Here is a 56,456-nt window from a genome sequence, read left to right on the forward strand (position 1 = left end):
GGTTTCCACGACATTGCGGAACATGCCGACATCAATAAGAACGCCATATTGATTCATGAAATAGGCGACCGCCGCGCCGGCCATGAACAGCACGATCAATACCGGTTTCAATACATATTTGAAGGCCAGCAAGGTCAGCAGCAAATTGAAGGCGAACAACATCAGCAAGGCAAACGCCAGACTCAACCAAAGCCCCACCAAACCGGGGGGTACAATGCTCTCCAGGTGTTTCCAGAGAAACAGATTGAGGCCGATCAGCAGGTACAGGCTGGCCAGCAGCGTGACCCATTCGGTCCGCAGGGATCTGATTTTTATCATGGCGTTCGCCGTTAAAGTTGAGAAACGACCAGGCGCGACCGATCGGGCACCTTGGCTGGATGGCCGCACTCTAGGGAAGTTACCATCAATTTTTCGTGAAAACTTCAGGATTATTAAGTTATGAAGTGTATTTCATGATTAACAAAGTTTCACATCTTCACGCTTGGCAACGGCATAAAAGATGAATTGCACCTCTGGCCCCTGCGGCGGTCCATTTACACGGCTATCCTGAAGCAGCAGGATCTTTCCGCAATCCCTGAAATCGAGGTGAAAAGATGCCCGTACCGCACGATCTGCTAGCCGACCTGCACACCAGCGCAGACGCCTTCCAGGCCCTGGTCGACAACAACCACGACCTGCACAGGCTGCACAAGGAATACAACGCCAAGGACAAGGAGGTGGTGGCCGCCGAGGGCAACGGCACCAACGACGAGGCGGTCAACCGCCTGCGTCGCGAGCGCCTGCTGATCAAGGACAAGATCGAACGGATCGTCCATCCGCCCAAGGCCTGATCCCTCGCTGAATGACCGTCTGATCGCGGCATCCCCCGCCGCGATCAGTCCTCTCTTGTTACGCCACGGCTGCCGCCTGCAAGCCCGCCTCCAGATCCTCGATCAGGTCGCGGCAGTCCTCGATGCCGATCGACAAGCGCACCAGGTTCTCGCTGATGCCCATCGTCGCCTTCTGCTGCGGGCTGAGCGAGTTGTGCGACATGCTCCAAGAGTGGTTGATCATGCTCTCCACACCGCCCAGCGAATCGGCCAGCACGAAGATCGACAATGCCTCCACCAGTCGGTTGACCGCCGCCCGGTCGCCCTTGACCCGCAGCGCCACCACGGCGCCGCCGCTGCGCATCTGGCGCTGACACAGGGCGTGCTGGGGATGGCTTTCCAACCCTGGGTAGAACACCTGCTCGACCTGCGGGTGACGCTCCAGGTGCTGCGCCACGCGCAAGGCATTGGCGCACTGGCGCTCCATGCGCACGTCGAGGGTCTTCAGACCGCGCAGCGCCAGGTAGCAGTCGAACGGGCCCTGGATCGCGCCCACCGCCATGCTGATCTTGCGCAGGCGCGTCAGCAACTCGGGGTTGCCAGCCACCACCACACCGCCGGTGAGGTCGGAATGGCCGCCGATGTACTTGCTCGCCGAGTGCATCACCAGGTCCACGCCAAGGGTGATCGGCCGCTGGTTCCAGGGCGAGCAGAACGTGTTGTCGATACAGGTGAGGATGCCGCGTGCCTGGGCCAGTTCGCTCAATGCGGCAATGTCCACCACGTGCAGCAGCGGGTTGGTGGGTGACTCCAGCCAGATCATCTGCGTGTTCGGACGGATCGCGGCCGCCACCGCGTCGAGGTCGTTGAGGTCGACATAGGTGGTGGTCAGGCCACTGGTGTGGGCACGGTAGTCCTCCATCAGGCGGAAGGTGCCGCCGTAGACCCCATTCATCACCACCACATGGGCATCCTTGGGCAACAGTTCGAGCACCGTGGCAGTGGCGCTCACGCCCGAGGCACAGGCCACCGCGCCCACGCCTTCTTCGAGCGCCGCAACGCAGGTCTCGTAGGCATGCCGGGTGGGGTTGGCGACGCGGCTGTAGGCGTACTCGGGATGGTCGTCCAGGCCTCGCTTGATGAACGAACTGGAGGTGACGATGGCCGGGAAGATGGCGTTGTCGGCGACGCTGGACTGCTCGCCGGCATGGAGGGTTCGGGTGGCGAAACTGCGCGGTTTTTCAGCCATGATCGGGTCCGTCTGCACTGGGGGCGGGGAAAAGTGCCACTATGGCATATCCGGCCCTGACTCGCCGCAGCGACAGGCCCGTGGCCAGCCGTTCCCCGAGTGCGCTAGGCTGCGCACTTCTTGTTCCGCACACACCGGCCCGCACGCAATGGCAATGGACAGTTTCGACCAGCACATTCTCACCCTGCTCCAACGCGACGCCTCGCTGTCGCTCAAGGACCTGGCCGAAGCCGTCAACCTCACCACCACGCCGTGCTGGAAGCGGGTCAAGCGCCTGGAAGACGAAGGGTATATCCGCGGCCGCGTGGCCTTGCTCGATCCACAGCGGTTGAACCTGGGCCTGAGCGTGTTCGTCCAGCTCAAGACCCAGCGCCATGACAGCGCCTGGCTGGAGGACTTCGCCCGCACCGTCACCGCGTTCGAGGAGGTGATGGAGTTCTACCGCATGTCCGGCGACTGGGACTACATGCTGCGCGTGGTGGTCAGCGACATCGCCGCCTACGACCGCTTCTACAAGCGGCTGATCACCTGTACCGAAGGGTTGTCGAACATCACCTCCAGCTTCGCCATGGAGCAGATCAAGTACACCACCGCGTTTCCGGTGTCACGCTGACTGCTGGGCCTGGAGCGTGATAGAGCCCACCTATCGTCCAGTCGGCCAAAGCGATTTGACGTACCTGCCCACAGGTTATAGCGTGGACCCCATGCGCGGCGACAACGCCGCCCCCTCCTTTCGAGCGCAAACGTGGAACAGAACCCGCCGGCCCTGATCGACGATTTCAACCGAAAAATCGACTACCTGCGGATGTCGGTCACCGACCGTTGCGACTTCCGTTGCGTCTACTGCATGGCCGAAGACATGCAGTTCCTGCCGCGCCAGCAAATCCTCAGCCTCGAAGAGCTGTACCAGGTGGCCGAGCGCTTCGTCGCCATGGGCACGCGCAAGATCCGCCTGACCGGCGGTGAACCCTTGGTGCGCCAGGGCATCGTCGAGCTGTGCGGGCGCATCGCCGCCCTGCCCGGCCTGCGCGAACTGTGCCTGACCAGCAATGGCTCGCAGCTCGGTCGCCTGGCCCAACCGCTGTTCGACGCCGGCGTGACGCGCTTGAACATCAGCCTGGACAGCCTCGACGCCCAGCGCTTCAAGGCCCTGACCCGCACCGGCGACCTTGCCCAGGTGATCGCAGGCATCGACGCTGCGCGCCGTGCCGGTTTTCGTCGTACCAAGCTCAATTGCGTGGTGCTCAAGGGCCGCAACGACCACGAACTGGTCGACCTGGTGCGTTTCGCCATCGACCGCGAACTGGATATCACCTTCATCGAGGAGATGCCCCTGGGGGTGATCGACGAGCACGAGCGCGGCGAGTCGTTCTATTCCAGCGACGCGGTGCGCGAACGCCTGGCCGAGCAGTTCAGCCTGATCGAGTCGGCCGAGTCCTCCCAAGGCCCGGCCCGCTACTGGCGCCTGACCGAGGCCCCGCAGACGCGGGTCGGCTTCATCTCGCCGCACAGCCACAACTTCTGCGCCACCTGCAACCGAGTGCGCCTGACCGTCGAAGGCCGGCTGCTGTTGTGCCTGGGCAACGAGCACTCGCTGGACCTCAAGCAGGTATTGCGCAGCCACCCTGGCGACAGCGCCCGCCTGGACCAGGCGATCCGCGATGCCTTGCACCTCAAGCCCTACCGCCATCATTTCGAGGTGGGTGGCGAGGTGCAGATCCTGCGCTTCATGAACATGACCGGCGGCTGATCGGCCGTCTCTGGAACTGCCTTGATCGTCCACGCTCACACCGACCTGCTGCGCATGTTGTTCACCTTGCGCGGTTCCGTGGTCAAGCGCATCGCCGTGCGCTGCCTGATGGTGACCCTGCTGGCCGCACTGATCGTGTTGGTCGAACGGCACTACCCGGCGTTCTTCTACCCGGTCAGCGCTACGCCCTTCACACTGCTCGGGCTGTCGCTGTCGATCTTCATGAGTTTTCGCAACACCGCCTGCTACGACCGCTGGTGGGAGGGCCGCAAGGCCTGGGGACGGATGATCATCGAGGTGCGCTCGTTCGTGCGCGAAAGCGCAGTGATCGACGATCCAACCCAGCGTGCGCGGTTGCTGCGCAGCCTGTGCGCCTTCGCCCATGGCTTGAATGCGCGCCTGCGCAACGAGGACGACCTGCACGCCGCGACGCCATGGCTGCCCAAGGACGCGGACATCTCGGCGCACAACGTTTGCGATGGCATTCTGCGCGACCTTGGCGAGCGCTGTTCGCGTCTGGCCAGCGAAGGACGGATCAGCGAGTTTCGCTACATGACGCTGGAGCAACGCCTGGTTGGGCTGTCGGAGGTGCAGGCCACGTGCGAACGCATCAAAGGCACGCCGCTACCCTTCCCCTACACCCTGCTGCTGCACCGCACCATCTATATCTTCTGCCTGCTGCTGCCGTTCGCCCTGGCCGAGCCACTGGGCTGGCTGGCACCCTTGTTTACCACTATCGTCAGCTACACGTTCCTGGGCCTGGACGCTATCGGCAATGAGCTGGAAGACCCCTTCGGCCGTGACGAAAACGACTTGCCCACCGACTCGCTGGTGCGCCTGCTCGAACGTGACGTGCTGTCGGCGCTCGGCGAGCCGTTGCCGCCGCTGCTCGAACCGGTGGAGCATGTGCTGAGCTGAGTCGAACAGCGCCCAGGCGCTTCACCACCGATTTGTCTCTGCTGGCCTTTTGCGTCACCCTGGCGCTGGCGGCACGCGCGTCCCTTCATCACGACGCCCCGTCCGATCCCCTTTCTTGCCAGGCCGGACCATGGACATCAAGCAGCTCAAGTTCCTCATCGCCCTCGACCAGACCCGGCATTTCGGCCAGGCCGCCGAGCTGTGCCACATTTCCCAGCCGACCCTGTCGATGCGCCTGCGCAACCTGGAAGAAGAACTGGACCTGGTGCTGGTCGAGCGCGGCCAGCGTTTCGAAGGCTTCACCGAAGCCGGCGAGCGCATCCTGGCCTGGGCCAAGACCCTGCTCGCCGCCCACGACGGTCTGCAGGCCGAAGCCGCCAGTTGCCGCGGCCAACTGGTCGGCAACTTGCGCCTGGGCAGCGTGCCGCTGGCCAGCTTCAATCCGATGGAGCTGCTACTACCGCTGCGCGAGAAATACCCCGAACTGCACCTGCAATTGAGCTCGCTGAGCTCGCAGCAGGTGGTCGATGGCCTGAGTCGCAATCAGCTGGATCTGGGTATCTGCTACCTGGATCAGGTCGACCTCAGCTTCTTCGAAGTGATCGAACTGGGCACCACCACCATGGGCCTGCTGCACGACACCCGGCATTTCCAGTTCCAGGACGCGCAATTGCAGTGGCAAGCGCTGGTGGGGGTTCCGCTCGGCCTGCTGAGCAAAGGCATGCATTACCGCCAGTCCCTGGACTTGAGCTTCCGCAGTCGCGGCCTGGCGCCCCAGGCAGTGCTGGAAAGCGACTCCACCTTCCAACTGATCCAGGCAGTGAACGCCGGCATCTGCTGCGCGGTGATGCCGCTGGACTGCGGCCTTGAAGCGCTGAACGAGCACCTGCGCATCGTCCCTGTGGCCGACGCCAGCATCCACAGCCCCGTCGGCCTGCTGCTGCGCCGCAGCGAGCCGCGCCCGGCGATTGCCGAACAGTGCTTCGAACACGCGCGGGCGTTGTTTGGGGCCCACTGATCGATCAAGCCCCGTGATGGCTGCAGGAGCGGCGGCTCACCGTGATTGAGTCGCGATCCAAACGCTGCATTTCCCCCAGGCACAAAAAAGCCACGAGCCCGCCTGTGGCGATCCTCGTGGCTTTTCGGGTGAAGGCCCGTCTGCTGACAGGCCTTCGCCAGACGGCTTACAGCGCCATGTCGTTGGCAGCCTTGCTTTCGACCGGTGCGCTCGACGCCGCACCCGTGCTAGTGCCGACGCTCTGGTCGATCACTGGCGGCTTGTCCAGTTGCAGCACTTCGGCGGTGTAGTTCCACTCTTTCTGCACGGCGGCAGGCGAGTCGTTCAGCTTGGTGCCGTAGCTCGGTACGATTTCGTGCAGACGAGCCTGCCACTCAGGCGTGGCGACCTTGTCCTTGAACACGTTTTCCAGCACACCCATCATGATCGGTGCGGCGGTCGAGGCGCCCGGCGAGGCGCCCAGCAGTGCGGCCAGGGTACGGTCGTCGGACGTCACCACTTCGGTGCCCAGCTTCAGCACGCCACCCTTCTCAGGGTCCTTCTTGATGATCTGCACGCGCTGACCGGCTTGCCACAGGCGCCAGTCTTCTTTCTTGGCGTGCGGGAAGTAGGTGCGCAGGGCTTCCATGCGCTCGTCGTCGGAGAGCATCAGCTGGCCGGCGAGGTACTCCACCAGCGGGTACTCGTCGATGCCGACGCGGGTCATCGGCCACACGTTATGCACGGTGGTGCTGCTCAGCAGGTCCATGTACGAACCGTTCTTGAGGAACTTCGGCGAGAAGGTGGCGAATGGCCCGAACAGGATCACGCGCTTGCCGTCCAGCACGCGGGTATCGAGGTGCGGAACCGACATGGGCGGTGCGCCAGTGGAGGCAACGCCGTAGGCCTTGGCCATGTGCTGCATGGCCACCGTCGGGTTTTCCGTGACCAGGAACGAGCCGCCCACCGGGAAGCCGCCGTAGTTTTCGGCCTGCGGAATGCCCGATTTTTGCAGCAGCTTCAGCGCGCCGCCACCGGCACCGATGAACAGGAACTTGGCGTCGGTGGCTGCGGTGTCACCGGTCTTCAGGTTCTTGTACTCGACGTGCCAGGAGCCGTCCTTGTTACGGGTGATGTCGCGCACTTCGCTGGACAGCTTCAGCTTGAAGTTGTCGCGGGTCTGCAGGTGGCTGACGTACTGACGGGTCACTTCACCCCAGTTGACGTCGGTGCCGATCGGCGTCCAGGTGACCGCCAGTTTCTGGTTCGGGTCACGGCCTTCCATCATCAGCGGAACCCACTTGGCGATTTGCGCGTGGTCCTCGGAGTACTGCATCGGGCGGAACAGCGGGCTGGCCTGCAGCGCTTCGTAGCGCTTCTTCAGGTAGCTGATGTTGTCGTCGCCCCAGACGAAGCTCATGTGCGGGGTGCTGTTGATGAACGAGTGCGGGTTCTTCAGCACGCCCTGACGCACTTGCCAGGCGAGGAACTGACGGGTCACCTGGAAGGCTTCGTTGATTTCAACGGCCTTGGCGATGCTGACGTTGCCGTCTTTATCGATCGGGGTGTAGTTCATCTCGGCCAGGCCGGAGTGGCCGGTACCGGCGTTGTTCCAGCCGTTGGAGCTTTCTTCGGCGACGCCATCGAGGCGCTCGACCATCTCCATCGACCAGCTCGGCTCCAGCTCGTTGAGCCAGACGCCCAGGGTTGCGCTCATGATGCCGCCGCCGATCAGCAGCACATCGACTTTCTTGGTGTCTTCGGCGTGCGCCTGCATGAAGGACGCCGCGACAGCCAGACTCAGCAAGGTCTTGCCAGCTTTCTTGAACATTGATCACTTCCAGTCAGTAGAACGGAGGGCCTGTGGCTGGCCCGGGTGTTTCTTGTTCTTCAGCGCAGGCTTTTTGTGATCATTATTCGGCAGCCAGAGAACCCTTAGAGCGCGACAGCCTTTGGTCTGATTGACGCGGGTGGGCTGAAACGGTTGCGGATTGTAACTGAAATGCCAGCACAAACAAATTGCCGATGCGCCCGTCAAGGTGGCGCTTTGTCCCAGGGGTGAGGGACGCCCGGCACGCAAGCCGGGCGCGCAGGCAGCTAGAGTTGCGGGTCGATGTCCGCGCCATACATGTCCGACTCTTTATAAAGGTCGTGGGCGTGGCGCAGCAGCACCATGATCACCGCCGCCACCGGTAGCGCCAGCAGCACGCCGGTGAAGCCGAACAGCTCGCCGCCGGCGAGGATGGCGAAGATCACCGCCACAGGATGCAGGCCGATGCGATCGCCCACCAGCAGCGGCGTCAGCACCATGCCTTCCAAGGCTTGGCCGACCATGAACACCGCGACGATACCCAGCATCGGGTACAGGTCGCCGCCGAACTGGAACAGCCCGGCGATCAGCGCCGCGCCAATCCCCACGATGAAGCCCATGTACGGCACGATGGCCGCCAGCCCTGCCAGCAGGCCGATCAACAGCCCCAGCTCCAGCCCCAGCAACGACAGGCCTGCGGCGTAGATCACGCCCAGGGCCAGCATCACCAGCAACTGACCCCGAACGAAGGCGCCCAGCACTTCATGGCATTCGCCCGCCAGCCCGACCACCTGCTCTTCGCGCTGGCGCGGCAACAAGCTGCGCAACTTGGCCATCATCAGGTCCCAATCGCGCAGCAGGTAGAAGCCCACCACCGGGATCAGCACCAGGTTGGCCAGCCAGGCGATCAGCGCCAGGCTCGAGGCGGTGGCCTGAGACAGCACGACGCCGACGATATCGGTGGTCTGCCCCATGTGCTCGCCGATGGCGGCCTTGATCTTGTCGAACTTCCAGAACCCGTCGGCCAGGCCCAAACGACTCTGCACCCAGGGCAGTGCCACATGCTGCAGCCAGTCGAGCATCTGCGGGGTCAGCTCGTAAAGGCGCACCAACTGTTTGGCCAGCATCGGTACGAGCACCAGCAACAATGCCAGGAAGATGAGGGTGAACAGGCCGAACACCACCACCACGCCCCAGGTGCGCGACAGCCCCAGTCGTTCGAGGCGGTCGACCAGCGGGTCGGCCAGGTACGCCAGCAGGATGCCGATGAGGAATGGCGAGAGGATGTTATGCAACAGGAACAACAACAGGGCGATCAACAAGGCCACGCCCAGCCAGGCCCAACGGCGCATATCGGTCATCGTCGACACTCCTTACCAGCGAAAACGTAGGCCATCGAACGCAGCCGGCGCAACCGGCTGCGCTGCGCCTGGCTGACCGGACGCGGTTTGCGGCGCAGGCGTCGGCGCGACAGGCGCGACCTGCTCGGCAGGCACCTCTTGAAGGTGCGCCAGACCCAATTGGGCACGTAACTGCTCGCGATTGCCGCTGACGGTGTAGGTGAGTGTGTCGCCCTCGGCGGACTGCAGTCGCGGACCGTAAGGCTCGAGCACCCGTCCCAGTTCGGCGTAACGCTGCAGGCTCATGCCCTGTACCTGCACCTGCAGTTCGCTACTCGTCCCGGGCCGCACGACATAGCGCGGCGCCAAGCGGGTGCTGATCGCCAGCATCACGGCGTCGGCCAACGCCGCCTGATCGGCGCCCTCGGCGCTGCCCTGCTCGCGCTGGTCGCCCAACCACAACTGCCACTTGCCCTGCCACTTGCCGTCGGTTTCCTGGGCGTGCACAGCCAGCAAGGCATCGGCGTTGTAGCGCTCGGAGACCTCGCGTAGCGGCGCCGGATCCTTGCCTTCGAGCTGCTTGGCATTGGCCACCAGTTGCTCCTGCAGGTCGGCCAACGGCAGGCGCAACGGCAGGCCACGATGCTGGGCGGCCTGGCGCAGCGGTTCGGCACTGGTCTGGCCATCGCCCACCAGACTGCTGCCCTCGACGGTGTCGTTCAACCACCACCCGAGGATCGACGGCCGATTGCTGCCCCACAGTGCCAGACCGCCCTGGCGCAAGGCGCGCTCGGTGCTGCCGGGATCGAATTCGACCACCACCGCCTCGGGCGGGCCGGCCTCGTTGCCGACCTGGTTGATGATCTGCCGCGGATCTTTGCGCAGTGCGGCCACGGCTGGATTCTGAATCGCCTTCGGGTCGCCGGTCAGGCGCAGTACCAGGGTATCCAGTGCCTTGCTGGTGGCCTGGGTACGGGCCTCGCTGCCCTGGCCCTCGACAGGCTCACGAACCTGATACAGGCCCGAAACGGTCTCGGCCTGCGCCGTCGCGGCGATCAGGCCCGCACAGGCCACTGCCAGGTAATGAAAAAAACGCATGAAGAATTCCTGTCCAGGTGACGTTCCTCGCAGAAGCTACAAGCTGCGAGCGGTCAGCGGCAAGCAAAAGCGCACGGCGATACCGCCTGTCTTTTCTTATAGCTCGCCGCCTGGCGGTTGCCACCGGCCGCTCAATGGAGGATGGCCGCTGCCGGGCAACCCTGATAAAATCGCGCGCCTTCGCAGACCAGTCACGTACAGGCAGCCGCCGCCCTCGAAGCCGGCCTTGGCCGCGCTGGTCGTTTTCCTGAATCCCTCCCTCTAAAGGCCTGGATCAATGAGCAAGCAACCCTCCCTGAGCTACAAGGACGCCGGTGTAGACATCGACGCCGGCGAAGCACTGGTCGAACGCATCAAGGGCGTGGCCAAGCGCACCGCACGCCCTGAAGTCATGGGTGGCCTGGGCGGCTTCGGCGCCCTCTGCGAGATCCCGGCCGGCTACAAGCAGCCCGTGCTGGTGTCCGGCACCGACGGCGTCGGCACCAAGCTGCGCCTGGCGCTGAACCTGAACAAACACGACAGCATCGGTCAGGACCTGGTCGCCATGTGCGTCAACGACCTGGTGGTGTGCGGCGCCGAGCCGCTGTTCTTCCTCGACTACTACGCCACTGGCAAGCTCAACGTCGACGTCGCCGCCACCGTGGTCACCGGCATCGGTGCCGGCTGCGAACTGGCCGGTTGCTCGCTGGTCGGTGGCGAGACCGCCGAAATGCCCGGCATGTACGAAGGCGAAGACTACGACCTGGCCGGTTTCTGCGTCGGCGTGGTGGAAAAATCGGAAATCATCGACGGCTCGAAAGTGGTCACCGGCGACGCCCTGATCGCCCTGCCCTCCTCCGGCCCGCACTCCAATGGCTACTCGCTGATCCGCAAGATCCTCGAAGTGTCCAACACCGACATCGACAACACCCAGCTCGACGGCAAGCCGCTGGCCGACCTGCTGATGGCGCCGACGCGCATCTACGTCAAGCCGCTGCTGGAACTGATCAAGAAGACCGGCGCGGTCAAGGCCATGGCCCACATCACCGGCGGTGGCCTGCTCGACAACATCCCGCGCGTGCTGCCAAAAGGCGCCCAGGCCGTGGTCGATGTGGCCAGCTGGCAGCGTCCGGCAGTCTTCGATTTCCTTCAGGAAAAAGGCAATGTCGACGAGCATGAAATGCACCGCGTGCTGAACTGCGGCGTAGGCATGGTCATCTGCGTGGCCCAGGACCAGGTCGAGGGCGCCCTGGCCGTGCTGCGCCAGGCCGGCGAGCAGCCTTGGGTGATCGGTCGCATCGACGTGGCCGCCGAAGGCGCCGCGCAGGTCGAGCTGCACAACCTCAAGGCACACTGATGCCGAGCAAGTCCTGCAATGTGGTCGTCCTGCTGTCGGGGTCCGGCAGCAATCTGCAAGCGCTGATCGACAGCAACCGCGCCGAGGGCAGCCCGGCGCGAATTGGCGCGGTGATCGCCAACCGCGCCGACGCCTATGGGCTGGAACGTGCCCGCGCCGCCGGGATCGACACCGCCGTGCTCGAGCACGGCGGCTTCGCCGGGCGTGAAGCGTACGATACGGCGCTGATGCACGTGGTCGACAGCTATGCTCCCGACCTTGTGGTACTCGCCGGTTTCATGCGCATCCTCAGTGGCGGCTTCGTGCGCCACTACCACGGCCGCCTGCTCAACATCCACCCCTCGCTGCTGCCCAAGTACAAGGGGCTGCATACCCATCAGCGGGCGCTGGAGGCCGGCGACACGGAACACGGTTGCAGTGTTCATTTCGTCACCGAGGAACTCGACGGCGGGCCCTTGGTCGTACAGGCTGTGGTAGCGGTCGCGCCAGGCGACGATGCGCAGAGCCTGGCACAACGGGTCCACCGACAGGAACATCAGATTTATCCGCTGGCAGTGCGCTGGTTCGCTGAAGGACGCTTGCGCCTGGGCGATCACGGTGCATTACTGGATGGCCAGCCGCTGGCGGCCAGCGGCCACTTGATTCGACCCTAGGAGAATGTATGCGTCGCGCCCTGTTTTTGGCTCTCGCCGTGCTTGCCCTGCCGCTCCAGGCAGCTGACCTGAAGCCCTTCTCGGCCAGCTACACCGCCGACTGGAAACAACTGCCCATGAGCGGTACCGCCGAGCGCAGCCTGGTCAAGAATGCCAACGGCACCTGGGACCTCAATTTCAAAGCGTCCATGATGATCGCCAGCCTCACCGAGCAGAGCACGGTGCGCATGGAAAACGACACCCTGCTGCCGCAGAAGTATCACTTCGAGCGCGGCGGCCTGGGCAAGGCCAAGAAAGTCGACCTGGATTTCGACTGGAGCAGCAAGAAAGTCACCGGTAGCGACCGTGGTGTTGCCATCAGCCTGCCGCTCAACCGTGGCGTGCTGGACAAATCGTCCTACCAATTGGCGCTGCAACATGACGTGGCCGCTGGCAAGAAGAGCATGACCTACCAAGTGGTCGACGGTGACGAGATCGACACCTACGACTTCCGCGTGCTGGGCACCGAGAAGGTCGCCACCAAGACGGGTCAGGTCGATGCCGTGAAAGTGGAGCGCGTCCGCGATCCAAGCCAGAGCAAACGTATCACCGAGCTGTGGTTCGCCAAGGATTGGGACTACCTGCTGGTGCAACTGCGCCAGGTGGAGACCGATGGCAAGGAATACGTGATCGTGCTGCAGGACGGCACGGTCGACGGCAAATCGGTAAAAGGCAGCTGATCGCCTCTGTGCTGTTTCCCAAGCCCCGCCCTGTGCGGGGCTTTGTTTTGTTCCCCGCACATTGATGAACATTGTTTCATCGTCGTTTTATTTACTTAGCCTGCTAACAAACTCTATAAAGAAGGTGTGCGACACAGTGTCGCAGACCAACGAAAGTGGAGTTTACCGATGACTGTCCAAGTAACCGAACGCGACGAATCGAAAATGTCCCACGAAGGCCTGGCCGCTGGCGTGCGGATCTGGGATGTGCACCAGCAGGGCCAACTGGTCGGCATGTTCCATGACGAGCACCAAGCCCATCAGTACCGCCAGGAGCTCGAGACCCTCGAGAACCAGCGCCGCACGCAGTAAGTGCCCATTCACGAAAAACCCCGCCGAGGCGGGGTTTTCGTCATTTACCACATGAGATCGTCAGGGATCTTGTAGGCCGCGTACGGATCGTCCTCGTCAGCTTCCTCGACATGGGTGTTGAGCAGCAGGATGCGCTGTGGCGCACGCTCCTGGACCTTCACCGCGGCTTCGCGAGGAATCACTTCATAGCCGCCGCCATGGGCAACGATCGCCAACGAGCCATTGCTCAGCTTGCTGCGCATCAGGGCATTGACGGCGATGCGCTTGACCTTCTTGTCGTCGACGAAGTTGAAGTAGTCCTCGGTATTGAGCTTGGGCAGCCGGGTGGCCTCGATCAGTTGCTTGACCTGGGCGGCACGCGCTTTCTGCTCGGCCTTCTCCTGCAACTGACGGTTCAGTTCCTGGTCTTTCCTGGCCTTCTCGGCCATGGCTTCCTTGGCCTGGCGCTGCTGGCTGTCATCGACCTCCAACTGGCCTTTGTGCTGCAGGCGTTTCTGTTTCTTCTCGGCCTTGTTGGTCTGGGAGACCTGCTTCTGGTTGACCAGACCGGCCTTGAGCAATTGATCGCGAAGGGAAAGGCTCATGGGTGTTCACTCACTTATGCATCGGCTCAGCCGCAGCTGGGCAGGTTCTTTTCCTGACGCTTGGCTTCGCCCCAGAGGGCGTCCAGCTCGTCAAGGCTACAGGCTTCGATCGGGCGGCTGGCGTCGCGCAGTGCCTGCTCGATGAAGCGAAAACGTCGTTCGAATTTACGGTTGGCGCCACGCAGGGCGTTCTCCGGGTCCAACTTGAGGTGGCGAGCCAGGTTCACGGCAGCGAACAGCAGGTCGCCGACTTCATCTTCCAGCGCCAGGGCATCGCCCTCGGCCATCGCTTGCAGCACCTCGTCGAGCTCTTCACGGACCTTGTCCAGTACCGGCAGCGCCTCGGGCCAGTCGAAACCGACGGTGGCGGCGCGCTTCTGCAGTTTGGCCGCACGCGATAGCGCCGGCAAGGCGGCCGGCACATCGTCGAGCAACGACAACTGCTCAGGCGTGCTCTTCTCGGCGCGCTCCTCGGCCTTGATCTGCTCCCAGCGCGCCTTGACCTGCGCTTCGCTCAGGCGCGGGGCATCGACGGGTGCGTACAGGTCGCCCGTTGGGAACACGTGGGGATGACGACGGATCAGCTTGCGGGTGATCGAATCGACCACGTCAGCAAAATCGAACCGCCCGTCCTCGCGCGCCAATTGGCTGTAGTAGACCACCTGGAACAGCAGGTCGCCGAGCTCGCCCTGCAACTGGACCAGATCGCCCTGCTCGATGGCATCGGCCACCTCGTAGGCTTCCTCGAGGGTGTGCTTGACGATGCTGGCGTAGTCCTGCTCCACATCCCACGGGCAACCGAACTGCGGGTCGCGCAGACGGGCCATGAGGTGCAGCAGGTCGTCCAGGGCGTAAGTCATGGGGGCAAGTCCTTCGGTGGCGGTTTCATCGCGGCTGACTCCGCGCCCACAGGGGCGGGGTCAGCCTGACAAGGGGGTACGGTCTCAGGGCGTGCGGTTACGCCGCGTCTCGATGATATTCGGCAGTTGCGAGATGCGCCCGAGCAGGCGCCCCAATGCATCCAGGCCGGGAATCTCGATGGTCAGCGACATGAGCGCTGTGTTGTCTTCCTTGTTCGACCGGGTGTTGACCGCCAGCACGTTGATCTTCTCGTTGAGCAGCACCTGCGACACATCGCGCAGCAGCCCCGGCCGGTCGTAGGCGCGGATGACGATGTCGACCGGATAGGTCTGCACCGGAATCGGCCCCCAGCTCACCTGAATGATGCGCTCGGGTTCCTTGCCGGCCAATTGCAGCACCGAGGCGCAATCCTGGCGGTGGATACTCACCCCGCGCCCTTGGGTGATGTAACCGACGATGGCATCGCCCGGCAGCGGCTGGCAGCAGCCCGCCATCTGCGTGAGCAGGTTGCCGACCCCCTGGATCTGGATGTCGCTGCGCTTGCCGGCACGGGTGCCGCGCGCCGCTCGCGGAATCAACTCGACCTGCTCGATGCGCTCCGGCTCGATCAACTGCTGGGCGGCGTTGACCAGATGAGCCAGGCGCAAGTCGCCAGCCCCGAGCGCCGCGAACAGGTCTTCGGCAGTCTTGACGTTGGCCTTTTCCGCCAGGCGTTCGAAGTCGACCTGCGGCAGCCCCAAGCGGCTGAGCTCGCGCTCGAGCAGGGTCTTGCCGGCCGCGACGTTCTGGTCGCGCGCCTGCAACTTGAACCAGTGGACGATCTTGGCCCGCGCCCGCGAGGTGGTGACGTAGCCCAGGTTGGAGTTCAGCCAGTCACGGCTCGGGCTGCCGTGCTTGCTGGTGATGATCTCCACCTGCTCGCCGGTCTGCAGGCTATAGTTCAGCGGCACGATGCGCCCGTTGATCTTGGCGCCTCGGCAGTTATGGCCGATCTCGGTGTGCACGCGGTAGGCGAAGTCCAGCGGCGTGGCGCCCTTGGGCAGGTCGATGGCGTGGCCATCGGGGGTGAACACGTAGACCCGGTCCGGCTCGATGTCGACCCGCAGTTGCTCGGCCAGGCCGCCAATGTCGCCGAGTTCCTCGTGCCACTCCAGCACCTGGCGCAACCAGGAAATTTTCTCTTCGTAATGGTTGGAGCTGGACTTGACGTCGGTGCCCTTGTACTTCCAGTGCGCACAGACGCCCAGTTCGGCTTCTTCGTGCATGCCGTGGGTGCGGATCTGCACTTCGAGCACCTTTCCCTCGGGGCCAATCACCGCCGTGTGCAACGAGCGGTAGCCGTTTTCCTTGGGGTTGGCGACGTAGTCGTCGAATTCCTTGGGAATGTGCCGCCACAAGGTGTGGACGATACCCAGCGCGGTGTAGCAGTCGCGGATTTCCGGGACCAGCACGCGCACCGCACGCACGTCGTAGATCTGGCTGAATTCCAGGCCTTTGCGCTGCATTTTGCGCCAGATCGAATAGATATGTTTGGCCCGGCCGCTGATGTCGGCCTTGACGCCGGTGGCCAGCAGTTCGTTCTGCAACTGGTTCATCACATCGGAGATGAACCGCTCGCGGTCCAGCCGTCGCTCGTGCAGCAGCTTGGCGATCTGCTTGTACTGGTCGGGCTCCAGGTAGCGGAACGAAAGGTCTTCGAGTTCCCACTTGATGTGGCCGATACCCAGGCGGTGGGCCAGCGGTGCATAGATGTCGAACACCTCGCGGGCCACGCGCAGACGCTTTTCGTCATCGGCAGACTTCACCGCACGGATGGCGCAGGTGCGCTCGGCCAGCTTGATCAGCGCCACACGCACGTCATCGACCATCGCCACCAGCATCTTGCGCAGGTTTTCCACCTGGGCCTGGGAGCCGAGCACCAGCGACTGGCGCGGACTGAGGCTGGCACTGATGGCGGCCATGCGCAGCACCCCGTCGACCAGCTTGGACACCACGGGCCCGAAACGTTGACCGACCTCGGCCAAGGTCACCTTGCCCTCGCGCACCGAGCGATAGATCACGGCGGCGACCAGCGAATCCTGGTCGAGCTTGAGGTCGGCGAGGATCTCGGCGATTTCCAGGCCCGCCTGGAAACTCGAGGTGCCGTCGGCCCAGGAGTGCTTGGCAGGGTTGCCCTTCTTCTCGACGTCCTGGGCGAAATCGCAGGCCTCTTTGAGGGCCGTGCGATCCAGCGCCGAATCGACGCTCACCACATGATCGAGCCATGCATCGAGGTTGATACTGCCGTCGGTGTTGACCGGCTGGTGCACTCTCACCTGTACCATCTTTCGTTTACCTTTCCATACAGCGCGCCCAATGGACGCACTGGCAATCAACCGTACCGCTTCCATTCCGTGGAAGCGCTACCAAGGGGCCAGCCGTTACTGGCCCGCTTCGAATAACGCCATGGCCTCGACATGGGCCGTCTGAGGAAACATGTCGAGAATCCCGGCCCTTTTTAACCGGTACCCCTGGCCGACCAGCACCTGCGCATCTCGCGCCAGCGTCGCGGGGTTGCACGATACATACACCAATCGCCGGGCCTTGAGCCGGGCGATGCCTTGCACCACCTCGTGGGCACCGTCGCGAGGTGGGTCCAAGAGTACCGCAGAAAAGCCCTCGGCGGCCCACTCGGCAGCAGCCAGCGACTGCGATAAATCGGCCTGAAAAAACTGCACGTTATGCACATCGTTGGCCTGCGCGTTGGCGGCGGCGCGGTCAACCATGGTTTGCACGCCCTCCACCGCGACCACTTCGCGCGCCTGACGTGCCAGCGGCAGGGCAAAGTTGCCCAGGCCGCAGAACAGGTCCAGCACCCGCTCGTGCTGCTGCACGTTCAACCAGGCCAGCGCCTGCTCGATCATCTGCGTGTTGACCTGCGCATTGACCTGGACGAAGTCGCCCGGCCGCCAGGCCAGTTCCAGCCCCCAGGGTGCCAGGCTGAAACCCAGCTTAGAGGTGGGATCGCAGGGCGCAGGCTCGCCCTCGCCCTGCAGCCAGAGCTGCGCCCCGGCTTCCTGGCAGAACGCCTGCAACCGCGCCACATCCTGCTCGGGCAACGCGGACACATGACGCACCAGCACCGAGTCGGCGCTGCCGCTGAACAGCTCGACATGCCCCAGGGCCTGCGGCGTGCTCAGGCTGCGCAGCACGGTCGGCAAATGGCGCAGGATCGCCTGCAAGGGCTGTACCAGCACTGGGCAATCGTCGATGGCGATGATGTCCTGGCTGGCCTCGGCACGAAAACCGACCCGCAGCTCGCGGGCCTTGGCGTCCCAGCGCACGGCAAGGCGTGCGCGGCGGCGGTAGCCGAACTCCGGCCCGGCCAATGGCGCGGCCCACGCCTCTGGCTGGACACCCGCCAGCCGTTGCAACTGCTCGGCCAACTGACGCTGCTTGAGCGCCAGCTGCGCGGCATGCGGCAGGTGCTGCACGGTGCAGCCACCGCAACGGGCGTAGTGTCGGCACGGCGCTTCGCGACGTTCAGGGCTGCCTTGCAGCACCCGCTCCAGGCGCGCTTCGACGATCTTGCCGCGGGCACTGAGCACCCGCGCCTCGACCGCCTCGCCCGCCAAGGCGCCGCTGACGAACCAGGTGCGCCCCTCGACGAAGGCGATGCCACGACCGTCCCCGGCCAGGCGCTCGATGTCCAGGCGCTGTTTCTTGCCCACGGGCACCTGCGCGCGGCGATCGCCGCCGGCAGGTTGGAAGCGCAGGTTGCTGCTGTTGCTTTTCTTTCTGGACATCAGGTCGCGTCAAACAGGCCGGTGGACAGGTAGCGGTCGCCGCGGTCGCAGATGATCGCGACCATCACGGCATTTTCCACTTCTCGGGACAGACGCAGCATCGCCGCCACCGCACCGCCAGAGGACACGCCACAGAAAATGCCCTCTTCGCGGGCGAGCCGGCGCATGGTCGCTTCGGCTTCTTCCTGGGACATGTCGACCACTCGATCCACCCGCGTGGCGTCGAAGATCTTCGGCAGGTACTGCTCGGGCCAGCGGCGAATACCGGGGATGGCCGAACCTTCCATCGGTTGCAGACCGACGATCTGCACCGCCGGGTTCTGCTCCTTGAGGTACTGCGAACAGCCCATGATGGTGCCGGTGGTGCCCATGGAACTGATGAAATGGGTTACGCCGCCCTGGGTCTGCTGCCAGATCTCCGGGCCGGTGCTGGTGTAGTGCGCGATGGGATTGTCGCCATTGGCGAACTGATCGAGCACCAGGCCGCGGCCTTCGGCCTGCAGTTTGTCGGCCAGGTCGCGCGCGCCTTCCATGCCCTCTTCCTTGGACACCAGGATCAGCTCGGCGCCGTAGGCGGTCATGGCGGCCTTGCGCTCGGCGGTGGAGTTGTCCGGCATGATCAGGATCATCTTGTAACCCTTGATCGCTGCGGCCATGGCCAGGGCGATACCGGTATTGCCGGAGGTGGCCTCGATCAGCGTGTCGCCGGGCTTGATCTGGTTGCGCAGTTCGGCTCGGGCGATCATCGACAGCGCCGGGCGATCCTTGACCGAACCGGCAGGATTGTTGCCTTCGAGCTTGAGCAGCAAGGTGTTGCTGGTGTGCCCGGCCATGCGCTGCAGGCGCACCAGCGGGGTGTTGCCGACGCAATCGGCGATGGTTGGGTACTGCAGGGTCATGGGCGTGTTTCGCAATCAGGACGGCAGGGGCGACTATCATACCGGCAAAGCCGGTTTGGCCATATCACGCAATCGTTGGGGTCTATAGCATTCAGCTATATCGCTCCAGCGCGTTCTTGCGTGATCCCGCTCAACACCGAGGTGCACAAACCCAGTGCATTGGGGCCGAACGCGGAGTAACGTTCAGCCTGCTCGCCGTCCTGCGTGGACGGCCCGCCCGCACATGACAGGAGACCAGTGTGCTCGATCGTTTGGGAATCAGAAGCCGCGTCCTGCTGCTGGCCCTCCTGCCCGCCGGGCTGATGGCGCTGGTGCTGGGCAGTTATTTCACCTGGCTGCAGCAGAACGAACTGCGCAGCCAACTGCTGCAACGCGGCAAGATGATCGCCGAGCAACTGGCCCCGCTGGCCGCGCCAGCCCTGGCACAGAACACGCCGGCGCAGTTGGAGCGGATCGCCGCCGAGGCGCTGGAACAGGCCGATGTGCGCGCGGTGGCGTTCCTCGCCCCGAACCGCTCGCGCCTGGCCCACGCAGGCCCGAGCATGCTCAACCCACCGCCCAGCGGCGGCACCGGCACGCAACTGCTGCAACGCAGCGGCAACGATGCCACGCGCTACCTGATGCCGGTGTTCGGCCATCACCGCGACCTGGCCACCGCGGCGGTGCCGGACGAGCGCGAACGCCTGCTGGGCTGGGTCGAGATCGAACTATCCCACGATGGCACCCTGCTGCGCGGCTACCGCAACCTGTTCACCAGCCTGCTGCTGATCCTTGCCTGTCTGAGCCTCAACGCCCTGCTGGCGCTGCGCATGAGCCGGGCGATCAACGGCCCGATCGGGCGCATCAAGCATGCCGTCACCCAGCTCAAGGAAGGCCACCTCGAAGAACGCCTGCCACCGATGGGCAGCGTCGAGCTGGACGAGTTGGCTGCCGGCATCAACCGCATGGCCGAGACCCTGCACAATGCCCACGAGGAATTGCAGCACAGCATCGACCAGGCCACCGAGGACGTGCGCCAGAACCTGGAAACCATCGAGATCCAGAACATCGAGCTGGACATGGCGCGCAAGGAAGCGTTGGAGGCCAGCCGCATCAAGTCCGAATTCCTCGCCAACATGAGCCACGAAATCCGCACCCCGCTCAACGGTATCCTCGGCTTCACCCACCTGCTGCAAAAGAGCGAGCTCACGCCACGACAGCTCGACTACCTGGGCACCATCGAGAAATCGGCCGACAACCTGCTGGGCATCATCAACGAGATTCTCGACTTCTCCAAGATCGAAGCCGGCAAGCTGGTGCTCGACAGCATTCCGTTCAACCTGCGCGACCTGATCCAGGACACCCTGACCATCCTGGCGCCCGCCGCCCACGCCAAGCAGTTGGAACTGGTCAGCCTGGTCTATCGCGACACGCCGTTGTCGCTGATCGGCGATCCATTGCGGCTCAAGCAGATCCTCACCAACCTGGTGAGCAATGCCATCAAGTTCACCCGCGAAGGCACCATCGTCGTGCGCGCCATGGTCGAGGACGAACACGAGGACACCGCACAGTTGCGCATCAGCGTGCAGGACACCGGCATCGGTCTGTCACCGCAGGACGTGCGCGCGCTGTTCCAGGCCTTCAGCCAGGCCGACAACTCGCTCTCTCGCCAGCCCGGCGGCACCGGCTTGGGACTGGTGATCTCCAAGCGCCTGATCGAGCAGATGGGCGGCGAAATCGGCGTCGACAGCACGCCCGGCGAAGGCTCGCAGTTCTGGATCAACCTCAACTTGCCCAAGGCCCATGACGATACCGACGCCTTGCCGCTGCAGGCCCTGATCGGTCGCCGCGCCGCGATCGTCGATGGGCATGAACTGGCGCGCCAGGCGTTGCAGCATCAGTTGGAGGATTGCGGCCTGAGTGTCAGTCTGTTCGGCTCGTTCGACCAACTGCTGCAAGGGGTGCAGGCGGCCAGTCAGGCCGGGCAGCCGTTCGAACTGGCGGTGCTTGGCGCCCACCTCGGCATCCTCGCGCCGGAACGCCTCGGCCAGTACCACCAGCAGCTCGAGCGCCTGGGCTGCCAATGCGTGGTGCTGTGCCCGACCACCGAGCAGGCGCAGTACCACCCGTTCCTGCCCAATGGCCACGGCCAACTGCTGTCCAAGCCCACCTGCACCCGCAAACTGCGGCGCCTGCTATTGGAGCTGATGCAACCGAGCCGCCCCAACGTCGATGTGCGCCAGGGCATCGGCACGCGCCTGCCGCGCATCCTGTGCGTCGACGACAACCCGGCCAACCTGCTGCTGGTGCAAACCCTGCTCGAGGACATGGGCGCCCAAGTGGTCGCGGTGGACAGCGGCTTCGCGGCGGTGGAGGCAGTCCAGGCTGCGCCCTTCGACCTGGTGCTGATGGACGTGCAGATGCCGGGCATGGACGGCTGCGCCTGCACCGAACAGATCCGCGACTGGGAAACGCGCCAGAACGATCCGCCGCTGCCCATCGTCGCCCTCACAGCGCACGCCATGGCCAATGAAAAGCGCGCCTTGTTGCACAGCGGCATGGATGATTATCTGACCAAGCCGATCAGCGAGCGCCAACTGGCCCAGGTGGTGATGAAATGGACCGGGCTGAACCTCGGCACGCCGCCGCCGGAGCGCGCCAGCGAACGCCTGCCCGACAGCAGTGAACTGCTGGTGCTGGATCACGAGGAAGGCCTGCGCCTGGCAGCCGGCAAAGCGGACCTGGCCGCCGACATGCTGGCCATGCTGCTGGCGTCGCTGGAGGGCGACCGTCAGGCCATCGCCAGCGCGCGCGAGCTGGGTGACCGCGCGGCGATGATCGAGCGCGTGCATCGCCTCAACGGGGCTTCGCGCTATTGCGGGGTACCGCAACTGCGTGCGGCCTGCCAGCGCGCCGAGACCTTGCTCAAGCAGGACAGCCCGCAAACCACCCAGGCGCTCGACGAGTTGGACCTGGCCATCGAGCGTCTGGCGCAACAGGCGCACTTGAGCGCCTGACAACCGATTGCCGAAGGAGTATCGCGCATGCGCATCCTGTTGTTCAGCAGCCAACACTACGACCAGGAAAGCTTCAGCCAGGCCGCCATCGACAGCGGCCTGGAACTGCACTTTCAACCCGCTCGCCTGACCCTGGACACGGCACCGCTGGCGCAGGGTTTCGCCGTGGTCTGCGCCTTCATCAATGACGAGCTGGATGCCGAGGTACTGGAATGCCTGGCCAGCGGCGGCACCCGCCTGATCGCCCTGCGCTCGGCCGGCTACAACCATGTGGACCTGGCCGCAGCGGCGCGCCTGGGGCTGACCGTGGTGCGGGTACCAGCCTACTCGCCGCACGCCGTGGCCGAGCACGCGGTCGCGCTGGTCCTGGCACTCAACCGTCGCCTGCACCGCGCCTACAACCGCACCCGCGACGGCGACTTCACCCTGCACGGGCTGACCGGCTTCGACCTGCATGGCAAAACCGTGGGCGTGGTCGGCACCGGACAGATCGGCGCGACCTTCGCCCGCATCATGGCCGGCTTCGGCTGTCGCTTGCTGGCCTACGACCCGCAGCCCAATCCCGAGTTGCTGGCACTGGGGGCCCGCTACCTGGAGCTGCCCGAGCTGCTCAGCGAGTCGCGCATCATCAGCCTGCACTGCCCGCTGACCGACGCCACCCGTCACCTGATCAACGCCCGCAGCCTGGCCAGCCTGCAGCCAGGCGCCATGCTGATCAACACCGGACGCGGCGCGCTGGTCGACACACCGGCGCTGATCGACGCGCTCAAGAACGGTCAACTCGGCTACCTGGGCCTGGATGTCTACGAGGAAGAAGCGCAGCTGTTCTTCGAGGACCGCTCCGACCAGCCGCTGCAGGACGACGTGCTGGCCCGCCTGCTGACCTTCCCCAACGTCATCGTCACTGCCCACCAGGCCTTCCTCACCCAGGAAGCCTTGGCGGCGATCGCTGCCACCACGCTGGACAACGTGCTCCACTGGGCGGCAGGCGATGCGCGCAACACCGTCACGGGTTAGGATACGCGGCATTTCTGGAGGACCCATGGTCGAGCACGATTTCCGCTACACCCTTTTCAACCCGCAACACACCCTGATCGAATGCCGCGCCCTGGTGCCAGGTCGCTACCAGGTGACCGGCAACGGCGGCTCGATGCACAAGGGCGACGCCCTGCTGGTCACCCTCAAGGGCAGCAAGGACCTGTCCATGCGCCTGACCGTCGAAAGCGTGCGCCACCTGATCAACCCGCGCGGCCAGTGGGTTGCCGTGGCCAGCGGCCCGGTGTTCAACGAGCTGGAAATCCTCACCTGGCAGGTCAAGTGCGACCAGTGCGAAGCCGTGCTCGACTTCGAGTTCGCCGTCGACGCCAAACTGGGCAAGAAGGCCCGCCAGCCGGCCGCCAGCGCCCGTATCGCCGAACTGGGCTGGCGCAGCGAAGGCGAGCGTCACCTGTGCCGTCAGTGCCAGGCAGGCGCGCAATGAAGCATCTGTTGACCTGCGCGGCGCTGCTCGGTGGTCTGCTCGGCTGCGCCGCCGAGCCTTCGAAGCTGCAGCACGAGCGCAGCTATGTCCTGGAATGGATCGGCGAACGCCCGCTGATCGACAACAGTCACCTGACCCTGACCCTGGCTGACGATGGTCGCGCCTATGGCACCGCCGGCTGCAACCACTGGTTCGCCAGCTACACGCAGAACGGCGAGCGGCTCAGCTTCGGCCAGGTCGGCAAGACCCGCAAGCTGTGCGCCCCGGCACTGATGGAGCAGGAAGAACGCTATCTGAAGGCGCTGCAGAGCGTGCAGCGCTGGGATGTCTCGAGCATCGAGCAGATCCGCCTGTGGCCTGCCGAAGGCAAGCCCCTGCGCTTCTGGGCTGAAGAAGACTGAGGTCATTCAGGGCTGCCAAGCACGCCATCGCCGGTCGACCTGCGATGGACTGCGCAGCAGCCCTGAAAACCGTCAGGCTCCCTTCAATGCCTTGATCTTGGCCTGGAGCCCTTCGAGCGTCTGCTCGCCGAGCAACTGCTCGCGCACCTTGCCCTTGTCATCGATGATGTAGGTCACTGGCAACGCCTCGCTGCGCGGCAACTCGTAGTGCTCGGCAGGATCCTGCGCCAGCACGGTGAATTCGATGCCAAGCGCCTGGGCCGCCTGCTTGAGATCCTCGCCCTGCAGGCCATCGAAGTTCACCCCCACCACCTTGATGCCCTGCGCCTGCCACTGCTGGGCCGCGCTGTTCAGTTCCGGGATTTCCGTGCGGCACGGACCGCACCACTCGGCCCAGTAGTTGAGCACCAGCCAGTGCCCGTCGAGCTGCTCGGCCTTTACCGTGTTGCCGTGTTGGTCCACGCCGTAGTCCGCACCGCAGCCGCCGAGCAACAGGCTCGCGGTGATCGCCAGTGCAGCCGCCAAACGCCTTGCCATGGGTCAATCCTTCTCGAAGTTTTAAAGCATGAAATGTCGGACGCAGCGGGTAGAATAGCCGCCACACCCAGCTGGATGCGACCCGTCATGCCCGAACTGACCCTCTACCATAACCCACGCTGCTCGAAATCCCGTGGCGCCCTGGAACTGCTGGAAGCCCGCGGCCTGGCACCGACCATCGTGCGCTACCTGGAAACCCCGCCCGATGCGGCCACCCTGCACGCGCTGCTCGGCAAGCTCGGCATCGGCGCGCGCCAGTTGCTGCGCAGCGGCGAAGACGAATTCAAGACCCTGGACCTGGCCAACCCCGCCCTCAGCGAGGCGCAACTGATCGAGGCCATGGTCCAGCATCCGAAACTGATCGAACGCCCGATCCTCGTCGTCGACGACAAGGCCGTGATCGGCCGTCCCCCGGAAAACGTCCTGGAGCTCTTGCCATGAGCGAACCCTACATCCTGGTGCTGTACTACAGCCGTCACGGCTCCACCAGCGAGATGGCCCGGCATATCGCCCGCGGCGTCGAAATGGCTGGGCTGGAAGCGCGGCTGCGCACCGTACCGGCCATTTCCACAGACTGCGAAGCCGTGGCGCCGGACATTCCCGCCAGCGGCGCGCTCTACGCCAACCTGGACGACCTGCGCCAGTGCGCGGGCCTGGCCTTGGGCAGCCCGACCCGCTTCGGCAACATGGCAGCGCCGCTGAAGTACTTCCTCGACGGCACCAGCAGCCTGTGGCTGGGCGGCGAACTGGTGGGCAAGCCTGCGGCCGTGTTCACCTCCACCGCCAGCCTGCACGGCGGCCAGGAGACCACCCTGCTGTCGATGCTGCTGCCGCTGATGCACCATGGCATGCTGGTCACCGGCCTGCCCTACAGCGAGTCCGCCTTGCTGGAAACCCGTGGCGGCGGCACGCCCTATGGCGCCAGTCACCATGCCGGCGCCGATGGCAAGCGCGAGCTGGACGAGCACGAAATCGCCCTGTGCCGCGCCCTGGGCCAACGCTTGGCGAGCACGGCCAAGGCGCTGAGTCACGCACGTGGCTAAAAAACCCAAGATACTGCCGACACTCGACTGGCTGGCTCCCCGCCTGCGCCTGACCCGCGCACTGGCACTGGCCTGCTTCTGTGGGCTGATCGCCCTGCTGGTAGTGAACGATGTCTGGTTCGCCGACCTGCACGGCGCCCGCGTCGCGGTGATCCTGGTCATCGAGCTGGTACCGCTGCTGCTGTTGCTGCCCGGCATGCTGATCGGCAGCGCCCGGGCACATGCCTGGACCTGCTTCGTGGTGAACCTCTATTTCATCAAGGGCGTGCTGGCGGCCTTCGACCCGGCCAGGGCGCTGTTCGGCTGGATCGAAGTGCTGGTGAGCCTGGCGCTGTTCGTCAGCGCCTTGCTGTTCGTGCGCTGGAAGTTCCAGTTCGAACGGCGTATAGCGGGCGAAGGTCAGTAGGCGCCCGCCTCGCCGTCTCAGTGATTGACGGTATGGGCCAGCATCACCGACAACTGACACAGCGGCCGCCCGCTTTCTTCATGCCAGCGATTGAACACCTCTTGCACCAACGCCAGGTCGCGCTGGCTGGTCGGCGCCTTGTCGATCACCTTTTGGGCGATCAGCGCGGCGGCCATGTCTTCGGTGGGCACGAAAGTATCCTTGCCGACCATGCGCAGAAAGCGCGGTGCCGACAGCCCCCCGAGCTGGTTGCCATGCTTGGCCAAGTACTTCCACAGGCCGACAATGTCGTTCTCGGGCCAGTCGGCGATGAACGCGCCGAAACTGCCCTTTTCCTTGGCCACGTCGAGGATCATCTGCGCGTTGCGCGGCACGCTCTTGAGCTTGCCCAAGTGACGGATGATGCGGGTGTCCTGCATCAACCGCTCCAGGTGCTCGGCGCTCATCAGCACCACCTTTTCCGGGTCGAAGCCGAAGAACACCTGCTCGAACGCGGGCCACTTGGCATCCACCAGACTGTGCTTGAGCCCGGCGCGAAAGACCCGCAGCGCCAGGGTCGACAGGTAGCGATCATCCGGCAGGGCGCGCAACTGGGCGGCCGAGCGCGGTTGCGGCAAGAAGGCTTCGAGCGCCTTGGCCGAGCCGAAGCGATCCAGGCAGTACGTGTGCAGCCACTGATAGTCGCGCATCGGATCAGACGTTCAGCACATCGAGAAAGCGCGGCGTGGCGCTTTCGTCGATCTTCAGGCCCGTGAAGTCGAACAGGTTGCGGTCGGCCAGTTGCGACGGCGCGACGTTCTGCAGCGCGCGGAAGATGCTGTCGGTGCGTCCTGGGTGCTTGCGCTCCCACTCCACCAGCATGTCCTTGACCACCTGGCGCTGCAGGTTTTCCTGAGAGCCGCACAGGTTGCACGGGATGATCGGGAAGTCCTTCATGTCCGAGTAAGCCTGGATGTCCTTCTCGCTGCAGTAGGCCAACGGACGGATCACCACGTTGCGACCGTCGTCGGCGCGCAGCTTCGGCGGCATGCCCTTGAGCGCGCCGTTGAAGAACATGTTGAGGAAGAAGGTCTCGACGATGTCGTCGCGGTGATGACCGAGCGCCATCTTGGTCGCGCCGATTTCATCGGCAAAGGTGTACAGGGTGCCCCGGCGCAGGCGTGAGCACAGCGAGCAGGTGGTCTTGCCCTCGGGGATCAGTTCCTTGACCACCGAATAGGTGTCTTTCTCGACGATGTGATACTCGACGCCCAAGGTCTTCAGGTAGGCCGGCAGCACATGCTCGGGAAAGCCCGGCTGCTTCTGGTCCATGTTCACCGCGACGATCTGGAAGCTGATCGGCGCCACCTTCTGCAGGTGCAGCAGAACGTCGAGCATGGTGTAGCTGTCCTTGCCCCCGGACAGGCAGACCATGACCTTGTCGCCATCCTCGATCATGTTGTAGTCGGTGATGGCTTCGCCGGCGAGACGACGCAGGCGTTTTTGCAGTTTGTTCTGGTTGACCGAGAGGGTGCCCATAGCGCTTGGATCCGCGAGGTGTGACAAAAGCCGAACATTTTACCTGCAAACCGAGCCCAGGCGTAGGGCCTTCTGATCAGCAGCGCCATGCCGAGTCTGACCGGCGGCTCGTCGGCCGCCAACGGCTTGCGGCATAATGGCGAGCCAGGAGAATTGCCCCGCCATGCCCGAGCTGCTCACGCAACGCGTCGAAACCTGTTACCAGCTAGCCGAAACCTTTTTCAAACGCACCTTCCCGCGCCCGCAGGTCAGCTTCAAGCTGCGCGGGCAGAAGGCCGGCGTCGCCCATCTGCATGAAAACCTGCTGCGCTTCAACCTGCAGCTGTACCGCGAGAATCACGACGACTTCCTGCGCCAGACCGTGGCCCATGAAGTGGCGCACCTGATCGCTCACCAGCTGTTCGGCGACCGCATCCAGGCCCACGGTGAGGAATGGCAGTTGATCATGCGCGGGGTCTACGAGCTGCCGCCCGAGCGCTGCCACCGCTACGAAGTGCAGCGTCGCGTGGCCACGCGCTACATCTATCGCTGCCCCTGCCCGGACAGCGACTTCGCCTTCACCGCCCAGCGCCACACACTGGTACGCCAGGGGCGCCGCTACCTGTGTCGGCGCTGTCGGCACGTGCTGGTCTTCAGCGGACAGACCCGGGTCGAGTAAGCATCTGCCGCGCTGGACATGAAAAAGGCGACCCGAGGGTCGCCTTCCTTTATCGCACTACCACCACGATCAACGCACGGCCGGACCTTCGGCTACGCCCAGGTCGTCGGTCGGACGAGTCTCGACCAGCGGCGAGCCACCGGAGGCCAGCTCGGACTGCAGCTTGTCGGTATCCAGCTCCTTGACCCACTTGGCGACCACTACAGTGGCAACGGCGTTACCGACCAGGTTGGTCAGCGCACGGGCTTCGGACATGAAGCGGTCGATCCCGAGGATCAGCGCCAGACCGGCAACCGGCAGGTGACCGACCGCCGACAGGGTGGCGGCCAGGACGATGAAGCCCGAACCGGTCACACCCGCAGCCCCTTTGGAGGCGACCAGCAGCACCAGCAGCAGGGTGATCTGGTGAGTGATGTCCATAGTGGTGTCGGTGGCCTGGGCGATGAACACCGCAGCCATGGTCAGGTAGATCGAGGTGCCGTCCAGGTTGAACGAGTAGCCGGTCGGGATCACCAGGCCAACGACGGATTTCTTCGCGCCCAGGCGCTCCATCTTGGTCAGCATGCGTGGCAGGGCCGACTCCGACGAAGACGTACCCAGCACGATCAGCAGTTCTTCACGGATGTAGCGGATCAGCTTGAGGACGCTGAAGCCGTGGGCGCGGCAGATGGCGCCCAGCACCACCAGCACGAACAACAGGCAGGTGACGTAGAAGCAGGCCATCAGGTAGCCCAGTTGCACCAGCGAACCGACACCGTACTGGCCGATGGTGAAGGCCATGGCACCGAAGGCACCGACCGGCGCCAGCTTCATGATCATGTTGATGATGTTGAACATGACGTGGGCGAAGCGATCGATCATCTCCAGCAGCGGCTTGCCGTAGCTGCCCAGACGGTGCAGGGCGAAGCCGAACAGCACCGAGAACATCAGCACTTGCAGGATGTCGCCGTTGGCGAAGGCACCGACCACGGTGGCCGGGATCACGTTGAGCAGGAAGCCGACGGTGGTCTGCTGCGCACCGGCCGAGGCGTAGGCCGCAACGCTGCTGGCGTTCAGGGTGCTGACGTCGACGTGCATACCAGCGCCAGGCTGGACCACGTTGACCACGATCAGGCCGATGATCAGGGCGATGGTGGAAACGATTTCGAAGTACAGGAGTGCGTAGCCGCCGGTCTTGCCAACCGACTTCATGCTCTGCATGCCGGCGATGCCGCTGACCACGGTACAGAAGATGATCGGAGCGATGACCATCTTGATCAGTTTGACGAAGCCGTCACCCAGCGGTTTGAGGGCGACGCCGGTTTCCGGATAGAAATGGCCGAGCAGAATACCGATGGTGATGGCAACGATCACCTGGAAATACAGGGATTTGTACAGCGGCTGACGTTTCGTCATGGCGTGATCTTCCTCAAGTGTGCCGATTCACCCTTCCCAGGGCGAGGCACCTAAAGCGCGAACCCTCCTGCACCTGGAGGGATTTGTCATTGTGTTAGAGCTGCCTGGGCAGGTCTCTGACAAAGCTTTAGCAAGGCTGATGCCAAAATGCCCGATACGGGTGCAACACGAGTGTTTACGGGAAGTTTCTGCCCAAGGACAGGGCAACAAGACGTGTAGGATATGGCGGAATTCCGCCCTGTGGCGAAATTCGTACACCCTGAGTGGCGGGAATCCGCCCAAGGCCGGCGCAACCTGGGCAGATCATTCCTGGTTGAAGGTGATCCTGAACGCAGCGCCGCCGAGCGGCGAATCCTCGAGCGTCAGGCGCCCGTCGAAGCTGTCGATGATGTCTTTGACCACTGCCAGGCCGATGCCCTGACCTGGATGCTGGCGATCCAGGCGCTCACCGCGCTGCAGAATCCGCTCACGTTGATCGGCCGGGACACCGGGGCCGTCGTCTTCGATGCACAGCACCTGTTGACCCGGCAACGTCTCGAAGCTCACCCGCACCTGCTCCAGGCACAGGCGATAGGCGTTCTCCAGCAAGTTGCCGAGCAGTTCGAGCAAGGCGCCTTCCTCGATCGGCACGCGCGCCTGCGGGGCAACGTTCAGTGTCACCGCCACGCGCTTGTCGCGATACACCTTGTCCAAGGTGCTGCACAAGCTGTCGAGCACTGGCGCCAGGCGCACCTGGTGTCGCACCAGGCCACTCTTGCGCAGGCTGGCGCGCTGTAATTGGTAGTCGATCTGCTGACTCATGCGTTCGATCTGGCTCTGCAGCACGCGCGCCTGTTCACGCTCGCCACTGCCGCGTCCCATGCTCTCGCCCACGCCTTGCAACACCGCCAGCGGCGTCTTCAAGCTGTGCGCCAGGTCGTCCAGCGAATCGCGGTAGCGCTGGCGTTGTTCGCGCTCGCTGTGCAGCAGCCGGTTGAGCGAGCTGGTCAGGCGCAGCAGTTCGCGCGGATGCTCGCGACTCAGGCCCTCGCGGGCGCCGCTCTCCACCTCGTCCAGTTCGTGGCTGAGCCTGCGCAGTGAACGCAGCCCCCAGGTCAGGCCGGCCCACAGCAACACCATCAGCGCCAGCAAGGCCGCGCCAAAGCCCAAGTAGAGCTTTTCGCGCAGGCCGTCGAGGGTATGCTGGTACTCGCGCACCGGTTGCAGGGCGACGATGCTGAATGCTGCGCTGCGACCACCGAGCAGCTTGACTTCCACGTCATAGACGAAAAATTCGTCGCCATTGTCCTGGCGGATTCGGGCGAACTCGTTGCCATGGCCGTCATAGCGGGGCTGGTAGTTGATGTGTCGATCGGTGGTGGCACGCGAACGCCACACCAGACGCCCTTCTCGGTCGAAGATGTAACCGAGCAGGCCGACGCTGGGCAGGTTGTAGCGCTCGTCAGGCAGAAGATCGGGCATCTGCAAATGGCCGTGTTCGACGCGCGCGGCAGAAATCAGCGTGGTGATGTCCGAGGCCAGGCGCTGCTCGATCGACTCCTGCAAGGCCAGGCTGAAGGCCTTCTGCAAGGCCGGCAGCAGCGCCAGCATGAACAGCAGCGCCAGCACTGCGGCGGCCAGCATCAGGCGCACGCGCAGCGAACGAATCATCGGCAGCGCTCGGTGAACAGGTAGCCCAGGCCGCGAACGGTGTCGATCGGTTTGAAGCCGTTGTCGCCCTCGAGCTTGCGGCGCAGCCGGCCGACCAGCACCTCGATGACGTTCGGATCACGCTCCTCGTCGTCCGGGTAAAGCTGTTCCATCAGTCGATCCTTGGCCACCACCTGCTGGTGATGACGCATGAGGTATTCAAGGATGCGATATTCGTAGGCAGTCAGCGCCAGCGGCTGCTCGTCGAGGGTGGCCTGTTTGCGATTGAGGTCCAGCACCAAAGGCCCGGCGGCGATGGTCGACTGGGTGAAACCGCTGGAGCGGCGCAGCAGCGCGTTCAGGCGGGCTTCCAGCTCCTCGAACTGGAAAGGTTTGACCACGTAGTCGTCGGCACCCGCGGCCAGCCCTTCGACCTTGTCTTGCCAGTTACCGCGGGCGGTGAGAATCAGGATGGGAAAAGTCTTGTCCTGGCTGCGCAGTTGGCGGATCAGGTCCAGGCCGCTCATGCCCGGCAGCCCAAGGTCGATGACGGCGAGATCGTGGTTGTACTGGCCGGCCTGGTACAGCGCCTCCTCTGCATCGCCGACCGCTTGGACCACGTGTCCGCTTTCGCCCAGGCGCGTGTACAGGTGGTGACGCAGCAGCGCTTCATCCTCGACCACCAGCAACTTCATGTCATTCTCCTTTTTCTCGCACCGCCTGAACAAAGGCGGGCTGGCACAGCATAACAGCGAACCGGCAGGGGGAGCCCCGGCCGGTTCTTCGAGCCTGTCGCGTTAGAACTTGTAGGTGGCGGCCAGGTAGGTTTGAGCGCTGCTGGTCAGGCGTAGAGCACCTTGCTTGTCACCGCCATGGGGCGAAAGTTCGGTGGAGGCGTTGGTGCGCAGGTAGCGGTAGCCCAGCTCCACCGAGGCGTTGTCTGTCACTTGCTGGATCACACCGGCCTGCAGCCCGACGGCGTAGCCGTAGTTGGTGTCGCGACTGTAGCCGGACGAGGTCTGAGTCATCTTGGTCATGCCCAGGCTGGCACCACCGAACAGTTTGGCGGTATCAGTGATCGGCAGGAACAGATCGTAGCTGCCGAGCAGGTTTTCCTGGCGCAGCTTGATGCCGCTGTGGCTGTCGGAGACGTTGTCGTAGGTGAGGTAGTAGCGGCCCTGATCGTTCATCTGTCCGACCCGCAGGCCCCAGGTGCCGTCCTTGTTGATGATGCCATCGGTGTTCAGGTGATCGGTGTTGCGTTGCAGCAGGCCGGACTTGCGAATCTTGTCGCTGGTCTGGCCGTAGGTGACGCTGGCGAACGTGTCGTCGGCCTGGGAGGTAGCGGTGAAGCCGGAGGCGCAGACAGCCATGGCGACCATCAGGGTATTGAGTGCTTTCATGCTTTGTTTCTCCAATGAGGTGCGCTGTGTGGGTGTGAGGGCTAGAGTAAGCAGGGCAGCCTGAACCGCCCCTGAACCCCGACTGAACCTCGGCTGAACGAACCGAACGTGAACAGCACCCGCACCTGGAGATCCCCCATGCGTTTCCTGCTTGCCCTGGCCCTGATGTGCAGCGCCGCCCTCGCCCAGGCGGCGGTACAGACCCGCGAGATTCGCTACCAGGACGCCGACGGCACGCCGCTGATCGGCTACTACGCCTATGACGACGCCCTCGATGGCAAGCGCCCCGGCATCGTCGTGGTGCACGAGTGGTGGGGGCTGAACGATTACGCCAAGCGGCGCGCCCGCGACCTTGCCGCGTTGGGCTACAACGCCCTGGCCATCGACATGTATGGCGACGGCAAGCACACCGAGCACCCACAGGACGCCCAGGCCTTCATGGCCGCCGCGCTGAAGGACCCGGCTGCGGCCGCGCGGCGCTTCGACGCGGGCCTGGCGCTGCTCAAGCTGCAACCCAACACCAACAAGCATGAGCTGGGTGCGGTGGGCTACTGCTTCGGCGGCAAGGTGGTGCTCGATGCCGCTCGCCGGGGCGAGAAGCTCGATGGCGTGGTGAGCTTCCACGGCGCGCTGGTCACCCAGACACCCGCCCAGCCAGGCGTGGTCAGGGCCAAGATTCTGGTCGAGCATGGCGAAGCCGACAGCATGGTCACACCGCAGCAGGTGGAGGCTTTCAAGCAGGAAATGGCCGCTGCCGGTGCCGACATGACGTTCGTCGGCATTCCCGGTGCCAAGCACGGCTTCACCAATCCCGACGCCGACCGCCTGAGCCATGGCGAGCATGGCGGGCCGGACATCGGCTATGACAAGGCTGCTGATGAAAGCTCTTGGCGGGACATGCAGGCGTTCTTCAAACAGGCCTTCAAGTAGGCGGTCAGCCCGGCGTGCGGGGCGGGCCCGGCAGATGGCACAATAGCGCCCATGAACAGACTGCCTACCTGCTGCGCCCCGCTCCAGCACCACTGGCCCCTGCCACAGCCCGTGCCCGACGCGGTGCTGGTCAGTTGCGCCTTCGATCCCCAACGCTTGGCCGCCGACGACTTCCAGCGCGCCGGCATCGAACAGAGCGCCAGCCTGCAACGCTCGGTGGCCAAGCGCCAGGCCGAGTACCTGGCCGGCCGCGTCTGCGCGCGCGCGGCCCTGCAGCGCCTCGACGGTCGCGATCACGTGCCCGGCACCCATGAGGACCGATCGCCCATCTGGCCTGCGGACATCCGTGGCGCCATCACCCACGGCCAGGGCTGGGCCGCCGCCGTAGTCGTACCCGCCACGGCCTGCCAGGGCATCGGCATCGATCAGGAAAGCCTGCTCGACGACGCGCGCGCCGAGCGCCTGGCCGCTGAAATCCTCACCCCCAGCGAATTGCAGCGCCTGGATCCGGCGCAGATCGGCCTAAGCGTGACGCTGACCTTTTCGCTCAAGGAAAGCTTGTTCAAAGCCCTCTATCCGCTGACGCTCAAGCGCTTTTACTTCGAGCACGCCGAGCTGCTCGAATGGAGCGCCGACGGCCACGCGCGCCTGCGCCTGCTCACCGATTTGTCGGCCGAATGGCGCAGCGGCCGCGAGCTGGCGGGTCAGTACTGCGTGCAGGACGGCCATCTGCTCAGTCTGGTCAGCGCCTGACACTCAGTGGCGCGGCTGCCGGGCAGGCCAGCTCAAGCTGAAGCAGGCGCCGCCCAGGCCTTCGCTGCGCCCAACCAGTGCCCGCCCACCATGCCAATAGATGATCCGCCGCACGATCGACAGTCCCAGACCGTGACCGCCCGAGGCGCGGGTGCGGCTGTCGTCCAGGCGCGTGAACGGCGTGAAGATGCGGTCCCAGAACCCCTCCGGGATGCCAGGCCCGTCGTCTTCCACGTCGATGCGGCAGCGCTGCGCGTCGAGCTGGTAACTCAAACGCACCTGCGACTCGGCGTGGCGCAACGCATTGCCCACCAGATTCTGCAACGCGCGGTGCAGATAACGCGGCTCGGCTTCGACCCAACGTGGCGCGCCGTCACGGTCTGGGTCCTCGGCTTGCGTCACCCGGATATCCGCGCGCAACGGGGCCAGCTCGGCCACGATCCTGTCCAGCAATTGCCGTACATCGATGCGTTCGAAATTAAGGGCCGGGGCGCCTTGTTCCAGGCGGGCATAGGTGAGCATCTCGTCGACCAGCCGGTCCAGGTCCTGGATGTCGCTGTCCATCCCCGCCAGGTGCTTGGCCCGCGCCTGTTCGGTGTCGGCCTCCTCGATCATCTCCAGGCCGAAACGCAGGCGTGCCACTGGCGTGCGCAATTCGTGTGACACCGCACGTACCAGCTCGCGCTGCATGCTCAGCGAGCGCTGCAGGTGCTCGGCCATGCGGTTGAACGCTGCGGCCAGGCGTCCGACCGAGTCGGCATCGCCGGCCGGCACCCGCGTCTGCAGGCTGCCCTGGGCGATGTGTGAGGCCGCCAGTTCGAGCCCCGAGACGCGGCGCTCGAGCTGACGCACCAGCAGGTAGACCACCAAACCGATCAAGCACAAACCCACTGCCGCGATCAACACCAGCAATGCCGGTGGATAGGGTTTGAACGGGTAGAGTGGTCCAATCTCCAGCACCCAGGGCGAGCCGGACAGTCCAGAGAACACGCGGATGGCGTCCCCGTCGCGGCTCAACGCCATCACCGTGTCGCCCTCCTCCACCCGCCGTCGCTGATCGTCGTCCAGATCCGCGCGCTCGATGCGCTGCAAGCCGATGTCGAAACCAAATCCTTTGCTCTGACGGATCTGCGCCAGGCGCTGTGGCTGCTCGGTCACCGGGTAGCGCACCAGCTCGTCGGCCAGCAGGTACAACGTCGCGCGGGCGAGTTGCTCGCTGATCTGCTTGACCTGCGCCACCAGCACCTGGTCCTCCTGGGCCAACTGGCGCAGTACCTTGGCCGCGTGCGGCCCGGTCTTTTCGACCACCACCAGACCACGCGCCAGACGGCTGCGTTGGCCGGCATCCAGGGGTTGCGCGGACAGCGCCAGCAGATCCAGTGGCACGCCGAGCAGCCGCTCCCAGATCACCAGCGATCGCTTGCGCTCGACCTCGCTCTGCAGCGCCAGGTTGTCCGCCATCAGACTGAAGGTGCCTTGCGCCAGATCCTCTCGGTACTGCGCGGCACGCACGTGGTTGACCAGCTGCAGGCTCAGGACCCCGAGCACGGCGACCAATACCAGCACCGCCAGCATGCCGCCATAAATGCGCAGGAAGATCGAATTCATGGCCCGACATCGCCGACGAACAGATAACCCTTGCTGCGCAGCGTCTTGATCAGACGCGGGTGTACAGGATCGTCGCCGATCTTCGGGCGAATCTTGGAGATGCGGATATCGATGGAGCGGTCCTGGCCGTCATAACCGACGCCGCGCAGCGACGTGCAGATCTGCTCGCGCGACAGCACCCGACCGGCATGGCTGGCCAGCAACCAGAGCAGGTCGAACTCCGCGCCGGTCAGCTCGATCGCCTGCTCGCCCAGCCAGGCCTCGCGCGCACGGCTGTCGATGCGCAGTGCACCGAAACAAAGGCTGTGGGCCTTGCCCAAAGGCGCGTCGCTACGTCGCAGCAGCGCATTGATGCGCGCCAGCAGCAGACGCGGGCGCACCGGCTTGCACACGTAATCGTCGGCGCCCAAGTCCAGGCCCTGGACCTGATCGAGTTCGTCACTGCGCGCGGTCAGCATGAGGATGGGATTGGCGAACTGGCCACGGACCTTTCGGCAAATGCTCAAACCGTTTTCGCCAGGCAGCATCAGGTCGAGCACCACGAGATCGGGCTGGCTGTCGAGGATACGCCGCACGGCCCGCGCGCCATCATGCTCGACCGCCACCTCGAAACCATTACCCTGCAAGTACTCGGCAGTGAGGTCGGCCAGACGCTGATCGTCCTCGACGATGAGGATGCGCTGGAGGGGCTGATCCATCGCCTTCTCCCTTCTTGTTGTGGTGGGCAGGGGCGTCCTGACGTATCGACAGAGGGTCATGTTGCCCTCGGATACTACGTCCAGCCGTGGGGACTGCCAACCACTCGGCAGCTTCTTGCACAGGCCCGGAAAGCGCAAAAAAACGTCCGGACCTGTAGCGACTAGGCCTACAGCGGCGGTCGGCTATTCACTCACAAAGTACCCACAAGATATCCACAGCCCGCTGCCTTGCAATACCCCCCATACCGCATTATCTTGTATCCCCAGCGCGGCGAACCACTACATGTTGTGGCTTCGACCTTGAGCACAACCATAAGTCAACGCAGAAACTCAAGCGATTTTTCTGCCGGAACTTACGCTGATTTCAGCAGCCAAACCGCTCCTGCACAGGCGCGACCGAGGCAAGCCCCCGTGGCCTTGTTCGGGTATGGGTGTTGCAGGCATGGCCTGACACCCGACAGCAACAGTTCCTGGGCTCGCCCAGGATCTTTGACTTCGGCCAGGGAGCGGCAAGCGATTGCCCTTATTCCTGAGTCTGTCCCGAAGTCGGTAAGCCCGAGTGGCCGACGCACCTTCGCGTGCCGTCCGCCCACGGGCCGAGCTAACTGACTGGATGGAACGGTGGGCGCCCACAAGGCGCCCGAACACTATAGAAACTGTGGAGACACCCACCCATGCACACCGACACAACTCGCGAGAACCCGCAGGCCAAGGCGCCGCAGGCCACCGATTCGAATCAGGATCTGGCTGCGACCGCTCCGGGCCAACTGCGCGTGATCAAGCGTAACGGCACTGTCGTGGCCTACACCGACGACAAGATCACCGTTGCCATCACCAAGGCGTTCCTCGCAGTTGAAGGCGGCACCGCCGCCGCTTCGTCGCGTATCCACGACACCGTCGCGCGCCTGACCGAACAGGTCACCGCCACGTTCAAGCGTCGGATGCCGTCGGGTGGCACCATCCACATCGAAGAAATCCAGGATCAGGTCGAACTGGCCCTGATGCGTGCCGGCGAGCAGAAAGTCGCCCGCGACTACGTGATCTACCGTGACCAGCGCGCCAAAGAACGTGCCACTCGCGCCAACACCGACTCGGTGGTCGAGCCGCACCCGAGCATCCGCATCACCCTGGCCGACGGCAGCCTGGCGCCGCTGGACATGGCGCGCCTGAACACCATCATCAGCGAAGCCTGCGAAGGCCTGGCCGAAGTCGATGGCGAACTGATCCAGCGCGACACCCTGAAGAACCTCTACGACGGCGTGGCCCTGAAGGACGTCAACACCGCCCTGGTGATGACCGCCCGTACCCTGGTCGAGCGCGAGCCGAACTACTCGTTCGTCACCGCCCGCCTGCTGATGGACACCCTGCGCGCCGAAGGCCTGGGCTTCCTCGGCGTGGCCGACAGCGCCACCCACCACGAGATGGCCGAGCTGTATGCCAAGGCCCTGCCAGCCTACGTCGCGAAAGGCGTCGAGTTCGAGCTGCTTGACCCGGCCCTCAAGGGCTACGACCTGGAGCGCCTGGGCAAGGCCATCAACCACGAGCGTGACCAGCAGTTCACCTACCTGGGCCTGCAGACCCTCTACGACCGTTACTTCATCCACAAGGATGGCGTGCGCTTCGAACTGCCGCAGGTGTTCTTCATGCGCGTGGCCATGGGCCTGGCGCTGCAGGAAAAAGACCGCGAAGCCCGTGCCATCGAGTTCTACAACCTGTTGTCGTCGTTCGACTACATGGCCTCGACCCCGACCCTGTTCAACGCCGGTACCCTGCGTCCGCAGCTGTCGAGCTGCTACCTGACCACCGTTCCGGACGACCTGTCGGGCATCTACAAGGCCATCCACGACAACGCCATGCTGTCCAAATTCGCCGGTGGCCTGGGCAACGACTGGACCCCGGTGCGTGCTTTGGGTTCGTACATCAAGGGCACCAACGGCAAGTCGCAGGGCGTCGTGCCCTTCCTCAAGGTGGTCAACGACACCGCCGTGGCCGTCAACCAGGGTGGCAAGCGCAAGGGCGCGGTCTGCGCCTACCTGGAAACCTGGCACCTGGATATCGAGGAATTCCTCGAGCTGCGCAAGAACACCGGTGACGACCGTCGTCGTACCCACGACATGAACACCGCCAACTGGATTCCAGACCTGTTCATGAAGCGTGTCTTCGACGACGGCAAATGGACCCTGTTCTCGCCTTCGGAAGTGCCGGACCTGCACGACCTGACCGGCAAGGCCTTCGAAGAACGCTACGAGTACTACGAAGCCCTGACCGAGTACAACAAGATCAAGGTGTTCAAGACCGTCCAGGCCAAAGACCTGTGGCGCAAGATGCTGTCGATGCTGTTCGAGACCGGCCACCCTTGGCTGACCTTCAAGGACCCGTGCAACCTGCGCTCGCCGCAGCAGCACGTGGGCGTGGTGCACAGCTCGAACCTGTGCACCGAGATCACCCTGAACACCAACGCCGACGAAATCGCCGTGTGCAACCTGGGTTCTATCAACCTGCCGAACCACATCGCCGATGGCAAGCTGGACACCGCGAAACTGGCGCGTACCGTCAAGACCGCCGTGCGCATGCTCGACAACGTGATCGACATCAACTACTACTCGGTGCCCCAGGCGCAGAACTCGAACTTCAAGCACCGTCCGGTCGGCCTGGGCATCATGGGCTTCCAGGACGCGCTGTACCTGCAGCACATCCCGTACGGCTCGGACGCGGCCGTCGAGTTCGCCGACAAGTCCATGGAGGCAGTCAGCTACTACGCCATCCAGGCCTCGTGTGACCTGGCCGACGAGCGCGGCGCCTACCAGACCTTCGACGGTTCCCTGTGGTCCCAAGGTATCCTGCCGCTGGACTCGCAGCAGATCCTGATCGAGGCCCGTGGCGCCAAGTACATCGACGTCAACCTGGAAGAGTCGCTGGACTGGGCTCCGGTGCGCGATCGGGTCAAGAAAGGCATCCGCAACTCGAACATCATGGCCATCGCACCGACCGCGACCATCGCCAACATCACCGGCGTATCGCAGTCGATCGAACCGACCTACCAGAACCTGTACGTCAAGTCGAACCTGTCGGGCGAGTTCACCGTGATCAACCCGTACCTGGTCCGCGACCTGAAAGCCCGCGACCTGTGGGATTCGGTGATGATCAACGACCTGAAGTACTACGACGGTTCGGTGCAGCAGATCGAGCGTATCCCGCAGGAGCTCAAAGACCTGTACGCCACGGCCTTCGAAGTCGACACCAAGTGGATCGTCGATGCCGCCTCGCGTCGCCAGAAGTGGATCGACCAGGCTCAGTCGCTGAACCTGTACATCGCTGGCGCCTCGGGCAAGAAGCTGGACGTGACCTACCGCATGGCTTGGTACCGTGGTCTGAAGACCACCTACTACCTCCGTGCCCTGGCCGCCACCAGCACCGAAAAATCGACCATCAACACCGGCAAGCTCAACGCCGTTTCCAGCGGCGGCGACAGCGCCCCGGTCCAGGCCGCAGGCCCTGCGCCAGTGCCGAAGGCCTGCGCCATTGACGAGCCGGATTGCGAAGCCTGCCAGTAAGGCTTGGCTGAGGCTTCCCCCGGGAAGCCTCTTTTTCCGTGTCACCACACGGAACCCTGTGGCAGCGGGTTTACCCGCGACGAGGCCGGCATTGCCGTCGCCTGCCGCACAGCCAAACACAATAAGCCTGGGCGCCATTGCCTGGGCCAGCCCCGCAAAGGGCAATCAGATTTGCGTGCACGGTAGTACCCCCTTCGGGACCAAAGCAGCGCAACCAAGATCCACCGGCCATACTCCAGAGATGGCCCTCAAGCAGGAGCACTTAGCATGCTGAGCTGGGACGAATTCGACAAAGAAGATGACGGCGAAGTCGCCGCCAAAGGCAACCCCCCCGCACAGGCCCACGCCGCCGCGACCCTGGACAAGCTGGACAGCGCCGGTGGTGCCGCCGCCCTGGAAGCCCGTGCCGCCACAGCTGCCGATTCCGAAGCCGTGAAGCGCGCCAAGGCCGCCCTCGACGCCCTCGACATCGCCGAGGGTTTGGCTGAGCTGGAAGGCTCGTCGGCGCGCGTCGCCGTTGACGAAAAGCGCATGATCAACTGCCGCGCCGATCTCAACCAACTCGTGCCTTTCAAGTACGACTGGGCCTGGCAGAAGTACCTCGATGGCTGCGCCAACCACTGGATGCCGCAAGAGGTCAACATGACCGCCGACATCGCACTGTGGAAGAGTATGGACGGCCTGACCGAAGACGAGCGCCGCATCGTCATGCGCAACCTCGGCTTCTTCTCCACCGCCGACTCGCTGGTCGCCAACAACCTGGCCCTGGCCGTCTACCGCCTGATCACCAACCCCGAATGCCGCCAGTACATCCTGCGCCAGGCCTTCGAAGAGGCGATCCACACCCATGCCTACCAGTACTGCATCGAGTCGCTGGGCATGGATGAAGGCGAGATCTTCAACATGTACCACGAGATCCCGTCCGTGGCGAAGAAAGCCGCCTGGGGCCTTAAGTACACCCGCGCCATTTCCGATCCGGAATTCAACACCGGCACCGTCGAAACCGACAAGGAACTGCTGCGCAACCTGATCGCCTACTACTGCGTCCTGGAAGGCATCTTCTTCTACTGCGGCTTCACCCAGATCCTGTCCATGGGTCGCCGCAACAAGATGACTGGCGTCGCCGAGCAGTTCCAGTACATCCTGCGCGACGAGTCGATGCACCTGAACTTCGGTATCGACGTGATCAACCAGATCAAGATCGAGAACCCGCACCTGTGGGATGCGGCGATGAAGGAAGAAGCGACCCAGATGATCCTGCAAGGGACTCAGTTGGAGATCGAATATGCCCGCGACACCATGCCACGCGGCGTACTGGGCATGAACGCGGCAATGATGGAGGACTACCTCAAGTTCATTGCCAACCGTCGTCTGACTCAGATTGGTCTCAAAGAAGAGTACCCAGGCACCACCAACCCGTTCCCATGGATGAGCGAAATCATGGACTTGAAGAAGGAGAAGAACTTCTTCGAGACGCGCGTGATCGAGTATCAGACCGGCGGGGCGTTGAGCTGGGATTGATGAAGAAGCCACCGAAAGGTGGCTTTTTTGTACCTTTGATTGGTATCGAAGGGCCTAGTACATCCTCAAGGCTGTGGGGCATCTGCCTCGACCCGCTCCACTACCACTTCCTGCTGCGTCAGCAGATCAGTCAGAATGATATCGCGCTCATTCAAATCGGGCGTAATCATCACCGAACGAATGAGGCGAATCGTTTCCCCGCCACGAGCTTGAGTATTCTCGAACGTCACGACGATCGACTTGTTGCGCCAGTGGGCGATATCAAAGCCGCCTGCTGCCAGAAATACCTCGATATTGCGCTCGTCGTTGAATGCCTTGGCCGGTAGCACCAGCGGCCGGTCGTTGAGGAATACTTGATAATACTGATGGGTGCTCGCAGGAAAGTTGTGCTGGACCACATGTTCGATTCGCCAGTGGTAAACGGTGTTCTCGTATACCACGTGACGCTCTGTCTGGTGGCCGCTGCAGGCGGCGAGCAGCGGCATGGCCAGCAGACCAAGTCTATTTCGGAGAGTACGCAGAATCATCGTGGAGGTTCGCTGTAGTTCAACATTACCGGGGCTATAGCCTACGCATCCTGTAGGCCAGCGCGCAATGCGGCGAAGACGCTGGCGCTTGCTTCGACGGCCTGCACCAATGTGACTTTGTTCGTCCACAGCGAGTCGACGACACCCTCGGAAAAGATCTCCAGAACGTAGTTGCCGTGGTAACCGCAGGCGCTCAGCTTCTCCAGCAGCGGACAAACGGTAGGTGGCGCCCCAGCGCGCGGCGATCATGCAGCGAGCGCGGACGACGCCAGTCGGCCAGTTGCACCCGAAACAGCCTTTGGGCACTGATGCTCTCAAGCAGCCCGACATCTTGCCAGCTGTTGTACAAGTCCAGACACCTGCGTCCTCTTGCAAGGTCAATGGTGCGGTGGTGATCTGGCTAATGGCCAGGTTGCGCAGAGTACCTCCAGGATGGTGTGGATGAGCGAGGTGATGACCCCACCTTTCACAGGTAGCCAAATAGGCTCACTGGTTCAGATAACCCTCAATGTTCGATCAGATGCCGGTGGCTGCGCAGGTAAGTCACTAGACGATCAATGAGGCTCCGCACCTCGGCCGAGCCAGATGTGCTCTCCCGCTGTGATACAGGATTGGGCCAGAGTGACTCTTCGAATACCGTCAGCACGCCATACCGTTAGGCTGATCCTGCGCACAATTAACTGACGCGAGCATGTCTGCGGGAAACAATTGCTCGTTTGGCCTGAAGAAATGGTTACATTGGCCTACGCTGCTTTATTCAATGCATGGGCCGATGATGGTAACGATAAAGCGCTCGGATGGCCTCAAGCAACTGCGGCACGCAGGCTTGACGATCCGCGGCGCTCATTGTATCGAGCAGTTCGACGTTGTCTTCAAGACCGTGCAGGGAAATCGCCTTTAGCAAGGCGTCCTGTTCGCGGGGCAGGGTCGGCCATTGAGTGACTTGAGTGCCACGCATGTAACCGAAGCACCATTCCTCCAGCACGATGACCGTGCCCTCCTCGGTCTCGCTCTCTTCCAACAGCGGTTGGAATCGATCAAGGTCATCGGCCAACTCCTCGGCGACCTGACTGGCGTAGCGCAACATCAGCGCGGTATAGGCTTCTTCATGGGCGGGCTTCTTGAATTTTGGCACCTTGCCGCCTGCGACGGCCGGAAGCCAATGTTCAGGCGTGACCTTGACTGGCGAACTGGCCAAGGCGGTAAAGAAGCCGTTGAGTTCAGCAAGGTTGATCACTGAGTATTCATTACCGTAGCTGATCAACAGATCTTCAAGACGATTGAGTTCTTTTTCACTCAGAGTGGGCAGCATGGGACAGTCCTGGATAAGGGAAGATGCACCCTAGCACAGGCACGGCGAAGGAAGGATTTTGCTGGAAGGGGCATGCTGGCTAGTGGTGGCCAAGCCAGCCGACATTCGAGGTCGATGGTCAGTTGGAAGAAGCCGCCTGCACTAGCCAGAGGTAGTACAGGCGGGGGCGTCGCTGAGTCAAACAGCTAGTGCGCGCTCACGCAGCTCGCTATTCAAGATCCGGTCGTTCTCGCTGTAATCGACCGGGCAATCGATGACGTGCACGCCTGGCGTCTTGATGCAGTGCTCCAGCAGCGGCAGCAGCCCCTCGGCGCTTTCCACGCGGTGACCATTGGCGCCGTAGGCTTCGGCATATTTGACGAAGTCGGGGTTACCATAGTCCAGGCCGAAATCGGTGAAGCCCATGTTGGCCTGCTTCCAGCGGATCATGCCGTAGCCGTCGTCGCGCAGGATCACCACGGTGATGTGCATGCCCAGACGCACAGCTGTTTCCAGCTCCTGACTGTTCATCATGAAGCCGCCATCGCCGCACACCGAGATCACCGGGCGGTCCGGGTACACCAGGTGCGATGCCATGGCCGACGGCAAGCCAGCGCCCATCGTCGCCAAGGCGTTGTCCAGCAGTACGGTGTTGGGTTTGTGCGCTTTGTAGTTGCGGGCGAACCAGATCTTGTAGATGCCGTTGTCGAGGGCGACGATGCCTTCGGACGGCAGCACGCGACGGATGTCGGCCACCAGACGCTGCGGGTAGACCGGGAAGCGGTCGTCGTCGGCGCCTTCGACGATCTGCGCTTCGTTGGCTTCACGGATGGCCATCAGGCGGGTGAAGTCCCAATGCGAGGTGTCGCCCAACGCTTCGCTGATCTGCCACACGGCGTTGGCGATATCGCCAATCACTTCGACCTGCGGGAAGTATACCGCATCCACTTCCGCCGAACGGAAGCTGATGTGGATGACTTCGGTACCGCCGCGGACCATGAAGAACGGCGGCTTCTCGATCACGTCGTGGCCGATGTTGATGATCAGGTCGGCCGCTTCGACAGCGCGGTGCACGAAATCACCAGACGACAGCGCAGCGTTGCCCAGGAAACGCGGGTGACGCTCGTCGACCACACCTTTGCCCATCTGCGTAGTGATGAACGGGATGCCGGTCTTGTCGATGAGCTGCTTGAGCACCTTGGCAGTCATCTTGCGGTTGGCACCGGCGCCGATCACCAGGATCGGATTGCGTGCGTTCTGCAGTTTCTGCACGGCGGCGTCGATGGCCACGTGCTCGGCCAGCGGACGGCGGTGAAGGCTGCGCGGGATCGGCAAGGCATCGGTCTGCTCGGCGGCGATGTCTTCAGGCAACTCCAGGTGCACCGCGCCGGGTTTCTCTTCTTCGGCCAGGCGGAAGGCTTCGCGCATACGGGCCGGAATGTTGTCGGCCGAAGCGAACTGGTGGGTGTACTTGGTGATGGGGTCCATCATGCCGCACACGTCGATGATCTGGAATCGACCCTGCTTGGACTTCTTGATCGGCTTCTGGCCAGTAATCATCATCATCGGCATGCCGCCCAGATAGGCGTAGGCGCTGGCGGTGACCAAGTTGGTCGCGCCGGGACCCAGGGTCGACAGGCTGACGCCGGTCTTGCCGGTCAGGCGTCCATAGGTTGCAGCCATGAAGCCTGCGGATTGTTCGTGGCGGGTCAGTACCAGCTTGATCTTCGACTTGCGCAGGGATTCGAGCAGGTCGAGGTTCTCCTCGCCGGGGATGCCGAACACATACTCGACACCTTCGTTTTCCAGGCATTGCACAACGACATCGGCGGCCTTGGCCATCTTGCTTCTAACCTCAAGTAATAGGACGGTGAAAGTCCAGAAATGCGCAGCGCGCTATGCTGGCATCGCTCGGTCCAGGTGCCAGGATTGTCCCGAACCTAAGTCTTGACGCAGGGTAGGTACGGGGAAGTCACGTATTGTGACAGCAACATTGTCGCACCAATGAGGCCACTTGCGTGGCGGCCGGAGGGCAAAGAGACAGCTAACTGATGGTGGCGCTTTTTTAGCGCACCAAAGACAAAACCCCTACCTGCTCGCGCAGATAGGGGTTTTGCGAAATGAATCTTGACGATGACCTACTCTCACATGGGGAAACCCCACACTACCATCGGCGATGCATCGTTTCACTGCTGAGTTCGGGATGGGATCAGGTGGTTCCAATGCTCTATGGTCGTCAAGAAATTCGGTTGCCAGTGCGTCCCTGCGGACACCCCAGCCTATTCGGATATGTGATTCTGTGGTTCGTCGCGAACTTTCGGTTCTCTCGTCTTCACCACCACAATTCGGCGCTCACGCTCAAATTGCTTGGGTGTTATATGGTCAAGCCTCACGGGCAATTAGTATGGGTTAGCTCAACGCCTCACAGCGCTTACACACCCCACCTATCAACGTCGTAGTCTTCGACGGCCCTTCAGGGGATTCTAGATCCCAGTGAGATCTCATCTTGAGGCAAGTTTCCCGCTTAGATGCTTTCAGCGGTTATCTCTTCCGAACATAGCTACCCGGCAATGCCACTGGCGTGACAACCGGAACACCAGAGGTTCGTCCACTCCGGTCCTCTCGTACTAGGAGCAGCCCCTCTCAAATCTCAAACGTCCACGGCAGATAGGGACCGAACTGTCTCACGACGTTCTAAACCCAGCTCGCGTACCACTTTAAATGGCGAACAGCCATACCCTTGGGACCGGCTTCAGCCCCAGGATGTGATGAGCCGACATCGAGGTGCCAAACACCGCCGTCGATATGAACTCTTGGGCGGTATCAGCCTGTTATCCCCGGAGTACCTTTTATCCGTTGAGCGATGGCCCTTCCATACAGAACCACCGGATCACTAAGACCTACTTTCGTACCTGCTCGACGTGTCTGTCTCGCAGTCAAGCGCGCTTTTGCCTTTATACTCTACGACCGATTTCCGACCGGTCTGAGCGCACCTTCGTACTCCTCCGTTACTCTTTGGGAGGAGACCGCCCCAGTCAAACTACCCACCATACACTGTCCTCGATCCGGATCACGGACCTGAGTTAGAACCTCAAGGTTGCCAGGGTGGTATTTCAAGGATGGCTCCATGAGAACTGGCGTCCCCACTTCAAAGCCTCCCACCTATCCTACACAAGCAAGCTCAAAGTCCAGTGCAAAGCTATAGTAAAGGTTCACGGGGTCTTTCCGTCTAGCCGCGGATACACTGCATCTTCACAGCGATTTCAATTTCACTGAGTCTCGGGTGGAGACAGCGCCGCCATCGTTACGCCATTCGTGCAGGTCGGAACTTACCCGACAAGGAATTTCGCTACCTTAGGACCGTTATAGTTACGGCCGCCGTTTACCGGGGCTTCGATCAAGAGCTTCGCTTGCGCTAACCCCATCAATTAACCTTCCGGCACCGGGCAGGCGTCACACCCTATACGTCCACTTTCGTGTTTGCAGAGTGCTGTGTTTTTAATAAACAGTCGCAGCGGCCTGGTATCTTCGACCGGCATGGGCTTACGGAGCAAGTCCTTCACCCTCGCCGGCGCACCTTCTCCCGAAGTTACGGTGCCATTTTGCCTAGTTCCTTCACCCGAGTTCTCTCAAGCGCCTTGGTATTCTCTACCTAACCACCTGTGTCGGTTTGGGGTACGGTTCCCAGTTATCTGAAGCTTAGGAGCTTTTCTTGGAAGCATGGCATCAACCACTTCGTCGCCTAAAGGCAACTCGTCATCAGCTCTCGGCCTTGAAATCCCGGATTTGCCTAAGATTTCAGCCTACCACCTTAAACCTGGACAACCAACGCCAGGCTGGCCTAGCCTTCTCCGTCCCTCCATCGCAATAACTGCAAGTACAGGAATATTAACCTGTTTTCCATCGACTACGCTTTTCAGCCTCGCCTTAGGGACCGACTAACCCTGCGTCGATTAACGTTGCGCAGGAAACCTTGGTCTTTCGGCGTGCGAGTTTTTCACTCGCATTGTCGTTACTCATGTCAGCATTCGCACTTCTGATACCTCCAGCAAGCTTCTCAACTCACCTTCACAGGCTTACAGAACGCTCCTCTACCGCATCACCAAAGGTGATACCCGTAGCTTCGGTGCATGGTTTGAGCCCCGTTACATCTTCCGCGCAGGCCGACTCGACTAGTGAGCTATTACGCTTTCTTTAAAGGATGGCTGCTTCTAAGCCAACCTCCTAGCTGTCTAAGCCTTCCCACATCGTTTCCCACTTAACCATGACTTTGGGACCTTAGCTGACGGTCTGGGTTGTTTCCCTTTTCACGACGGACGTTAGCACCCGCCGTGTGTCTCCCATGCTCGGCACTTGCTGGTATTCGGAGTTTGCATCGGTTTGGTAAGTCGGGATGACCCCCTAGCCGAAACAGTGCTCTACCCCCAGCAGTGATACATGAGGCGCTACCTAAATAGCTTTCGAGGAGAACCAGCTATCTCCGAGCTTGATTAGCCTTTCACTCCGATCCACAGGTCATCCGCTAACTTTTCAACGGTAGTCGGTTCGGTCCTCCAGTCAGTGTTACCTAACCTTCAACCTGCCCATGGATAGATCGCCCGGTTTCGGGTCTATACCCAGCGACTAAGCGCCCTATTAAGACTCGCTTTCGCTACGCCTCCCCTATTCGGTTAAGCTCGCCACTGAATATAAGTCGCTGACCCATTATACAAAAGGTACGCAGTCACCTAACAAAGTAGGCTCCCACTGCTTGTACGCATACGGTTTCAGGTTCTATTTCACTCCCCTCTCCGGGGTTCTTTTCGCCTTTCCCTCACGGTACTGGTTCACTATCGGTCAGTCAGTAGTATTTAGCCTTGGAGGATGGTCCCCCCATGTTCAGACAAAGTTTCTCGTGCTCCGTCCTACTCGATTTCATTGAAAAGAGATTTTCGTGTACGGGGCTATCACCCACTATGGCCGCACTTTCCAGAGCGTTCCACTAATCTCAAATCAACTTAAGGGCTGGTCCCCGTTCGCTCGCCACTACTAAGGGAATCTCGGTTGATTTCTATTCCTCAGGGTACTTAGATGTTTCAGTTCCCCTGGTTCGCCTCTTGCACCTATGGATTCAGTACAAGATACCTAGGTTATCCTAGGTGGGTTCCCCCATTCAGAGATCTCTGGATCACAGTCTGTTTGCCGACTCCCCAAAGCTTATCGCAGGCTACCACGTCTTTCATCGCCTCTGACTGCCAAGGCATCCACCGTATGCGCTTCTTCACTTGACCATATAACCCCAAGCAATCTGGTTATACTGTGAAGACGACATTCGCCGAAAATTCGCACGTCGCTCTTTCGAGCAGAACTCACAAATTTTACCTCAGCCTGATTTCCAGCAGTGAAACTGGTCATCAGTCTGTATCTATCACATATCCGAATTTTTAAAGAACGATCTGGCAAAAGCCAGAAATCAACATTCCAACGCGGCGTCAACGCGACGCGCGAATGCTCATTTCTGAGTTCTAACAGTGCTGTACAAAGGTGGTGGAGCCAAGCGGGATCGAACCGCTGACCTCCTGCGTGCAAGGCAGGCGCTCTCCCAGCTGAGCTATGGCCCCGTGTATCTGCTACATCTCGTAGGCCGCACCAAGTAATTGGTAGGTCTGGGCAGATTTGAACTGCCGACCTCACCCTTATCAGGGGTGCGCTCTAACCAACTGAGCTACAGACCTATAACAGGGTCGCGTTACAGCATCGTCTTTTCACAATGAATCAAGCAATTCGTGTGGGAGCTCATCAGCAGGCTGATGTCTTCGATTAAGGAGGTGATCCAGCCGCAGGTTCCCCTACGGCTACCTTGTTACGACTTCACCCCAGTCATGAATCACACCGTGGTAACCGTCCCCCCGAAGGTTAGACTAGCTACTTCTGGTGCAACCCACTCCCATGGTGTGACGGGCGGTGTGTACAAGGCCCGGGAACGTATTCACCGCGACATTCTGATTCGCGATTACTAGCGATTCCGACTTCACGCAGTCGAGTTGCAGACTGCGATCCGGACTACGATCGGTTTTGTGAGATTAGCTCCACCTCGCGGCTTGGCAACCCTCTGTACCGACCATTGTAGCACGTGTGTAGCCCAGGCCGTAAGGGCCATGATGACTTGACGTCATCCCCACCTTCCTCCGGTTTGTCACCGGCAGTCTCCTTAGAGTGCCCACCATAACGTGCTGGTAACTAAGGACAAGGGTTGCGCTCGTTACGGGACTTAACCCAACATCTCACGACACGAGCTGACGACAGCCATGCAGCACCTGTGTCAGAGTTCCCGAAGGCACCAATCCATCTCTGGAAAGTTCTCTGCATGTCAAGGCCTGGTAAGGTTCTTCGCGTTGCTTCGAATTAAACCACATGCTCCACCGCTTGTGCGGGCCCCCGTCAATTCATTTGAGTTTTAACCTTGCGGCCGTACTCCCCAGGCGGTCAACTTAATGCGTTAGCTGCGCCACTAAAATCTCAAGGATTCCAACGGCTAGTTGACATCGTTTACGGCGTGGACTACCAGGGTATCTAATCCTGTTTGCTCCCCACGCTTTCGCACCTCAGTGTCAGTATCAGTCCAGGTGGTCGCCTTCGCCACTGGTGTTCCTTCCTATATCTACGCATTTCACCGCTACACAGGAAATTCCACCACCCTCTACCGTACTCTAGCTTGCCAGTTTTGGATGCAGTTCCCAGGTTGAGCCCGGGGCTTTCACATCCAACTTAACAAACCACCTACGCGCGCTTTACGCCCAGTAATTCCGATTAACGCTTGCACCCTCTGTATTACCGCGGCTGCTGGCACAGAGTTAGCCGGTGCTTATTCTGTCGGTAACGTCAAAATTGCAGAGTATTAATCTACAACCCTTCCTCCCAACTTAAAGTGCTTTACAATCCGAAGACCTTCTTCACACACGCGGCATGGCTGGATCAGGCTTTCGCCCATTGTCCAATATTCCCCACTGCTGCCTCCCGTAGGAGTCTGGACCGTGTCTCAGTTCCAGTGTGACTGATCATCCTCTCAGACCAGTTACGGATCGTCGCCTTGGTGAGCCATTACCTCACCAACTAGCTAATCCGACCTAGGCTCATCTGATAGCGCAAGGCCCGAAGGTCCCCTGCTTTCTCCCGTAGGACGTATGCGGTATTAGCGTTCCTTTCGAAACGTTGTCCCCCACTACCAGGCAGATTCCTAGGCATTACTCACCCGTCCGCCGCTGAATCGAGAAGCAAGCTCCTCTCATCCGCTCGACTTGCATGTGTTAGGCCTGCCGCCAGCGTTCAATCTGAGCCATGATCAAACTCTTCAGTTCAATACTGCTTGGGTTTTTAAGAAACCCTAAACTTGGCTCAGCAATCTCAAATGACTATGTGATTTCTCGCATGGCCACTTGTGATGCTGATAATCTATGCGACGATCAGTCCGTACTCACAAGCACCCACACGAATTGCTTGATTCGATTTGTTAAAGAGCGTTTGGCTAAGAGCGTTTCGTCTCAACCGAGGCCGCGCATTCTACAGCAGCCTTACTTCGTGTCAAGCGTTTATTTTGAAGTTTTTTTGAAACGCTTTCATTCGAAAGCTTTCAACCTCAACAACTAACCGCCTGTCTCGCTGCGTGCATCGCTGCGAGGAGGCGAATAATACGCGCTTTGAAATCAGAGTCAACACCTTGATCCAAAAAAGTTTTATCGGCCTCCATCAGGCTTCCAGCAACTAATTGCGGCGCAGTCGATCTGTAGAGAAACATCCTTGGAGCAGGCGCATCATGAGCGAGGCGGAAAACGAGAAGACCCCAGGATTGTCGGCAGACGAAGAACAGGAGGTCAGCCACAACCAGCCCCCCAGGCCTGCGGTATTGCACGAAATCATCCGCTTCCAGGGCGATCATGAATTGGAGCGTACCTTGGCGGCGCTCTGGTGGTCGGCCTTGGCAGCGGGCTTGACCATGGGCTTGTCGCTAATGGCGATGGGCTTACTTTATTCACGCTTGCCGGACAGTGAAAGCAGCCAGGTGATTGCCAGTCTCGGTTACAGCGCGGGCTTTCTGGCCGTGATCCTGGCACGCCAGCAACTGTTCACTGAAAACACACTCACCGCAGTGCTGCCGGTAATGACCGCCCCTACCCTGGGCAACTTCGGCCGTTTGTTGCGCCTGTGGTCGATGGTGCTGCTCGGCAACCTGGCTGGCACCTTGCTGGTAGCCTGGGTGATGCTCGAGCTGCCGATCTTCGACACCAAGACCGACATGGCCTTCCTGGAAGTCGGGCGCAAGGTCATGCACAACGACCTGGGTCAGATGTTCGCCAAGGGCATCGTCTCAGGCTGGATGATCGCCACCATGGTGTGGATGATTCCCTCGATGGAACACGCCAAGATCTGGATCATCCTGATGATCACCTATCTGATGGCCCTGGGGGACTTCACCCACATCGTCGTCGGCTCCGTGGAAGTGTCCTACTTGGTATGGGCCGGCGAAGAAAGCTGGCGCACGTTCTGGCTGGACTTCGCACTGCCGACACTGGCCGGCAACATCATCGGTGGCAGTTTCATCTTTGCTCTGATCAGCCACGCGCAGGTGCGTAGCGACAGTGGTAAGGCCCCCTCGAAGTTGCTGAAGGACGAAGAACAGGAAGAGGCCAAGCAACGTAACCACGACTGACGTTTAACGGGCAGGCGTAGTCCGTTGCCACCACGCGCGCCCGCGGTGCGGGCTGTCGAGGCAGATCCGCTCGCCCATCTGCGGTGTACTCAGGTCGACCCCGGCAGCGGCTGCCAGCGCGACGATACGCTCGAAAGGCTCCTGCCAACTGTGCATGGCGAGGTCGAAGGTGCCATTGTGGATCGGCAGCATCCAGCGTCCACGCACATCCAGATGAGCCTGCAGGCTCTGTTCAGGCTGCATATGCACATTCGGCCACGCCACGTTATAGGCGCCGGTCTCCATCAACGTCAGGTCGAATGGACCATAGCGCTCGCCGATAGCGCGAAAGCCTTCGAAATAACCTGTGTCTCCACTGAAGAACACACGGCGCTCGCCATCGATCATGACCCACGAAGCCCACAGGGTGCTGTTGCTGTCGAACAGACCGCGACCTGAAAAATGCTGAGCAGGCGTAGCGATGAAACGCACGCCGTCTACCTCAGCTTCTTGCCACCAGCCAAGCTCACACACCTTGCTGTGCGGCACGCCCCAGTGGATGAGGCGCTGACCGACACCCAACGGCGCCAGAAACCGTCCGGTGCGCGGCGCCAGCCGGCGCACAGCAGACTCGTCCAAGTGATCGAAATGGTCATGGGAAAGAATCACGGCTGCCAGCGGCGGCACTTGCTCCAGTGGCAGCGGCGCGGGATGAAAGCGCAGCGGCCCCGCCCATTGCACCGGTGAAGCACGCTCAGCGAAGACCGGATCGGTGATGAAGTAGCGTCCGCGCAGCTTGAGCAATACGGTGGAGTGACCAAGCCGCCACAGGCTGCGGTCGGGGGCATCCAGCACCTGTTGGCGAGTCATCGGTAGCAGGTCGGGCATGACCGCCGGACGCGTGTGCGCCGGCTTGCGTCGCAGCAGATACTTCAAGCCGATGCGCAACTTCTTGCCCACGCCGTCCTTGGGCAACACGGCACCATTATGGAAACGCCCCTCGCTGAAGCGTGCCGGCGGACCTGGCGGAGGATCGATCGCGCTCATGGAAACAGACCCTCTAAAAAGAAACACAAGGGAGTCATCCTAACTCACGGTGATCCGCATAACCGTGAATTGGCTTGTAAGGTCATTTTTCATGAATGAATCATTGTCCGACAATCTTCATGCAACTTATGCGATAAACGCCGCCTGTATAAAAGAACGACAGACATGATAGACAACAGAAGTGGCAAAGGACTCTCCTTCGTCAGGCGCATCTACGTGCCACGCATCATCGGCATGGGTATTGGCCTGTTCAGTGTCATGGCGGCGATGGCACCGCTGCATCCAGCGCCTTGGGTATGGCTGCTGATGCTGTTCAACGGCCTGGTGTGGCCACACCTGGCGTATCAGTGGGCCATACACTCGCCAGCACCGTATCGCGCCGAGCAGCGCAACCTGCTGCTCGACTCGCTGGGTGGAGGCTTCTGGGCGGCAGCCTTTCACTTCAATCCGCTGCCCACCGTAACCATTCTATCGATGATGACCATGAACAACGTGTCGGCCGGAGGCAAGCGGCTACTGCTGCGAGGTGTACTTGCGCAAGTAGTCGGCATGCTGCTCGCCTTGGCACTGTTCGGCCCGGGCCTGCAACTGCAGGCGACCTCGCTGCAGGTCTACGCCTGCCTGCCGATGTTGACCTTGTACCCGGTCGCGCTGGGTTGGGTCTGCTACCGCCTGGCGATCAAGCTGGCCGAGCACAAGGGACGGCTCAGCGCACTGAGCCGCACCGACAGTCTTACTGGACTGCTCAACCATGGGTCATGGAAGGACCTGCTGCTGCTCAGGTTCCAGATGTGCCAGCAGCAACGGACGCCTGCGGTCATCGCACTGATCGACATCGATCATTTCAAGGCCATCAACGACACATTCGGTCATGTGGTAGGCGACTGCGTGCTGCGCCAGCTGAGCCTGGAGATTCGTCACCTGCTGCGCGCCGACGACCTGGCTGGACGCTACGGCGGCGACGAATTCTGTCTGATCCTGCCCGATACCGACCAGCATCAGGCTGGCCTGGCCATGGAGCGTCTGCGCCAGCAAGTCAGTGCCTATCGCAACCCGCAGCTACCGGAACTGCGTATCAGTCTGAGCATCGGCCTCTCGGTCTATCACGAAAGCTTGAAAACGCCGGAGCAGTGGCTGGAGGATGCCGACAAGGCGCTTTATGCAGCCAAGCACCAAGGCCGCAATCAGGTGAACTTCGCCCACCGCGAGGTGGTGCCGCTTAGGCTGGCCTGACGCGCCCCTTACTGCGCCAGGCTGCGCTCGGCGACAATTTCCGGTAGATCGGTGCGACGCAGGTAAAGACGCAATGGCTCGCCGATGTTCAATCGATCGTCCACATGCTGCGCCAACAGCAGCGCCAGACGCTCTCGACACAGTGCCATGCGCTGACCCGATGCCGGTTGCCAGACGAATTCGGCGCACGGGACAATACTGTCGTCGGCGACGTCCATCCCAAAGGCATCTTCGCTGAAACGCACGATATACGCCCCTCGCTTGCGGTGAAAACCGACAAAACCCTTGAGTTGATCAGCAGCGCTGCAAATATCTTGTGAAGTGATGGCCATGACGTTACCTCGCAAAGAAATTGGAAGGAACGCACGCAGGCAGACGGTTGCCTCTGACGGGCAACGCGCAGGTGGTTTCCTGCGCAGCCTACCGCAACCCGCGCTACCCGTGCCAAGGTTTTACATCGCGCCCCCAAAGGCGCGCTAGACTGATGATCGCCAGCTTGCAAGACCACTCCAGAGGACATCAGCAAAGCACTATGACCGACGTGACTTCCGACCTTGCCACTATTGCGCGGATCAATGCTGTGCCCGCGATTCTTCAGGTGATCTGCGAGACCAGTGGGCTGCGATTCGCGGCTGTGGCACGGGTAACGGACGACAGCTGGACGGCCTGCGCCGTGCTCGACAACCTGGGCTTCGGCCTCAAGGTCGGGGGTGAGTTGGACGTCGCCAGCACCCTCTGCCATGAAATCCATAACACCCGGCAGACCATCGTCATCGACAAGGCCAGCGAAGACTCCGTTTACTGCAACCATCCGACCCGGCGCAAATACCGTTTTGAAAGCTACATCTCGGTACCGGTCATTCGGGCCGATGGCAGCTTCTTCGGCACCATCTGTGCACTCGACCCCAAGCCGGCCCGCCTGAAGGGCACGGCCATAGAACCGATGATGGCGTCTTTCGCGCGCCTGTTGTCGATACAGATCGAAAGCGAGGAAAGCGTCCAGCGCACCGAACTTGCCTTGCGTGAGGAGCGCGCCATGGCCGAGGTGCGCGAGCAGTTCATTGCCGTGCTCGGGCATGACCTGCGCAATCCGCTGTTCGCCATCACCGCAGGCGCCGAACTGCTTGCCCAGCGCCTGAGCGATGAGAAAAGCCGGGCCATCGCCCGGCACATTCTGACCTGCGGCCGACGGGCCGCGCACTTGGTGCGCGATGTGCTGGACTTCGCCCGCGGACGTCTCGGCGCTGGCATACCCTTGAATCTGCAATCTTGCCCAGACCTTGCTCAAGCCCTGAGTCATGTAGCGTCTGAACTGCAGCGAGTGCACCCGCAGCGCCGGATCCTGCTGGATATCGGACCGATCGAAGGACTGCGCTGCGACCGCGAACGGGTGACCCAGCTACTCTCCAACCTGATCGCCAATGCCTTGGAGCATGGCGACCCCGACGGGCCGGTGTGGGTCTGCGCCAACCTTCAGCCCGATGCCTTCGTGCTGAGCGTGCGCAATACCGGAGAGCCCATCGCGCCGCAGGCCATGGGACAACTGTTCCAGCCCTTCACCCGTCAGGTCAGTACGGCCCCTCAGCAAGGACTCGGTCTAGGCCTGTACATCGCCAACCAGATCGCCCTGGCCCACGGGGGTTCCATGGAAGTGTCGTCCAGTGCCGAGCACGGCACGCTATTCAGCTTCCGCCTGCCACTGGCACCCACGTAAGCCAACGCCTCCTCAAGCACAGACGCCGGCACGCTGCCTAGGCGGTTCAGCGCTGGATCTCGTCCTCATGCACCTGCACGCTTGCGGTCATGCCAGCGCTGAGGGTTACACCTGCCGGCAACTCGTCCAGAACGATGCGTACCGGGATACGCTGGGCCAATCTCACCCAGTTGAACGTAGGTTCCACCTCCGGCAGCAGTTGGCCGTCAGGCGTCGAGTTGCGGTCCGTGATGCCTCGACTGATGCTCTGCACATGGCCGCGCATGGCCTCCCCTGCTCCCATCAGCCAG

General features: G+C 62.2%; 49 protein-coding genes, 2 tRNA genes and 3 rRNA genes (2 of these 54 only partly in view). 24 read left to right on the top strand and 30 right to left on the bottom strand.

Going from position 1 to position 56,456, the window contains the following annotated elements:
• Positions 1 to 318: the 5' end (the start) of a phosphoethanolamine transferase gene (locus ACK2SD_RS18275; RefSeq protein WP_412460517.1), read on the bottom strand. Its footprint begins 1,320 nt before the window's first position; only the first 318 of its 1,638 coding nucleotides appear in the window; it begins with the start codon at positions 316 to 318; its stop codon lies off the left edge, out of view.
• A 275-nt stretch (positions 319 to 593) separates the two neighbouring features.
• Between ACK2SD_RS18275 and ACK2SD_RS18280 the strand changes: the two genes are divergently transcribed.
• Positions 594 to 830: a YdcH family protein gene (locus tag ACK2SD_RS18280; protein ID WP_039576076.1), complete on the top strand. Its 237-nt coding sequence runs from the start codon at positions 594 to 596 to the stop codon at positions 828 to 830.
• 58 nt (positions 831 to 888) lie between these two features.
• Here the strand turns inward: ACK2SD_RS18280 and ACK2SD_RS18285 are convergent, their stop codons facing one another.
• Positions 889 to 2,058 (bottom strand): trans-sulfuration enzyme family protein, encoded by a 1,170-nt coding sequence (locus ACK2SD_RS18285; RefSeq protein WP_412460518.1) that lies wholly within the window; start codon positions 2,056 to 2,058, stop codon positions 889 to 891.
• 154 nt (positions 2,059 to 2,212) lie between these two features.
• Here ACK2SD_RS18285 and ACK2SD_RS18290 point away from each other — a divergent pair, with 154 nt between their 5' ends.
• The 4 genes from ACK2SD_RS18290 to ACK2SD_RS18305 all read left to right on the top strand — a co-directional run bounded on the left by ACK2SD_RS18290 (position 2,213) and on the right by ACK2SD_RS18305 (position 5,744).
• Entirely contained in the window at positions 2,213 to 2,671 is a 459-nt protein-coding gene (locus tag ACK2SD_RS18290; RefSeq protein WP_039576070.1) for an Lrp/AsnC family transcriptional regulator, read from the top strand.
• 132 nt (positions 2,672 to 2,803) lie between these two features.
• A complete protein-coding gene (gene moaA / locus ACK2SD_RS18295; RefSeq protein WP_412460519.1) occupies positions 2,804 to 3,808 on the top strand; it encodes a GTP 3',8-cyclase MoaA in 1,005 nt (334 codons plus the stop codon).
• Positions 3,809 to 3,829: 21 nt separating this feature from the next.
• Positions 3,830 to 4,726: a bestrophin family protein gene (locus tag ACK2SD_RS18300; RefSeq protein ID WP_029614644.1), complete on the top strand. Its 897-nt coding sequence runs from the start codon at positions 3,830 to 3,832 to the stop codon at positions 4,724 to 4,726.
• A gap of 130 nt (positions 4,727 to 4,856) precedes the next feature.
• Positions 4,857 to 5,744, top strand: a complete 888-nt coding sequence (locus ACK2SD_RS18305; protein ID WP_412460520.1) for a LysR family transcriptional regulator — start codon at positions 4,857 to 4,859, stop codon at positions 5,742 to 5,744.
• A gap of 166 nt (positions 5,745 to 5,910) precedes the next feature.
• Here the strand turns inward: ACK2SD_RS18305 and mqo are convergent, their stop codons facing one another.
• From mqo to ACK2SD_RS18320, 3 genes are all read right to left on the bottom strand, one after another.
• On the bottom strand, positions 5,911 to 7,554 hold the full coding sequence (mqo, locus tag ACK2SD_RS18310) for a malate dehydrogenase (quinone) (RefSeq protein ID WP_029614646.1): 1,644 nt from the start codon (positions 7,552 to 7,554) through the stop codon (positions 5,911 to 5,913).
• 266 nt (positions 7,555 to 7,820) lie between these two features.
• Positions 7,821 to 8,894 carry an AI-2E family transporter gene (locus ACK2SD_RS18315; protein WP_039576063.1) on the bottom strand — a complete coding sequence of 358 codons (1,074 nt, stop codon included), beginning with the start codon at positions 8,892 to 8,894 and terminating at the stop codon, positions 7,821 to 7,823.
• Between the two features lie 12 nt (positions 8,895 to 8,906).
• On the bottom strand, positions 8,907 to 9,971 hold the full coding sequence (locus tag ACK2SD_RS18320; protein ID WP_412460521.1) for a DUF2066 domain-containing protein: 1,065 nt from the start codon (positions 9,969 to 9,971) through the stop codon (positions 8,907 to 8,909).
• A gap of 277 nt (positions 9,972 to 10,248) precedes the next feature.
• Here ACK2SD_RS18320 and purM point away from each other — a divergent pair, with 277 nt between their 5' ends.
• The 4 genes from purM to ACK2SD_RS18340 all read left to right on the top strand — a co-directional run bounded on the left by purM (position 10,249) and on the right by ACK2SD_RS18340 (position 13,030).
• Positions 10,249 to 11,307, top strand: a complete 1,059-nt coding sequence (gene purM / locus ACK2SD_RS18325) for a phosphoribosylformylglycinamidine cyclo-ligase (protein ID WP_295484968.1) — start codon at positions 10,249 to 10,251, stop codon at positions 11,305 to 11,307.
• Positions 11,307 to 11,960 carry a phosphoribosylglycinamide formyltransferase gene (purN, locus tag ACK2SD_RS18330; protein ID WP_029614648.1) on the top strand — a complete coding sequence of 218 codons (654 nt, stop codon included), beginning with the start codon at positions 11,307 to 11,309 and terminating at the stop codon, positions 11,958 to 11,960. Before purM ends, purN begins: the two co-directional genes overlap by 1 nt.
• Before the next feature lie 8 nt (positions 11,961 to 11,968).
• Positions 11,969 to 12,679 (top strand): DUF3108 domain-containing protein, encoded by a 711-nt coding sequence (locus tag ACK2SD_RS18335; protein ID WP_412460522.1) that lies wholly within the window; start codon positions 11,969 to 11,971, stop codon positions 12,677 to 12,679.
• Between the two features lie 168 nt (positions 12,680 to 12,847).
• Positions 12,848 to 13,030, top strand: a complete 183-nt coding sequence (locus ACK2SD_RS18340) for a hypothetical protein (protein ID WP_029614650.1) — start codon at positions 12,848 to 12,850, stop codon at positions 13,028 to 13,030.
• A 44-nt stretch (positions 13,031 to 13,074) separates the two neighbouring features.
• Here the strand turns inward: ACK2SD_RS18340 and ACK2SD_RS18345 are convergent, their stop codons facing one another.
• The 5 genes from ACK2SD_RS18345 to cysM all read right to left on the bottom strand — a co-directional run bounded on the left by ACK2SD_RS18345 (position 13,075) and on the right by cysM (position 19,159).
• Positions 13,075 to 13,614 (bottom strand): DUF2058 domain-containing protein, encoded by a 540-nt coding sequence (locus ACK2SD_RS18345; RefSeq protein ID WP_029612912.1) that lies wholly within the window; start codon positions 13,612 to 13,614, stop codon positions 13,075 to 13,077.
• A 26-nt stretch (positions 13,615 to 13,640) separates the two neighbouring features.
• Complete coding sequence (gene mazG, locus ACK2SD_RS18350) at positions 13,641 to 14,474, bottom strand: nucleoside triphosphate pyrophosphohydrolase (protein WP_116887735.1); 834 nt, start codon at positions 14,472 to 14,474, stop codon at positions 13,641 to 13,643.
• Positions 14,475 to 14,558: 84 nt separating this feature from the next.
• Positions 14,559 to 16,799, bottom strand: a complete 2,241-nt coding sequence (gene relA / locus ACK2SD_RS18355) for a GTP diphosphokinase (protein ID WP_029612913.1) — start codon at positions 16,797 to 16,799, stop codon at positions 14,559 to 14,561.
• Between the two features lie 96 nt (positions 16,800 to 16,895).
• Positions 16,896 to 18,260: a 23S rRNA (uracil(1939)-C(5))-methyltransferase RlmD gene (rlmD, locus tag ACK2SD_RS18360; protein WP_412460523.1), complete on the bottom strand. Its 1,365-nt coding sequence runs from the start codon at positions 18,258 to 18,260 to the stop codon at positions 16,896 to 16,898.
• On the bottom strand, positions 18,260 to 19,159 hold the full coding sequence (cysM, locus tag ACK2SD_RS18365; RefSeq protein WP_295484978.1) for a cysteine synthase CysM: 900 nt from the start codon (positions 19,157 to 19,159) through the stop codon (positions 18,260 to 18,262). The genes rlmD and cysM overlap by 1 nt, the downstream gene beginning before the upstream one ends.
• A gap of 239 nt (positions 19,160 to 19,398) precedes the next feature.
• Between cysM and ACK2SD_RS18370 the strand changes: the two genes are divergently transcribed.
• The 4 genes from ACK2SD_RS18370 to ACK2SD_RS18385 are packed head-to-tail and all read left to right on the top strand — an operon-like array spanning position 19,399 to position 24,036.
• A complete protein-coding gene (locus ACK2SD_RS18370; protein WP_039576052.1) occupies positions 19,399 to 22,155 on the top strand; it encodes a response regulator in 2,757 nt (918 codons plus the stop codon).
• Positions 22,156 to 22,182: 27 nt separating this feature from the next.
• A complete protein-coding gene (locus ACK2SD_RS18375; protein WP_412460524.1) occupies positions 22,183 to 23,172 on the top strand; it encodes a 2-hydroxyacid dehydrogenase in 990 nt (329 codons plus the stop codon).
• Positions 23,173 to 23,197: 25 nt separating this feature from the next.
• On the top strand, positions 23,198 to 23,635 hold the full coding sequence (locus tag ACK2SD_RS18380; protein WP_039576049.1) for a hypothetical protein: 438 nt from the start codon (positions 23,198 to 23,200) through the stop codon (positions 23,633 to 23,635).
• Positions 23,632 to 24,036 carry an META domain-containing protein gene (locus tag ACK2SD_RS18385; RefSeq protein WP_116887732.1) on the top strand — a complete coding sequence of 135 codons (405 nt, stop codon included), beginning with the start codon at positions 23,632 to 23,634 and terminating at the stop codon, positions 24,034 to 24,036. The genes ACK2SD_RS18380 and ACK2SD_RS18385 overlap by 4 nt, the downstream gene beginning before the upstream one ends.
• A 72-nt stretch (positions 24,037 to 24,108) precedes the next feature.
• Here the strand turns inward: ACK2SD_RS18385 and ACK2SD_RS18390 are convergent, their stop codons facing one another.
• Positions 24,109 to 24,573 carry a TlpA disulfide reductase family protein gene (locus ACK2SD_RS18390; protein WP_412460525.1) on the bottom strand — a complete coding sequence of 155 codons (465 nt, stop codon included), beginning with the start codon at positions 24,571 to 24,573 and terminating at the stop codon, positions 24,109 to 24,111.
• Between the two features lie 87 nt (positions 24,574 to 24,660).
• On the opposite strand from ACK2SD_RS18390, the gene arsC reads away from it, so the two are divergent.
• The 3 genes from arsC to ACK2SD_RS18405 are packed head-to-tail and all read left to right on the top strand — an operon-like array spanning position 24,661 to position 26,022.
• On the top strand, positions 24,661 to 25,014 hold the full coding sequence (gene arsC, locus ACK2SD_RS18395) for an arsenate reductase (glutaredoxin) (protein ID WP_412460526.1): 354 nt from the start codon (positions 24,661 to 24,663) through the stop codon (positions 25,012 to 25,014).
• Complete coding sequence (gene wrbA, locus ACK2SD_RS18400; RefSeq protein ID WP_412460527.1) at positions 25,011 to 25,616, top strand: NAD(P)H:quinone oxidoreductase; 606 nt, start codon at positions 25,011 to 25,013, stop codon at positions 25,614 to 25,616. Before arsC ends, wrbA begins: the two co-directional genes overlap by 4 nt.
• Positions 25,609 to 26,022, top strand: a complete 414-nt coding sequence (locus ACK2SD_RS18405; RefSeq protein WP_412460528.1) for a DUF2069 domain-containing protein — start codon at positions 25,609 to 25,611, stop codon at positions 26,020 to 26,022. The genes wrbA and ACK2SD_RS18405 overlap by 8 nt, the downstream gene beginning before the upstream one ends.
• Positions 26,023 to 26,039: 17 nt before the next feature.
• Here ACK2SD_RS18405 and ACK2SD_RS18410 read toward each other — a convergent pair whose 3' ends face one another.
• Both ACK2SD_RS18410 and ttcA read right to left on the bottom strand, forming a co-directional pair.
• The gene (locus ACK2SD_RS18410; protein ID WP_412460529.1) at positions 26,040 to 26,711 is read right to left on the bottom strand and encodes a DNA-3-methyladenine glycosylase I; all 672 of its coding nucleotides are present in this window, start codon (positions 26,709 to 26,711) and stop codon (positions 26,040 to 26,042) included.
• 4 nt (positions 26,712 to 26,715) lie between these two features.
• The gene (gene ttcA, locus ACK2SD_RS18415) at positions 26,716 to 27,540 is read right to left on the bottom strand and encodes a tRNA 2-thiocytidine(32) synthetase TtcA (RefSeq protein WP_412460530.1); all 825 of its coding nucleotides are present in this window, start codon (positions 27,538 to 27,540) and stop codon (positions 26,716 to 26,718) included.
• 163 nt (positions 27,541 to 27,703) lie between these two features.
• Between ttcA and ACK2SD_RS18420 the strand changes: the two genes are divergently transcribed.
• Positions 27,704 to 28,198 (top strand): SprT family zinc-dependent metalloprotease, encoded by a 495-nt coding sequence (locus ACK2SD_RS18420; protein ID WP_295484992.1) that lies wholly within the window; start codon positions 27,704 to 27,706, stop codon positions 28,196 to 28,198.
• Positions 28,199 to 28,267: 69 nt separating this feature from the next.
• On the opposite strand, the gene ACK2SD_RS18425 is transcribed toward ACK2SD_RS18420, so the two are convergent.
• The 4 genes from ACK2SD_RS18425 to ACK2SD_RS18440 form a co-directional block, all read right to left on the bottom strand.
• Positions 28,268 to 29,593, bottom strand: a complete 1,326-nt coding sequence (locus tag ACK2SD_RS18425; RefSeq protein WP_342649460.1) for a dicarboxylate/amino acid:cation symporter — start codon at positions 29,591 to 29,593, stop codon at positions 28,268 to 28,270.
• Positions 29,594 to 29,896: 303 nt separating this feature from the next.
• Complete coding sequence (locus ACK2SD_RS18430) at positions 29,897 to 31,243, bottom strand: ATP-binding protein (protein WP_412460531.1); 1,347 nt, start codon at positions 31,241 to 31,243, stop codon at positions 29,897 to 29,899.
• On the bottom strand, positions 31,240 to 31,917 hold the full coding sequence (locus ACK2SD_RS18435; protein WP_342649462.1) for a response regulator: 678 nt from the start codon (positions 31,915 to 31,917) through the stop codon (positions 31,240 to 31,242). The genes ACK2SD_RS18430 and ACK2SD_RS18435 overlap by 4 nt, the downstream gene beginning before the upstream one ends.
• Before the next feature lie 102 nt (positions 31,918 to 32,019).
• A complete protein-coding gene (locus ACK2SD_RS18440; protein WP_412460532.1) occupies positions 32,020 to 32,625 on the bottom strand; it encodes an outer membrane protein in 606 nt (201 codons plus the stop codon).
• Positions 32,626 to 32,763: 138 nt separating this feature from the next.
• Between ACK2SD_RS18440 and ACK2SD_RS18445 the strand changes: the two genes are divergently transcribed.
• Positions 32,764 to 33,555 (top strand): dienelactone hydrolase family protein, encoded by a 792-nt coding sequence (locus ACK2SD_RS18445; protein ID WP_039576028.1) that lies wholly within the window; start codon positions 32,764 to 32,766, stop codon positions 33,553 to 33,555.
• Positions 33,556 to 33,606: 51 nt separating this feature from the next.
• Positions 33,607 to 34,308, top strand: coding sequence for a 4'-phosphopantetheinyl transferase family protein (locus ACK2SD_RS18450; RefSeq protein ID WP_295485000.1), 702 nt, complete (start codon positions 33,607 to 33,609; stop codon positions 34,306 to 34,308).
• A gap of 3 nt (positions 34,309 to 34,311) precedes the next feature.
• Here ACK2SD_RS18450 and ACK2SD_RS18455 read toward each other — a convergent pair whose 3' ends face one another.
• The gene (locus ACK2SD_RS18455; RefSeq protein ID WP_412460533.1) at positions 34,312 to 35,916 is read right to left on the bottom strand and encodes an ATP-binding protein; all 1,605 of its coding nucleotides are present in this window, start codon (positions 35,914 to 35,916) and stop codon (positions 34,312 to 34,314) included.
• Positions 35,913 to 36,614, bottom strand: a complete 702-nt coding sequence (locus ACK2SD_RS18460; RefSeq protein WP_412460534.1) for a response regulator — start codon at positions 36,612 to 36,614, stop codon at positions 35,913 to 35,915. The genes ACK2SD_RS18455 and ACK2SD_RS18460 overlap by 4 nt, the downstream gene beginning before the upstream one ends.
• A 674-nt stretch (positions 36,615 to 37,288) precedes the next feature.
• On the opposite strand from ACK2SD_RS18460, the gene ACK2SD_RS18465 reads away from it, so the two are divergent.
• Together ACK2SD_RS18465 and ACK2SD_RS18470 are read left to right on the top strand one after the other, a co-directional pair.
• Positions 37,289 to 40,168 (top strand): ribonucleoside-diphosphate reductase subunit alpha, encoded by a 2,880-nt coding sequence (locus tag ACK2SD_RS18465; protein WP_039576021.1) that lies wholly within the window; start codon positions 37,289 to 37,291, stop codon positions 40,166 to 40,168.
• A 267-nt stretch (positions 40,169 to 40,435) separates the two neighbouring features.
• Positions 40,436 to 41,689, top strand: a complete 1,254-nt coding sequence (locus tag ACK2SD_RS18470) for a ribonucleotide-diphosphate reductase subunit beta (protein ID WP_304484623.1) — start codon at positions 40,436 to 40,438, stop codon at positions 41,687 to 41,689.
• Positions 41,690 to 41,754: 65 nt separating this feature from the next.
• Here the strand turns inward: ACK2SD_RS18470 and ACK2SD_RS18475 are convergent, their stop codons facing one another.
• The 8 genes from ACK2SD_RS18475 to ACK2SD_RS18510 form a co-directional block, all read right to left on the bottom strand.
• Positions 41,755 to 42,216: a hypothetical protein gene (locus ACK2SD_RS18475; RefSeq protein ID WP_029612937.1), complete on the bottom strand. Its 462-nt coding sequence runs from the start codon at positions 42,214 to 42,216 to the stop codon at positions 41,755 to 41,757.
• Between the two features lie 757 nt (positions 42,217 to 42,973).
• Complete coding sequence (locus ACK2SD_RS18480) at positions 42,974 to 43,528, bottom strand: UPF0149 family protein (RefSeq protein WP_029612939.1); 555 nt, start codon at positions 43,526 to 43,528, stop codon at positions 42,974 to 42,976.
• Between the two features lie 177 nt (positions 43,529 to 43,705).
• Positions 43,706 to 45,349, bottom strand: coding sequence for an acetolactate synthase large subunit (locus ACK2SD_RS18485; protein WP_039576017.1), 1,644 nt, complete (start codon positions 45,347 to 45,349; stop codon positions 43,706 to 43,708).
• Between the two features lie 283 nt (positions 45,350 to 45,632).
• Positions 45,633 to 45,748, bottom strand: a 5S ribosomal RNA gene (rrf, locus tag ACK2SD_RS18490).
• Between the two features lie 137 nt (positions 45,749 to 45,885).
• Positions 45,886 to 48,777 (bottom strand): 23S ribosomal RNA (locus ACK2SD_RS18495).
• Positions 48,778 to 49,031: 254 nt separating this feature from the next.
• A tRNA-Ala gene (locus ACK2SD_RS18500) sits at positions 49,032 to 49,107 on the bottom strand.
• 37 nt (positions 49,108 to 49,144) lie between these two features.
• A tRNA-Ile gene (locus ACK2SD_RS18505) sits at positions 49,145 to 49,221 on the bottom strand.
• Between the two features lie 86 nt (positions 49,222 to 49,307).
• Positions 49,308 to 50,844: ribosomal RNA gene (locus ACK2SD_RS18510) — 16S ribosomal RNA — on the bottom strand.
• The 16S, 23S and 5S rRNA genes sit together here with 2 tRNA genes alongside, the layout of an rRNA operon.
• Positions 50,845 to 51,299: 455 nt before the next feature.
• Between ACK2SD_RS18510 and ACK2SD_RS18515 the strand changes: the two genes are divergently transcribed.
• Positions 51,300 to 52,193: a formate/nitrite transporter family protein gene (locus ACK2SD_RS18515; protein WP_412460535.1), complete on the top strand. Its 894-nt coding sequence runs from the start codon at positions 51,300 to 51,302 to the stop codon at positions 52,191 to 52,193.
• 3 nt (positions 52,194 to 52,196) lie between these two features.
• On the opposite strand, the gene ACK2SD_RS18520 is transcribed toward ACK2SD_RS18515, so the two are convergent.
• Positions 52,197 to 53,219, bottom strand: coding sequence for an MBL fold metallo-hydrolase (locus ACK2SD_RS18520; RefSeq protein ID WP_412460536.1), 1,023 nt, complete (start codon positions 53,217 to 53,219; stop codon positions 52,197 to 52,199).
• Positions 53,220 to 53,384: 165 nt separating this feature from the next.
• Here ACK2SD_RS18520 and ACK2SD_RS18525 point away from each other — a divergent pair, with 165 nt between their 5' ends.
• Positions 53,385 to 54,452: a diguanylate cyclase gene (locus tag ACK2SD_RS18525; RefSeq protein ID WP_304484065.1), complete on the top strand. Its 1,068-nt coding sequence runs from the start codon at positions 53,385 to 53,387 to the stop codon at positions 54,450 to 54,452.
• An 8-nt stretch (positions 54,453 to 54,460) separates the two neighbouring features.
• Here ACK2SD_RS18525 and ACK2SD_RS18530 read toward each other — a convergent pair whose 3' ends face one another.
• On the bottom strand, positions 54,461 to 54,784 hold the full coding sequence (locus ACK2SD_RS18530; RefSeq protein WP_412460537.1) for a DUF2025 family protein: 324 nt from the start codon (positions 54,782 to 54,784) through the stop codon (positions 54,461 to 54,463).
• A 200-nt stretch (positions 54,785 to 54,984) separates the two neighbouring features.
• Here ACK2SD_RS18530 and ACK2SD_RS18535 point away from each other — a divergent pair, with 200 nt between their 5' ends.
• Positions 54,985 to 56,166, top strand: coding sequence for an ATP-binding protein (locus ACK2SD_RS18535; RefSeq protein ID WP_412460538.1), 1,182 nt, complete (start codon positions 54,985 to 54,987; stop codon positions 56,164 to 56,166).
• A 46-nt stretch (positions 56,167 to 56,212) separates the two neighbouring features.
• Here ACK2SD_RS18535 and ACK2SD_RS18540 read toward each other — a convergent pair whose 3' ends face one another.
• Positions 56,213 to 56,456, bottom strand: partial view of an HlyD family secretion protein gene (locus ACK2SD_RS18540; protein WP_295481373.1) — the 3' end only. The gene runs 626 nt beyond the window's last position; 244 of the gene's 870 nt are visible here — the last part of the coding sequence; its start codon lies off the right edge, out of view — the gene reads right to left on this strand; the stop codon is at positions 56,213 to 56,215.

The sequence above is a fragment of the Pseudomonas sp. SC11 genome, assembly GCF_047039205.1.
Taxonomy (GTDB): domain Bacteria; phylum Pseudomonadota; class Gammaproteobacteria; order Pseudomonadales; family Pseudomonadaceae; genus Aquipseudomonas; species Aquipseudomonas boreofloridensis.

Coding starts and splice junctions, on each gene's coding strand:
- ACK2SD_RS18280 (WP_039576076.1), top strand. CDS start 594: ATGCCCGTACCGCACGATCTGCTAGCCGACCTGCACACCAGCGCAGAC.
- ACK2SD_RS18285 (WP_412460518.1), bottom strand. CDS start 2,058: ATGGCTGAAAAACCGCGCAGTTTCGCCACCCGAACCCTCCATGCCGGC.
- ACK2SD_RS18290 (WP_039576070.1), top strand. CDS start 2,213: ATGGACAGTTTCGACCAGCACATTCTCACCCTGCTCCAACGCGACGCC.
- ACK2SD_RS18305 (WP_412460520.1), top strand. CDS start 4,857: ATGGACATCAAGCAGCTCAAGTTCCTCATCGCCCTCGACCAGACCCGG.
- mqo (WP_029614646.1), bottom strand. CDS start 7,554: ATGTTCAAGAAAGCTGGCAAGACCTTGCTGAGTCTGGCTGTCGCGGCG.
- ACK2SD_RS18315 (WP_039576063.1), bottom strand. CDS start 8,894: ATGACCGATATGCGCCGTTGGGCCTGGCTGGGCGTGGCCTTGTTGATC.
- ACK2SD_RS18320 (WP_412460521.1), bottom strand. CDS start 9,971: ATGCGTTTTTTTCATTACCTGGCAGTGGCCTGTGCGGGCCTGATCGCC.
- purM (WP_295484968.1), top strand. CDS start 10,249: ATGAGCAAGCAACCCTCCCTGAGCTACAAGGACGCCGGTGTAGACATC.
- purN (WP_029614648.1), top strand. CDS start 11,307: ATGCCGAGCAAGTCCTGCAATGTGGTCGTCCTGCTGTCGGGGTCCGGC.
- ACK2SD_RS18335 (WP_412460522.1), top strand. CDS start 11,969: ATGCGTCGCGCCCTGTTTTTGGCTCTCGCCGTGCTTGCCCTGCCGCTC.
- ACK2SD_RS18340 (WP_029614650.1), top strand. CDS start 12,848: ATGACTGTCCAAGTAACCGAACGCGACGAATCGAAAATGTCCCACGAA.
- ACK2SD_RS18345 (WP_029612912.1), bottom strand. CDS start 13,614: ATGAGCCTTTCCCTTCGCGATCAATTGCTCAAGGCCGGTCTGGTCAAC.
- mazG (WP_116887735.1), bottom strand. CDS start 14,474: ATGACTTACGCCCTGGACGACCTGCTGCACCTCATGGCCCGTCTGCGC.
- relA (WP_029612913.1), bottom strand. CDS start 16,799: ATGGTACAGGTGAGAGTGCACCAGCCGGTCAACACCGACGGCAGTATC.
- rlmD (WP_412460523.1), bottom strand. CDS start 18,260: ATGTCCAGAAAGAAAAGCAACAGCAGCAACCTGCGCTTCCAACCTGCC.
- cysM (WP_295484978.1), bottom strand. CDS start 19,159: ATGACCCTGCAGTACCCAACCATCGCCGATTGCGTCGGCAACACCCCG.
- ACK2SD_RS18375 (WP_412460524.1), top strand. CDS start 22,183: ATGCGCATCCTGTTGTTCAGCAGCCAACACTACGACCAGGAAAGCTTC.
- ACK2SD_RS18380 (WP_039576049.1), top strand. CDS start 23,198: ATGGTCGAGCACGATTTCCGCTACACCCTTTTCAACCCGCAACACACC.
- ACK2SD_RS18385 (WP_116887732.1), top strand. CDS start 23,632: ATGAAGCATCTGTTGACCTGCGCGGCGCTGCTCGGTGGTCTGCTCGGC.
- ACK2SD_RS18390 (WP_412460525.1), bottom strand. CDS start 24,573: ATGGCAAGGCGTTTGGCGGCTGCACTGGCGATCACCGCGAGCCTGTTG.
- arsC (WP_412460526.1), top strand. CDS start 24,661: ATGCCCGAACTGACCCTCTACCATAACCCACGCTGCTCGAAATCCCGT.
- wrbA (WP_412460527.1), top strand. CDS start 25,011: ATGAGCGAACCCTACATCCTGGTGCTGTACTACAGCCGTCACGGCTCC.
- ACK2SD_RS18410 (WP_412460529.1), bottom strand. CDS start 26,711: ATGCGCGACTATCAGTGGCTGCACACGTACTGCCTGGATCGCTTCGGC.
- ttcA (WP_412460530.1), bottom strand. CDS start 27,540: ATGGGCACCCTCTCGGTCAACCAGAACAAACTGCAAAAACGCCTGCGT.
- ACK2SD_RS18420 (WP_295484992.1), top strand. CDS start 27,704: ATGCCCGAGCTGCTCACGCAACGCGTCGAAACCTGTTACCAGCTAGCC.
- ACK2SD_RS18425 (WP_342649460.1), bottom strand. CDS start 29,593: ATGACGAAACGTCAGCCGCTGTACAAATCCCTGTATTTCCAGGTGATC.
- ACK2SD_RS18430 (WP_412460531.1), bottom strand. CDS start 31,243: ATGATTCGTTCGCTGCGCGTGCGCCTGATGCTGGCCGCCGCAGTGCTG.
- ACK2SD_RS18435 (WP_342649462.1), bottom strand. CDS start 31,917: ATGAAGTTGCTGGTGGTCGAGGATGAAGCGCTGCTGCGTCACCACCTG.
- ACK2SD_RS18440 (WP_412460532.1), bottom strand. CDS start 32,625: ATGAAAGCACTCAATACCCTGATGGTCGCCATGGCTGTCTGCGCCTCC.
- ACK2SD_RS18445 (WP_039576028.1), top strand. CDS start 32,764: ATGCGTTTCCTGCTTGCCCTGGCCCTGATGTGCAGCGCCGCCCTCGCC.
- ACK2SD_RS18450 (WP_295485000.1), top strand. CDS start 33,607: ATGAACAGACTGCCTACCTGCTGCGCCCCGCTCCAGCACCACTGGCCC.
- ACK2SD_RS18455 (WP_412460533.1), bottom strand. CDS start 35,916: ATGAATTCGATCTTCCTGCGCATTTATGGCGGCATGCTGGCGGTGCTG.
- ACK2SD_RS18460 (WP_412460534.1), bottom strand. CDS start 36,614: ATGGATCAGCCCCTCCAGCGCATCCTCATCGTCGAGGACGATCAGCGT.
- ACK2SD_RS18465 (WP_039576021.1), top strand. CDS start 37,289: ATGCACACCGACACAACTCGCGAGAACCCGCAGGCCAAGGCGCCGCAG.
- ACK2SD_RS18470 (WP_304484623.1), top strand. CDS start 40,436: ATGCTGAGCTGGGACGAATTCGACAAAGAAGATGACGGCGAAGTCGCC.
- ACK2SD_RS18475 (WP_029612937.1), bottom strand. CDS start 42,216: ATGATTCTGCGTACTCTCCGAAATAGACTTGGTCTGCTGGCCATGCCG.
- ACK2SD_RS18480 (WP_029612939.1), bottom strand. CDS start 43,528: ATGCTGCCCACTCTGAGTGAAAAAGAACTCAATCGTCTTGAAGATCTG.
- ACK2SD_RS18485 (WP_039576017.1), bottom strand. CDS start 45,349: ATGGCCAAGGCCGCCGATGTCGTTGTGCAATGCCTGGAAAACGAAGGT.
- ACK2SD_RS18515 (WP_412460535.1), top strand. CDS start 51,300: ATGAGCGAGGCGGAAAACGAGAAGACCCCAGGATTGTCGGCAGACGAA.
- ACK2SD_RS18520 (WP_412460536.1), bottom strand. CDS start 53,219: ATGAGCGCGATCGATCCTCCGCCAGGTCCGCCGGCACGCTTCAGCGAG.
- ACK2SD_RS18525 (WP_304484065.1), top strand. CDS start 53,385: ATGATAGACAACAGAAGTGGCAAAGGACTCTCCTTCGTCAGGCGCATC.
- ACK2SD_RS18530 (WP_412460537.1), bottom strand. CDS start 54,784: ATGGCCATCACTTCACAAGATATTTGCAGCGCTGCTGATCAACTCAAG.
- ACK2SD_RS18535 (WP_412460538.1), top strand. CDS start 54,985: ATGACCGACGTGACTTCCGACCTTGCCACTATTGCGCGGATCAATGCT.